General features: G+C 70.9%; 34 protein-coding genes. 17 read left to right on the top strand and 17 right to left on the bottom strand.

Annotation, left to right across the window (positions count from 1 at the left end):
• Window positions 1-437 precede the first annotated feature (437 nt).
• A complete protein-coding gene (locus OJ962_RS29555) occupies window positions 438-1,193 on the bottom strand; it encodes an SDR family oxidoreductase (RefSeq protein ID WP_202958563.1) in 756 nt (251 codons plus the stop codon).
• A 58-nt stretch (window positions 1,194-1,251) separates the two neighbouring features.
• Between OJ962_RS29555 and OJ962_RS29550 the strand changes: the two genes are divergently transcribed.
• A complete protein-coding gene (locus OJ962_RS29550; RefSeq protein WP_202958564.1) occupies window positions 1,252-1,836 on the top strand; it encodes a TetR/AcrR family transcriptional regulator in 585 nt (194 codons plus the stop codon).
• Window positions 1,837-1,890: 54 nt separating this feature from the next.
• On the opposite strand, the gene OJ962_RS29545 is transcribed toward OJ962_RS29550, so the two are convergent.
• The gene (locus OJ962_RS29545) at window positions 1,891-2,592 is read right to left on the bottom strand and encodes a hypothetical protein (RefSeq protein WP_202958565.1); all 702 of its coding nucleotides are present in this window, start codon (window positions 2,590-2,592) and stop codon (window positions 1,891-1,893) included.
• Between the two features lie 458 nt (window positions 2,593-3,050).
• On the bottom strand, window positions 3,051-6,911 hold the full coding sequence (locus OJ962_RS29540) for a family 16 glycoside hydrolase (protein ID WP_202958567.1): 3,861 nt from the start codon (window positions 6,909-6,911) through the stop codon (window positions 3,051-3,053).
• Window positions 6,912-7,109: 198 nt separating this feature from the next.
• Here OJ962_RS29540 and OJ962_RS29535 point away from each other — a divergent pair, with 198 nt between their 5' ends.
• A complete protein-coding gene (locus tag OJ962_RS29535) occupies window positions 7,110-10,400 on the top strand; it encodes a glycosyl hydrolase family 95 catalytic domain-containing protein (protein ID WP_202958568.1) in 3,291 nt (1,096 codons plus the stop codon).
• Between the two features lie 161 nt (window positions 10,401-10,561).
• On the opposite strand, the gene OJ962_RS29530 is transcribed toward OJ962_RS29535, so the two are convergent.
• On the bottom strand, window positions 10,562-12,316 hold the full coding sequence (locus tag OJ962_RS29530; protein WP_202958569.1) for an endo-1,4-beta-xylanase: 1,755 nt from the start codon (window positions 12,314-12,316) through the stop codon (window positions 10,562-10,564).
• Between the two features lie 92 nt (window positions 12,317-12,408).
• Here OJ962_RS29530 and OJ962_RS29525 point away from each other — a divergent pair, with 92 nt between their 5' ends.
• On the top strand, window positions 12,409-14,112 hold the full coding sequence (locus tag OJ962_RS29525; protein ID WP_202958570.1) for an endo-1,4-beta-xylanase: 1,704 nt from the start codon (window positions 12,409-12,411) through the stop codon (window positions 14,110-14,112).
• On the top strand, window positions 14,109-17,969 hold the full coding sequence (locus OJ962_RS29520; protein ID WP_202958571.1) for an immunoglobulin-like domain-containing protein: 3,861 nt from the start codon (window positions 14,109-14,111) through the stop codon (window positions 17,967-17,969). Before OJ962_RS29525 ends, OJ962_RS29520 begins: the two co-directional genes overlap by 4 nt.
• Before the next feature lie 4 nt (window positions 17,970-17,973).
• Here OJ962_RS29520 and OJ962_RS29515 read toward each other — a convergent pair whose 3' ends face one another.
• Window positions 17,974-18,126: a hypothetical protein gene (locus tag OJ962_RS29515; RefSeq protein WP_270006794.1), complete on the bottom strand. Its 153-nt coding sequence runs from the start codon at window positions 18,124-18,126 to the stop codon at window positions 17,974-17,976.
• A 101-nt stretch (window positions 18,127-18,227) separates the two neighbouring features.
• Window positions 18,228-18,734, bottom strand: a complete 507-nt coding sequence (locus OJ962_RS29510) for a hypothetical protein (protein ID WP_202958573.1) — start codon at window positions 18,732-18,734, stop codon at window positions 18,228-18,230.
• 101 nt (window positions 18,735-18,835) lie between these two features.
• On the opposite strand from OJ962_RS29510, the gene OJ962_RS29505 reads away from it, so the two are divergent.
• Window positions 18,836-19,489: a response regulator transcription factor gene (locus tag OJ962_RS29505; protein ID WP_202958574.1), complete on the top strand. Its 654-nt coding sequence runs from the start codon at window positions 18,836-18,838 to the stop codon at window positions 19,487-19,489.
• A complete protein-coding gene (locus tag OJ962_RS29500) occupies window positions 19,486-20,793 on the top strand; it encodes a HAMP domain-containing sensor histidine kinase (protein WP_202958575.1) in 1,308 nt (435 codons plus the stop codon). Before OJ962_RS29505 ends, OJ962_RS29500 begins: the two co-directional genes overlap by 4 nt.
• 27 nt (window positions 20,794-20,820) lie before the next feature.
• Here the strand turns inward: OJ962_RS29500 and OJ962_RS29495 are convergent, their stop codons facing one another.
• Entirely contained in the window at window positions 20,821-21,966 is a 1,146-nt protein-coding gene (locus OJ962_RS29495; RefSeq protein ID WP_202958576.1) for a hypothetical protein, read from the bottom strand.
• A 354-nt stretch (window positions 21,967-22,320) separates the two neighbouring features.
• Complete coding sequence (locus OJ962_RS29490; RefSeq protein ID WP_202958577.1) at window positions 22,321-28,047, bottom strand: ThuA domain-containing protein; 5,727 nt, start codon at window positions 28,045-28,047, stop codon at window positions 22,321-22,323.
• A gap of 188 nt (window positions 28,048-28,235) precedes the next feature.
• On the opposite strand from OJ962_RS29490, the gene OJ962_RS29485 reads away from it, so the two are divergent.
• The 3 genes from OJ962_RS29485 to OJ962_RS29475 are packed head-to-tail and all read left to right on the top strand — an operon-like array spanning window position 28,236 to window position 30,611.
• Window positions 28,236-28,955: an SDR family NAD(P)-dependent oxidoreductase gene (locus tag OJ962_RS29485; RefSeq protein WP_202958578.1), complete on the top strand. Its 720-nt coding sequence runs from the start codon at window positions 28,236-28,238 to the stop codon at window positions 28,953-28,955.
• Entirely contained in the window at window positions 28,936-29,991 is a 1,056-nt protein-coding gene (locus tag OJ962_RS29480) for a M20 family metallopeptidase (RefSeq protein WP_202958579.1), read from the top strand. Before OJ962_RS29485 ends, OJ962_RS29480 begins: the two co-directional genes overlap by 20 nt.
• On the top strand, window positions 29,991-30,611 hold the full coding sequence (locus tag OJ962_RS29475) for a hypothetical protein (protein WP_202958580.1): 621 nt from the start codon (window positions 29,991-29,993) through the stop codon (window positions 30,609-30,611). Before OJ962_RS29480 ends, OJ962_RS29475 begins: the two co-directional genes overlap by 1 nt.
• Here the strand turns inward: OJ962_RS29475 and OJ962_RS29470 are convergent.
• The 3 genes from OJ962_RS29470 to nthA are packed head-to-tail and all read right to left on the bottom strand — an operon-like array spanning window position 30,608 to window position 32,062.
• Complete coding sequence (locus OJ962_RS29470; RefSeq protein WP_202958581.1) at window positions 30,608-30,850, bottom strand: hypothetical protein; 243 nt, start codon at window positions 30,848-30,850, stop codon at window positions 30,608-30,610. The genes OJ962_RS29475 and OJ962_RS29470 overlap by 4 nt on opposite strands.
• Window positions 30,837-31,448, bottom strand: a complete 612-nt coding sequence (locus OJ962_RS29465; protein WP_202958582.1) for a nitrile hydratase subunit beta — start codon at window positions 31,446-31,448, stop codon at window positions 30,837-30,839. The genes OJ962_RS29470 and OJ962_RS29465 overlap by 14 nt, the downstream gene beginning before the upstream one ends.
• A complete protein-coding gene (nthA, locus tag OJ962_RS29460; protein WP_202958583.1) occupies window positions 31,445-32,062 on the bottom strand; it encodes a nitrile hydratase subunit alpha in 618 nt (205 codons plus the stop codon). Before nthA ends, OJ962_RS29465 begins: the two co-directional genes overlap by 4 nt.
• A gap of 66 nt (window positions 32,063-32,128) precedes the next feature.
• On the opposite strand from nthA, the gene OJ962_RS29455 reads away from it, so the two are divergent.
• From OJ962_RS29455 to OJ962_RS29425, 7 genes are all read left to right on the top strand, one after another.
• Window positions 32,129-32,437, top strand: coding sequence for an STAS domain-containing protein (locus OJ962_RS29455; RefSeq protein WP_202958584.1), 309 nt, complete (start codon window positions 32,129-32,131; stop codon window positions 32,435-32,437).
• Window positions 32,438-32,448: 11 nt separating this feature from the next.
• Complete coding sequence (locus tag OJ962_RS29450) at window positions 32,449-33,714, top strand: sensor histidine kinase (RefSeq protein ID WP_202958585.1); 1,266 nt, start codon at window positions 32,449-32,451, stop codon at window positions 33,712-33,714.
• Complete coding sequence (locus OJ962_RS29445; protein WP_202958586.1) at window positions 33,711-34,340, top strand: response regulator; 630 nt, start codon at window positions 33,711-33,713, stop codon at window positions 34,338-34,340. Before OJ962_RS29450 ends, OJ962_RS29445 begins: the two co-directional genes overlap by 4 nt.
• A gap of 36 nt (window positions 34,341-34,376) precedes the next feature.
• Window positions 34,377-34,694, top strand: coding sequence for a hypothetical protein (locus OJ962_RS29440; RefSeq protein WP_202958587.1), 318 nt, complete (start codon window positions 34,377-34,379; stop codon window positions 34,692-34,694).
• Between the two features lie 88 nt (window positions 34,695-34,782).
• Window positions 34,783-35,310: a YceI family protein gene (locus tag OJ962_RS29435; RefSeq protein WP_202958588.1), complete on the top strand. Its 528-nt coding sequence runs from the start codon at window positions 34,783-34,785 to the stop codon at window positions 35,308-35,310.
• A 5-nt stretch (window positions 35,311-35,315) separates the two neighbouring features.
• Window positions 35,316-35,867: an NADPH-dependent FMN reductase gene (locus OJ962_RS29430; protein WP_202958589.1), complete on the top strand. Its 552-nt coding sequence runs from the start codon at window positions 35,316-35,318 to the stop codon at window positions 35,865-35,867.
• Complete coding sequence (locus OJ962_RS29425; protein ID WP_202958590.1) at window positions 35,867-36,457, top strand: TetR/AcrR family transcriptional regulator; 591 nt, start codon at window positions 35,867-35,869, stop codon at window positions 36,455-36,457. Before OJ962_RS29430 ends, OJ962_RS29425 begins: the two co-directional genes overlap by 1 nt.
• Here the strand turns inward: OJ962_RS29425 and OJ962_RS29420 are convergent.
• From OJ962_RS29420 to OJ962_RS29400, 5 genes are all read right to left on the bottom strand, one after another.
• A complete protein-coding gene (locus OJ962_RS29420; RefSeq protein ID WP_202958591.1) occupies window positions 36,441-36,725 on the bottom strand; it encodes a hypothetical protein in 285 nt (94 codons plus the stop codon). The two genes, OJ962_RS29425 and OJ962_RS29420, sit on opposite strands and share 17 nt — an antisense overlap.
• A 65-nt stretch (window positions 36,726-36,790) precedes the next feature.
• Window positions 36,791-37,843 (bottom strand): LLM class flavin-dependent oxidoreductase, encoded by a 1,053-nt coding sequence (locus OJ962_RS29415; protein WP_202958592.1) that lies wholly within the window; start codon window positions 37,841-37,843, stop codon window positions 36,791-36,793.
• Window positions 37,840-38,100 (bottom strand): hypothetical protein, encoded by a 261-nt coding sequence (locus tag OJ962_RS29410; protein WP_202958593.1) that lies wholly within the window; start codon window positions 38,098-38,100, stop codon window positions 37,840-37,842. Before OJ962_RS29410 ends, OJ962_RS29415 begins: the two co-directional genes overlap by 4 nt.
• Complete coding sequence (locus OJ962_RS29405; protein WP_202958594.1) at window positions 38,097-39,611, bottom strand: FAD-binding oxidoreductase; 1,515 nt, start codon at window positions 39,609-39,611, stop codon at window positions 38,097-38,099. The genes OJ962_RS29410 and OJ962_RS29405 overlap by 4 nt, the downstream gene beginning before the upstream one ends.
• A complete protein-coding gene (locus tag OJ962_RS29400) occupies window positions 39,608-40,798 on the bottom strand; it encodes a (Fe-S)-binding protein (RefSeq protein WP_202958595.1) in 1,191 nt (396 codons plus the stop codon). The genes OJ962_RS29405 and OJ962_RS29400 overlap by 4 nt, the downstream gene beginning before the upstream one ends.
• Window positions 40,799-40,982: 184 nt before the next feature.
• Between OJ962_RS29400 and OJ962_RS29395 the strand changes: the two genes are divergently transcribed.
• On the top strand, window positions 40,983-41,186 hold the full coding sequence (locus tag OJ962_RS29395; RefSeq protein WP_028066915.1) for a cold-shock protein: 204 nt from the start codon (window positions 40,983-40,985) through the stop codon (window positions 41,184-41,186).
• 56 nt (window positions 41,187-41,242) lie between these two features.
• On the opposite strand, the gene OJ962_RS29390 is transcribed toward OJ962_RS29395, so the two are convergent.
• Window positions 41,243-42,415, bottom strand: coding sequence for an alpha/beta hydrolase (locus OJ962_RS29390; RefSeq protein WP_270006792.1), 1,173 nt, complete (start codon window positions 42,413-42,415; stop codon window positions 41,243-41,245).
• Window positions 42,416-42,638 lie beyond the last annotated feature (223 nt).

Below are 42,638 nucleotides of genomic sequence, written 5' to 3'. Positions count from 1 at the left end.
AACGATCCTGGGAGCGCTCGTTCGTCACGGTCTCGGGCGCGCCCCTCCTGCCGCACGACCCCGCCACCCAGCTCGTTGTCGCCCCCGCGCCCCGGACGTGGGGAATGGCGACCGTCACCGGTCGTCCTGGACGTGATGGGCCGCGGTGGCCGGCGAGGGCGCGGCGCTGCCACCCCGTCGCGGGCGCTGATCGAAGGCCCCGCGGTCGCCGGCTGCTCGAGCTGGACTCGGCACGCCTTCGCGGTCTCGGCGGCGGCCGCCTGGCCTGGCGCGGGGAGCGCGACGAGCGCCGGCACGGCCAGCGCGAGCCGGCGGACGGTCTTGTTTCGCCTTGCTGCCTCCGTGGCAGTCGTGGGTTACGGGCTTCAAGACGCCCGGCACCCGGCACTGCCTCCAGGACGCATGTCCCGCCGATGTCCCGCGCTCGCGGGTCCGCTCTACGGTGTCGGCTTCTCACCGCCGTCGACGACGAGGTCGGTGCCGGTGATCCAGCGCGCGCGGTCGGACGCGAGGAACGCCACGGCTTCGGCGATGTCGATCGGCGCGCCGATGCCGAGCGGGACGCCGGACGTGAGGTCGGTCGCTGTCAGGCCGAACGCGCCGGCGATGCCCTCGCGCACCAGGTCGGCGCCAGGGGTGGCCACGTTACCCGGCGTGATGGTGTTCACGCGGATGCCACGCGCCGCGACCTCGGTGGCAAGGCCCTTCGAGTACGCGGTGAGGGCGGCCTTGGCCGCGGCGTAGTGCAGGACCGGAGCGGGCGTGAGGTACGCCGCGCTGGAGGAGATGTTCACGATCACGCCCGAGCCGCGCTCGAGCATGTGCGGGAGCAGCGCGGCGTTCAGGCGCACGGCCGCGAGGAGGTTCACGTCCAGGACGTGCTGCCACGCGTCCGGCGTGATCGTGCTCGATCCGCCCGGGAACGTCTCTGAAGCGCCGGCGTTGTTGACGACCACGTCCACGCCGCCGAGCCGGTCGAGCGCGGCGGCGGCGATCGTCTCGACGCCCTCGACCGTGGAGACGTCGCCCTCGACGAAATGCACGCCGTCCGGGGGCGAAGGCGGGGCCGTGCGGGCGGTGGCGAAGACCTGCGCGCCCTCGGCGGCGAGGCGTTCGGCAATCGCGGCACCGATGCCGCGGGAGCCGCCGGTCACAAGGACCCGGCGGCCGGCGAACTCATCGTTATTGACCATGCGGTCCACAATACCACCGTTCTGGACCGTTAAGTACAGAACCGGCTAAGCTGTGGGCATGGCACGTCCGCGCGAGTTCGACGAGCGAGCCGTCCTGGAAGCCGCGCAGGGCGCGTTCCGCACACACGGCTACGCCGGCACGTCGTTGCAGCAGCTCATGGGGGCGACCGGGCTCGGGAAGGGCAGCCTGTACGCGGCGTTCGGCGACAAGCGCGGGCTGTACCTGCGCGTGTTGGGCGACTACGCACAGCGCAGCGTCGCCTCCGTCGAGCAAGCGCTGGAGGGGCCGCGCGCGATCGACGCGCTGCGCGAGCACCTGCTGGGGCTCGCGCGCTCTTCGAACACCGGGCCCAGCTGCCTGTTGGCCAGCTCGACCGCCGAGCTCGCGGCCGTCGACGCCGACGTCGGGCAGTGCGTCAAGCGGGCCTTCCGCGAGATCGAGGCGTCCTACGTCGGTGCGGTCACACGGGCCCAGGACGAGGGTGACATCGACGCCGACGCGGACCCCAAGGCCCTCGGCGGTCTCCTGCTCGCCGTTTCGCGCGGCCTCGAAGCGCTCGGCCACGCGGGGGTGCCGGAAACGTCACTCGTCCAGGCGGTCGAGGCGGCGCTCGCCGGGCTGCCGCGCCCGCCGGGACGCTGACGCGCGCTCAGCCGCCGAGGGTGGCGTCGAAGACGACCCACAGCCGCACCGTGCTCAGACGAAGAAGTCCCCGGGGTCGAAGTCGAAGACGCCGCCGGGGTCGGCGGGAGCGGGCGTCGGGAACGCCGGAGGCTCCTCGTCCTCATCCTCCGGCTGGCTGCCGAAGCGATCGACGAGCGGCACGGGCGTGATGTCCGGGTTCCCGGCGGCTGTGGGCTCCTCGCCGAAGAGCCCTTCGACCGGGAGTCCGGCCGTCGGCGGGTGCAACTCGGCGTGGAGGCCGATCGCGTGACGGTTGTAGCGGTCCTCGTCACCGTGCTGCACGGTCATGACGTCGGCGCCGTACACCAGCTCCTTCGCGCCCTCGGTATCGCGTCCCCTCTGGTGGTAGCGCGTGTAGCCGTACTGGTTGAGATCGCGCTTGAGCAGCCCCAGGACCCCCTTCGTGAGCGCCGGCGTGGCCTTGCCGGGGAGCCCGAAGAGGTGGCCGACAGTCGTCTCGATGTCCCTGCGCTTGTCCGCGGTGTTGTTGCCCGCAAGCGGCGCCGGCACTTGTGCGCCGATGCTGCGCAGCTGCAGCAGCATCTTCTCGCGCACGGTCCGCGCCTTGGCCGCCTCCCCCATCGCCATCTCCTTCCGCTTGCTGTCCAGCGACGTGGTGCCGAGCATCACCGGGTCGAGCTGCGGATAGGTGATCTCGGCCACGTTGGGCGTTCGCACCCACCCCGCACCGGACTTGAGCAGGTGGTGGCCCACCGAGCCGCTGCTGGTGATGTCGAACCAGCCGATGTCGTGTCCGAGGTGGTCCTTGACGACGATGTCAGGGTCGCACCCCGCGTCGCCTGCAGCTGGATCGTCCAGCCGCGGGGCAGCGACATGGACCGGATGGACTGGCCGGCGAGCGACTCGACCGCGTACCCGAACGCGGCGTGCAGGTACTCGGTCGCGCCGCTCATGTCGATCTGCCGCAGCAGGCGCCCGGCCACGGCCCGGTTTCCCGCTGAGCGCTGCAACGCGAGGATCTGCTCCTGCGGTGGCGGCGTCGGGCGCCGGACCGACGCCGGCGCCTCGTCCGGGACTGCGGATCGAGCGCGGTCGTACATGGTGGACGGACGCTAAGCCGCAGCTGTTCACTCAGTCAACATGTCCGCGCTCGAGCGCGGAGGCACGGGGACCGGGTGGTCTGCGTGCGGACGCGTCCGTCCACCGTGCGTCTATGGCGCCGTGGCCGAGAGCGTGAACACGACCGTCTTCCCGTAGCTTCCGGCGCGCAGCGAGTCGGTCTCGGAGACCGGCTGCTTGACGTCGATCGTGACCGCACGCTTGCCCACCGGGCCGTCGTAGCGGGCGAGGGCCAGCGGGACTCCGGACGCGCTCAGCGGCGCGAAGGCGGCGGTTGCGGCGCGCATCTGCACCGCCTGCGGCAGCGCCCACGCTCCGTTCACCAGCCGGCCCGTGGCGTTCGGGCTCGGGTCGTGGACGGACAGGACGGCCGCATCCTCGGACGACATGACCGAGCCGGTGAGCGCGGCCGTGTAGTCCTGCGTGACGCCGGGCGTGAAGGTGCCCAGCGGCGCGGAGGAGGCCAGCGTCAGGCCGAGGGCGCTCGGCACGGTGCCGCCGAGCGTGACGTCGGCCTCGACGTCCTCGACCGGCGGCGGCTGGTCGAGCCCGCGGATGCGGACGTTGCGGAAGAACACGTCGTCACCGGCGGCGTGATTCTGCAGGCCGATGAAGCCGGGCACGGTCATCCGGTTCGGGTCGGTGTTGGTGAAGTCGTTGATCTTCACCCCGTTCAACCACACCTGGATGCGCTGGCCCTCGACGATGAGCTCGTACGCGTTCCACTGGCCGGGCGCCTTCAGGACGGCGTCGCGGGCGGCGGCGTCCGGCGCGCTGTAGTTGTAGATCGCGCCGGTCGTCGAGTCCGGGTCGTCGGTGGCGTCGATCTGTACCTCGTGCCCGCGCGTGAACGCGACGTTCCAGTCGTTGCCCGGGTCCGGGAACCCGACGAAGACGCCCGAGTTGTCGTCGCCCGCGAGCTTCCAGTCGAGCTTGAGGCTGTACCGGTCGAAGCGCTCGCCGGGCCACCACAGCATGCCTGCGTTGCCCACCGTCTTCAGCGAGCAGTCAGCTTGGCGGGCGAACGAGCCGGCGCTGGCCTGCCGCCAGCCGGCGAGGCTGTCGAGCGTGCCGTCGAAGAGGCTGCGGTAGCCGGGCTCGATCGTCTGCGGTGTGCAGATGTCACGCGCCGCCCCGAGCTTGAGCAGGTCGACGTTGACCCATCCGTCGTCGCCCGCGTCGTAGCGCAGCGTGATGGTGTTGCTGCCGGCCTCGAGGTCGAGCTGACGCGTGGCGAACGCCCACGTCTTCCAGTCCACCGTGGTCGGCAGCGACAACGGCTCGACCTCGGTGCCGTTGACCAGCAGGGAGACGACCTTGGTCTTGGTGCTCGGGTTGGGCCCGTTGGCGTAGCGCACGTGCACGGGCTGCGGGCCGGCCTGCGCCGCGTTGACCGTGAAGGTCACGCCGGAGCCCTGCGTGGTCATGTTGTCGACGAAGCCCGACCCCGAGTACTTGCTGTGGTCGGTGTTGATGCCGGCGCCCCCGAACACCGCAGCCTCCTCGGCCTCGTAGAAGCCGAGGTCGGCCGGAGCCTGGTAGCCCGGGACGGCGTTGGCCGTGTACCAGACCTCGGTGCTCCACAGCGACTCGCCGTCGGCGGCGCTGAACGGCCGCGCCGAGCGCAGGTGGATCACGCGGCCCGGCTTGACGCCCGGCACCTCCAGCTCGACGGTGCGCCCGTCAGCGCTGACGGTGGCGCCCGTCACGGACAGCGTCTCCTGGTCGAGCTTGGGCCCGCCGTAGGCCGCGGTGGCGTTGTAGCGCCACTGCTGCGCCCGGTAGCGCGCCGCGAGGTTCTGTCGCGTCGCCTCCGACAGCGGCTTGGTGTAGGTCATCCGGAAGCCGGTGCGGGTGATCTCCGTCTTGAGGATGTCCATCGTGACGGTGGTGTTGGCCCGCAGCTTCTGGAACCCGTAGCGGGCCTTGCCCGGCTGGTTCCAGTTGCCGTCGTAGCCGATGCCGCCGAGGTAGAGGCCGCCGTCCGGCCCGACTGCGACCTCGTTGATGCCGGCCTCCAGGCCTTGGGTCATGCGGTACAGCGCGCCCTGGAGCTTGCCTTCGACCTCCTCGAGGAAGACGCGCTGCAGGCCGCCGTAGGTGACGTCGCCGATCGCCAGCTGGCCCGTGAACAGGCCCTCCTCCATGACGACCGGGGTCGACGGGGAGTTGGCGATCTCGTTGTGCGGCATCCACACGACGGGCGGCGTGGCCGGCCGGTCGTCGAAGCGGCCCGAGACGTTGGCGCCGCTGACCGGGTCCCGGAACGTCGTGAACATGTTGTAGAAGCCGCCGGGCTTGATCTCGACGAGCTTGCTGGTGGGCACCCAGCCGCCCTGGTTGTCGGTGACCAGCAGGCGCCCGCCCGGCCCGAAGTTGATGCCGTTCGGGGTGCGCAGGCCGCCCGCGATGTACTCGATGAGCCCGGTGTCCTTGTTGACCTTGGCGACCGTCCCGCGGTCGGGCGACGGCTGGGGGAGGGTCGTGAGCCCGGCGCGGTCCAGCGCGCCGGACAGCGCGACGTAGAAGTGCCCGTCCTTGTAGGGCAGGCCGAACGCGAACTCGTGGTAGTTGTTCGCGTACGGCCAGCTGGCCAGCCGCACGCGGCCTTCGAAGAAGCCGTCGCCGTCGGCGTCGACGAGGCGGTCCAGGCCGGCCTTGGTCGAGACGTAGGTCACGCCCTCGACGACGGCCACGCCCTGGGGCTCCTGCAGCCCGGTCGCGACCTCGGTGTAGGTGACCTTGGACAGATCCACGTCGCCCTGCACGTTCCTGACGCGGTAGAGCTTGCCGTTGGACGAGGTCTGCGCGGCGCCCCAGGTCAGCACGGCCGCGCTGCCGTCCGGGTACCAGGCGATGCCGGACACGTCGGGCCGGAAGGCGTCAGGCCGCAGCTGGCTCAGCGTGAAGCTCGGGTGCACGGCGTTCAGCGGCGAGCCGTCACCGGGCAGGTCGCTGAGGTTCTCGCACTCCTTGACGCCGGGCGCCACGACGCGGGCGCCGCCGCCCTCGACCTTCAGCACGGAGGTCGGCACGGTCTCGAACGCGGTCTGGCCCGGGGGCCGCCACTGCAGCTGCAGTCGGGCGCCGCCGCCGGCCTGGAAGTAGCGGACCTCGAGCGCGTGGGTGCCGGCCGTGAGCGTGACCTCGCCGTCCTTGGCGGTGTCGGCGTGCACGCCGTCGTGGTCGATCACCGGCTGGCCGTCGATCAGCAGCCGGGAGCCGTCGTCGCTGACCAGCCGGAACGTGTAGGTGCCGGCCTGCGCGACCTGGAGGTCGGCGACCACCTGCGCCAGGAAGTTGGTCGTGTACGACTCCCAGTCGGCCGCCGTGCTCCAGTCGATCGTCGGCCGCAGCACGTCGACGTTGGGCGTCTGGCCCGGCTTGAGGTTGCACAGCGTCTGCAGCGCCGTGTTGACGTTGAAGATGCGCAGCGTCACGCCGTCCTCGGTGATCTCCGTGGCGCGCGCCACGACGATGTGGTCGATGTTGATGGGGCCGTTGTTGCCGGGGCCCGTGCGCAGGTCGAGCTGGTTGACGCCGGCGGTCAGCGGGACGAGCACGGTCACGGTCGACCACGTGGCCCAGCTGGCGGTGACGGGGAACAGGACCGGCACGTCGGTGGTGCCGTTGACCGTGAGCGTGAAGCGGCGGCTCGCGAGCCCGGTGCCCGGATTCGCGTTCGCGTACCGGACCGTGACCCGGTGCGTGCCGGCCTCGGCGGCGTTCACGCGCAGCACGACGCCCGCGTTGCCGAACAGCTGGTCGACGAAGCCCGTGCCGGTGTAGCCGGCGTGCTCGGTCTCGGTGCCGGCGCCGTCGTGCAGCGCTCCCGTCTCCGCTTCGCAGACGGCGTCCAGCGCGCACGGCGTCGTCTGCGCCGTCGCCGGGCTCGCCCACACGGTGAGCGCCAGTGTCGCCGCCGCGATCACACGGGGCGTCCGTATCCGCACAGTCCCTCTCCTCTCGTGAGCGGCGCGCTCCTGCATAAACGCCGCGCGGTGACATATTCGTTCTATCAGTCGACGAATTCGCGCGCAAGGTGCCCGACTGTCAGACAATGCTGGTAGCTTTGCGTCGATTCGATCGAGCGTTCAGGTCTCGATCGACGGAAAAGCGTCGTGGGAGACGGCGTCCGGGAGGAGAGGGCGATGGTCGATCTGAGTCGTCGGCAGGTGTTCAAGGCCGGTGCGGCGGGCGCGGGCGCGGGCGCGCTCATGCTGCGCGGTGGCTGGCCCGGGTCCGTGCAGGCGCACGGGCCCTTGCCGGCTGCGAGCACCGGGGACCTGAAGCTGTGGTACGACGAGCCTGCGGGCAGCACGTGGCTGCGAGCGCTGCCCGTCGGCAACGGCCGGCTCGGGGCCATGGTGTTCGGCAACGTCGAGGCCGAGACGTTGCAGCTCAACGAGGACACCGTCTGGGCCGGCGGACCGTACGACTCGGCCAACCCCGCGGGCGCGCAGGCGTTGGCCGAGATCCGGCGCCTCGTGTTCGAGAACCGCTGGGCGGACGCGCAACGGCTGGTCGACCAGGCCATGCTGGGCAAGCCGGTCGGGCAGCTCGCCTACCAGCCGGTCGGCAACCTGCGGCTCGCGTTCGGGGCCCTCGGCGCCGTGTCCGAGTACCGGCGGGAGCTCGACCTGGACACGGCGACGTCCACGGTCGAGTTCGTGGCGGGCGGGACGCGTTTCCGGCGCGAGGTCACCGCTAGCGCCGTCGACCAGGTGATCGCGGTGCGGTTGACCGCGGACCGGGCGGGGGCGATCACCTTCTCGGCGAGCTTCGACAGCCCGCAACGCACGACCACCTCGAGCCCGGACGGCACGACCGTCGCCCTCGATGGCATCTCGGCCGACATGGAAGGCGTCAAGGGCTCCGTGCGCTTCCTCGCGCTGGCCCGGGCGGTGGCCGAGGGCGGCACCGTGACCAGCACGGGCGCGAAGCTGACGGTCACGGGCGCCGACGCGGTGACGCTGCTGGTCTCGATCGGCTCCAGCTACGTCGACTTCAAGAACGTCGACGGTGACTACCAGGGGATCGCCTACGAGCATCTGCGCAGGGCCGAGCGCCGGCGCTACGACCGCCTGTACGCGCGGCACGTGGAGGACTATCAGGCGCTGTTTCACCGCGCTTCGCTGGACCTCGGGCGCACGGACGCCGCCGATCTGCCCACCGACGACCGCATCGCCCGCCACGCCGGCGGCGACGACCCGCACTTCTCCGAGTTGCTGTTCCAGTACGGGCGCTACCTGCTGATCTCCAGCTCCCGGCCGGGAACGCAGCCCGCAAACCTCCAGGGCCTGTGGAACGACCTGATGGCGCCGTCGTGGGACTCCAAGTACACGATCAACGTCAACCTCCCGATGAACTACTGGCCCGCGGGGCCGGCCAACCTGGCCGAGTGCACCGAGCCGGTGTTCGGCCTCGTCCAGGACCTCACGGTCTCCGGGGCGCGCACGGCCCAAGCCCAGTACGGGGCGGGCGGCTGGGTCACGCACCACAACACGGACGCCTGGCGCGGCACGTCGGTCGTCGACGGCGCCTTCTGGGGCATGTGGCAGACGGGCGGCGCGTGGCTGAGCGTGATGCTGTGGGAGCACTTCCGCTTCACCGGCGACGTCCGCGCCCTGCGCGCGCACTATCCCGCGATCAGGGGCGCCGCCCAGTTCTTCCTGGAGACGCTGGTGGAGGAGCCGAACCTCGGCTATCTGGTGACCAACCCGTCCAACTCGCCCGAGCTGGCGCACCACCCGAACGCGTCCATCTGCGCGGGTCCGACGATGGACAACCAGCTGCTGCGCGACCTGTTCGACGCGTGCGCGCAGGCCGGCGAACGGCTCGGGGACGACCCGGGCTTCCGGCAGCGGGTGCTGGCCGCCCGTGACCGCCTCCCGCCGATGAAGATCGGCGCGCGCGGGAACCTGCAGGAGTGGCTCTACGACTGGGTGGAGCCCGAGACGACGCACCGCCACATCTCCCACCTGTACGGCCTGCATCCGAGCAACCAGATCACCAAGCGCGACACGCCGGAGCTGTTCGAGGCGGCGCGCCGGACCCTGGAGCTGCGCGGGGACGACGGCACGGGCTGGTCGCTGGCGTGGAAGATCAACTTCTGGGCCCGCATGGAAGAGGCCGAGCGCGCGCACCAACTGCTCGGCGACCTCGTCGTGCCGGCGCGGCTGGCGCCGAACATGTTCGACCTGCACCCGCCGTTCCAGATCGACGGCAACTTCGGCGCCACCGCCGGCATCGCGGAGATGCTCCTGCACAGCCACAACGACGAGCTGCACCTGCTGCCCGCGCTGCCGTCCGCGTGGCCGACGGGCCGCGTGGCCGGGCTGCGCGGGCGCGGCGGGTACACCGTCGGCGCCGCCTGGAGCGCCGGGCAGGCGGATGAGCTGCTCGTCACCGCCGACCGCCGCGGTCCCATCCGGCTGCGGGCCGCCGCCGTGGAGGGCCGCTTCCTGCTCAAGGACACCACCTACGGCGGGCAGGTCCCGCACACGCTCGTCGCTCCGGGCCTGATCGAGTTCGACGCCCGCCCGGGCCACACCTACCGCGTGCAGGTCCTGCAGAAGGTCGTCGTCACCGCGCCGAGCGAGCTGGTCCCGGGCCAGGCGGCGACGGTGAAGGTGGAGCTGCGGTCGATCGATCGCGCCGTCCCGCGCTCGGTCGCGACGCTCGAGGTGCCCGCGGGCTGGACGGTCACGCCGAGCCAGTACGAGCTGCGCCGCGTCCCGCGCAACGGATCGACCGTCCTCGTCTTCGAGGTCACGCCCGGGCTCGACGGCCCGTTCGGCGACCAGCCGCTGACCGCACGCGTCACCGGCGCCGACTGGTCGGCGGCGGCGACCGCCTGGACGTCGGTGTTGGTGGAGCGCACGTTCGCCGAGAGCCTGAACAACGTCGCGGTCACCGACGACGCCAACACCAACCTGGGCGACTTCGACGGCGGTCGCGCGAGCCTGTCCGCCCAGGCGCTGGCCTCGGTGGGCGTGCGCCCGGGCGGCGCGGTGGACTTCAGCGGCCTGCGCTTCGCGTGGCCCGACGCGGCGCCCGGGACGCCCGACAACGTCGTCGCGTCGGGCCAGGTGCTCAAGCTCGCAGGCTCCGGCGGCCGGCTCGGTTTCCTCGTGTCATCGACCTGGGGGCCCGCCTCGGGCACCGGCATCGTGCGCTACACGGATGGCACCCGCCAGCCGTTCGCGCTCTCGAGCCCGGACTGGTACGGCGCGCCCAAGCCCGGCGGCGTCGCCGCGGTCGTCGTGCCCTACCAGAACCGGCCGAACAACCAGCGCCAGAACACCCCGGCGACGATCTACTTCGCCGAGGTCGCGCTGCAGGCCGGCAAGCAGGTCCGCAGCGTCGAGCTGCCCAACGTCAGTGCGGCGGCCCGGCCGAACACGCCGGCGCTGCACGTGTTCGCGGTCACGATCGGCTGAGCCACGCGGGGCGCCGGCACGGTTCGTGCCGGCGCCCGCGTCGGACCTCCGGCCGTGCTGGATGCCTTGCGGCATGGACCTCGAGCACACAGGGCGTCATCTTCGTGAATGTCGCCCGCTGGCGGGGACGGCCTGCACGAAGCAGGCCGCCCTCCAGCCGCCTATGGCGTCGTGGTCGACAGCGTGAACGTGACGTTCGCGCTGTAGGTGCCGGTGCGCAGCGGATCGGTGCGACCGATGCTCTGCTTGAACGCGATCGGGAACGTGTCGTTGCTGACGGGGCCGGTCCACGCGGTCTTCGCCGGCGTGACGGTGACGGGCCGCGCGAGGCGGAACGCGCCGTTGGCCATCGTTGCCTCGGACACGCTCAGCGCCGCGTCGCCGGCGGTCGACGTGACGGTCGCGGTCGCCGAGGTCGTGTACTCCTTGTCGACGCCGGGGGTGAACGGCTCGAACGGCTGCGCCGCGCCCACCGAGAGCGCGAGCGTGGCGGGGACGGTGCCGCCGACGGGCTGGTCGACCACGTTGGCCAGGTCGGCGGTCGTGATCGTCACCGCGACCTCGGCGCTCTCGTGGAAGCCGTCGGAGACGCGGACCTTCAACGGGTAGGTGGTGAGCTCGTCGAGCAGCTCGGGCTTGGCCACGGTGAGCTCGCCGGTGCCGGGCGCGATGGCGAAGATCCCGGCTTCGTTGCCGCCCGTGATGCGCCAGGTGAACGTGCGCAGGTTCGGCCGGTTGATCTGCGACGCCCAGTCGTCGGCCTGCACGGTGCCGACGCGGTTGGCGTTGCCGTCGGCGACGGTGAACGCCTGGTCGGGCCGGATGACCGGCGCGATCCCGCGGATGTAGTGGTTGAGCCACAGCGCAGCGGGCTTGGGCGTGTCGTTGGAGAGCACGATCGGCGCGCCCTGCGCGTTGCGCCAGTGGTTGGGCTGGCGCCAGCCCCACAGCGTGATGCCCTCGACGGACGGGTGCTCCCAGAAGGTGGGAACCACGCGCCGGTAGTGGGCGAGCTGCATCTCGTCGCCCGGGACGCCGTTGACCGCGAACCCGTCCAGGTCGAGCTCGGTGATCTGGATCGGCACGCCGGTCGCGGCGAGCTTGTCCAGGTTGGCCTTGTGGACCGCCATGGAGGCGTGGGGGTCGTACGGATGGCCCGGAATGGACGGCACGTTCGGGTTGTCGGGAATGAACTCGAACGCGTGCGCCTGCAACCCGACCACGTCGATCAGGTTCTCCGCCTTGAGGATGTTGATGATCTTCAGGTACTCGTCCGTCGATGCGGTCTGACCCGTGATCGCGACGTCGTTGAGCATCAACTTGGTGTTCGGGAAGTACTGCTTGGCGAGCCGGAACGCGTTCAGGATCCAGTCGTAGCCCGTCTCGCCCGCGCCCCCGAGGGCCTGCACGTAGTTGCCGCTGCTCGCGAAGTTCGCGCCGGCGTTCTTGGGCACCGAGCCGTCCGGCGGGTCCCACGTCGGCTCGTTGACCACCTGCAGCCACTCGATCCTCGGGTAGCGCTCGGCCACGGCCGCGTACCACTTCTTGATCTCGGCGAGCTGCTCCTCCGGCGGCAGTGTCGCCATCCACGTCGGCTGCTGGTTGCCCCACAGCAACACGTGGAAGTTGAACTTGAAGCCGTTGGCCTGCGCGAAGTTGTACGCCGTGTCGAGCTGGCCCCAGCGCATCGGCGCGGTGCGCGTCGTGCCCGCCGCGACGCCCCACTTGCCGCCGTTCTCCGGCGTCACCTGGTTGAAGTACTGCGTGAAGAGCGGGCGGGTGAACTCGCTGATGCTGCCGAGCCACTTGTCCTTCGGATACGTCGGGAACTGCGCGTGCGCGACCGCAGGCGCGAGCGCGAGCGCGAGCGCAGCGCCGGCGAGCGCCGTGGCCCTCGCAAAGACTGACCGGTCCATCTCTCTCCTCCCAACCCGATTGTCACATCGTCTGACAGACCGTACCATTCATGAGAGCGTTTGTTTGGTCGTCCAACTTTTGGGGGAGAGGGATGTTCCGCTACCGCACCGCGTGCGCGCTCGCGCTGGGCGCGACGCTGGTGTGCGCCGCCACCGCGAGCGCACAGAGCCCGCCGGGTTTCCCGGTCTACGGACAGGACAAATGGCTCGGAAATGTCAACGAGCTGACCCGGCCGCTGTTCAAGACCTACTTCAACCAGGTCACGCCGGAGAACGCCGGCAAGTGGGGGAGCGCAGCCGGCACGAGCCGTACCGCAGCCATGCGCTGGGGCAACTTGGACGCGGCGTACACGTTCGCCGAGGCCAACGGGTTCCCGTTCAACTTCCACGTGCTCGTGTGGGGCAACCAGCAGCCGACGTGGATGGCCGCGCTGCCTGCCGAGGAGCAGCTCGCCGAGATCAAGAAGTGGTTCGCGGCGGTGGCCGAGCGCTACCCGAAGATCGAGTGGCTGCAGGTGGTCAATGAGCCGCTGCACGACCCGCCCGACTGCACGCATTCCGCCAACCAGGGCAACAACTGCAACTCCAGCGGCAACTACGCGCGGGCGCTCGGCGGCGCGGGGGACACGGGCTGGGACTGGATCCTCAACGCGTTCCGGCTGGCGAAGCAGTACTTCCCGAACACCAAGCTGATGCTCAACGACTACAGCATCACCAACTCCACCACCGCCACCACGCAGTACCTGCAGATCATCGACCTGCTCAAGCGCGAGAACCTGATCGACGTCGTCGGTGAGCAGGGCCACGCGTTCTCCACCACCGGCAACATGGCGACCCACAAGGCCAACCTGGACCGGCTGCAGGCCACCGGCATCCCGATCCAGATCACCGAGCTCGACATCGACGGCGTCGCGGCCGGCGGCGTGCCCGGCGACGAGGTCCAGCTGCGCAACTACCGGCGCATCTTCCCGGTGTTCTGGGAGCACCCGGGGGTCGAGGGCGTCACGGTCTGGGGCTGGCGCCAGCCCAACCACTGGCGCAATGCGCAGAACGCGCCGATCGTCCTCTCCGACGACACGCCCAAGCCCGCCGCCCTGTGGTTGCACGACTACGTCCGCGCCATCCCGCCGACGATCCCGGCCGGCCAGCGCTTCGACGTCACCGACGCGTACACCTCCAGCGTCGGGACGGTGCAGGCCGAGGACTGGGCCTCCAGGATCAACCGCCCGAACCTGCGCACGTTCACGTGGCGCATCACGGGCGGCAACGAAGCCGGGACCTTCGCCATCGCGCCCGGCACGGGCGAGCTCACGGTCGCGAAGCCCGAGCGGCTCGACGAGCTCACCACGTACGCGCTGAAGGTTCGCGTCTCCGACGGCTTCCACGAGAGTGCCGAAGCCGACGTGAGCGTCGCCACCGGCGACCTGGCCAACGTCGCCGACCTGCCCGTCGGCGGCACCGTCCCCGCGACGCTCGCCCTCACCCTGGACGCGCCGCAGCCGTTCGAGCCGTTCACGCCCGGCGTCGAGAAGGAGTACACGACTCAGGCGACCGCCCGCGTCACGTCCACGGCGGGCAACGCGGCGCTGAGCGTATCGGAGGCGACGCTGGCCAACGGGCCGTTCAAGCTCGCGCGGCCCGTCACGGTCACAGCCGAGCAGACGGCGTGGGACGGTCCGGTGGGCGCGGACGAGGTCGCGATCGCCTTCAAGCAGGCGATCGGCCGGACCGACCCGCTGCGCACCGGCACCTACAGCGCGACGCTCACGTTCACCCTCACGACCACGGCGCCATGATGCGGATCCGGCTCACCCTGCTCGCGCTGTTCGCGAGCGCCGTGGCGGCGACGCCGGCCGCGGCCCAGGACCTCGTCGCCCACTATCCGTTCGACGAGACAGCGGGCACCGTAGTCGGTGACCGCTCCGGCGGCGGGCGCGACGCCGCGATCGTCAACGGCAACGCCGCGACGGTCTGGAACGCCGGCCGCGGCCTCACGCTCCCCGGCGGCAACGGCGGGAGCGCGCCCGCGGTCCGCCTGCCCGACGGCCTGCTGAGCGGCCTCGACAACGTCACGATCGCCTACGACCTGCGGCTCTCGAGCACGACCCAGGGGCCCGTGTTCGCGTTCGGTCGCACGGCCGACAACGGCGGCTATCTCACCGCGACACCGGGCTCGGGGACGACGCCGCACCAGGCGTCGATCGCGGGCCCGGGCGCCAGCCCGGCGGTGCAGACCGCGGCCGCGCCCGTGTCGCTGCTCACGAACACCTGGATCCACGTGGCGGTCACGGTCAAGGGCGGCGACGCCTCCGCGCCGGGACAGCTGCGCGTGTACGAGGACGGCGAGCTGATGACGTCCAACGACGCGCTCACCGTCAGGCCGCGCGACATCACGTCCGCGGTCGGCTTCGTCGGCCGTTCGGCCACCGCGGCCGGACAGCAGTTCCGCGGGCGCATCAAGGATCTGCGCGTGTACTCCTCGGTGCTGACGACCGAGCAGGTGCGGGCGTTGTCGGACGCCGCGGCGCCGGGCAACCTGGCCGAGCTCGCCGCCTCGATCGACCTCGGGGACACGACCGCGGTCACGCGCAACCTCGCGCTCCCGACCGCGCCCGGCGTCACCTGGAGCACGAGCGACCCCCGCGTGGTCACGGCCCAGGGTGAGGTCACCCGTCCCGCGGCCGGCCAGGGCGACGCGACGGCCACGCTCACGGCGACGCTGACGCACCGCGGGCTGACCGAGCGCAAGACCTTCCCGATCACGGTCAAGCAGCGGGTCGCCGTCCCGGCGGACCAGCTGCGGGCCGGCCTGCGCCACTTCTTCAAGCTCGACGAGACCAGCGGGACGACCCTGGCCAACGCGGGCACGTCGAACGCGGCCGCGACGCTCGTGAACCCCGGCAAGGCCGCGCTGACCGGCGCGGGCGTCACGCTCAACCCGGACGCGTACGCCGACTCGCTCACGGGCGCGTACGTCAAGCTCCCGGACGACGTCACGGCCGGCATGACCGACGTCAGCGTCGACTACGACATCCGCGTCGACCCGGCCAGCGTGGGTGATCACCACCTGTGGAGCTTCGGGCGCAAGACGGACTGCGACGCCAACGGCGGCTACGCGGGCTCGATCTTCGGCTCGGCCACCGGGCGCCTGCGGACCGGCCTGAGCACGACGACGCCGACCACCGGCGCGAGCGTTCAGCGCTCCGCGACCTACGGCCTGCGCGAAGGCGTGTGGAAGCACCTCACCTACACGCAGCAGCGCAACGCGAACGGCACGACGTGGACCGGCGTCCTCTACGAGGACGGCGTCGAGATCGGCCGCAACACGGGCCTCACGGTCCCGCCCAGCGTCAACGCGGCCGGGACGAACTGCAACTACCTGGGCCGCTCCCAGGTCCCGGGCCATTACGCGCTGCGCGGGACGCTGCGCAACTTCCGCGTCTACGACAGCGCGCTGTCCGCCGACGAGGCGATCGCGCTGAGCGAGGAGCCGGGCGTGACGGGCGTGCAGGCCGATGCCGCGGCGATCGATCTCGGCCTCACGTCGGCCATCGTCGACGACATCGCGCTGCCCACCGTGGGCTCGGTCGCCGGGTCGCGGATCACGTGGACGAGCTCCGATCCGGCCGTCGTGACGGCCGCGGGCGCGATCACCCGTCCCGCGCGCGGGCAGGCCGCGGCGACGGCGACGCTGACCGCCCACCTCACCAAGGGCCAGGAGGTGACGACCCGCGCGATCACGATCACGGTGCCCGCGGAGTTCGACGACGCCCAGTCCGTCGCGCGTGACCGGGCGGACCTGGCGCTCGTGGGCCTCGACGATGTCCGCGGCAACCTCACGCTGCCGGCGACGGGGGCCTTCGGCTCGGCGATCACCTGGTCGGCGAGCCCGAACGTGATCACGCCCACCGGGGAGGTCACGCGACCCGCGTACGGGCGTCCGGACGTGCCGGTGACGCTGACCGCGACGCTCACCAAGGGCGCGGCGACCGAGACCAAGACGTTCGCGGCCACCGTCAAGGCCAAGCCGCGCGCGGAGGACCCCGAGCGCTACTTCCTCGGCCACTTTACCGGCGAGGGCACGGCCGACGGCGAGCAGCTGCGCTTCTCGATCTCGACCGGCAACGACGCCACCGACTGGGTCGGGCTCGCGGGCGGGCGGCCGTCGCTCGTGTCCCAGCTGGGCGACCAGGGGTTGCGCGACCCGTTCATCATCCGCTCGCCCGACGGCGACACCTTCTACATGATCGCCACGGACCTGAACTGGTTCAATCGCAACCGCGACTATCAGATCAACGACAGCCAGTACATCGAGGTCTTCGAGTCCCACGATCTCGTGACCTGGTCGCCGCAGCGGCACGTCAAGATCGCGCCGGACAACGCAGGCAACGCGTTCGCGCCCGAGGCCTACTGGGACGACTCGATCGGCGCGTACGTCGTGTTCTGGGCGCAGGCAATGTGGCGTGACCCGGTCAATCGCACCAACCCGGGCAACCAGCAGATGTGGTACGCGACCACGCGCGACTTCCGCACGTTCTCGCCACCCGCGGTCTGGCAGGACCCGTACCCGGAGTCGCGCATCGACACGACCGTGATCAAGGTCGGCGACGTCTTCTACCGCTTCACCAAGAACGAGGCCGGCAATGCGGGCTCGGACGTGTTCTCGGAGAAGCACACCCAGCTGCGCGACGCCAACCTCGCGAACTGGACGCGGGTCGCCCCGGGCATCGGCCGCAGCACGTGGGTCGCCAACCAGGGCTACGAGGGCCCGCTGGTGTTCAAGGCCAACCCCGGGGACACCGCCTGCCCGCAGCAGTTCTACTTCTGGGCGGACCGGTACACCAACGGCGGCGGCTACCAGGTGTCATGCAGCGCTGATATCGAGGCGAACGTGTGGACGCCGAAGACGCCGCGCTTCACCAACACCGGCACTGTGCGGCACGGCACCGTCACGCCGCTCACGCTGCGCGAGTGGAACCGCATCCTGGGCCGGCCGAACGGCGACGTGAGCACCACCACCGAGCTCACGCTGCCGTCCCCGACCGTCCCGCAGGGTGAAACCTTCATCGCCACTGCCAAGGTCCGGGCCGCGGACGGCTACGAGGTCGGCGGGCAGGTCCGCTTCTCCGGCCCCGGCGGCTGGGAGCAGACCGTCTTCCTGGACGGCGGGATCGCGTCGGTCACCGTTCCCGGCCTCGAGGGCGGGAGCACGCGGGCGATCACCGCGGAGTACCTCGGGCACGAGTTCCTGAAGGCCTCCGAGGACGCCGGCTCGGTCCTGGTCGCGCCGGTGGTCGAGACCACCGTCGGCGGCACCGTGCCCTCGGTGCTGGCGCTGACGCTCGACCCGCCGCCTCCCTTCGGCGCCTTCACGCCCGGCGTCGAGCAGGAGTACACGACTCAGGCGACCGCCCACGTCACGTCCACGGCGGGCAGCGCCGCGCTGACCGTGTCCGAGGCGACGCTGGCCAACGGCCCGTTCCGCCTCGCGCGGCCGGTCACGGTGACGCCGGAGAAGTCGGCGTGGAGCGCTCCGGTCACCAACGACACGTTCTCGATCGCGTTCAAGCAGGCGATCGGGCGGACGGACCCGCTGCGCACCGGCACCTACAGCGCGAACGTCACGTTCACGCTGTCGACGACGGAGCCCTAGCGCGTCACACGAGCGTGGCCGCGCAGGCGACCTGCGCGGTCCACGCCGTCGTGCGCAGCCAGTTCGCCCGCACGAGGACGAGCAGGGCGGGCTTGCTCGCGGCGCGTTCCAGGCGCCCGTGCAGCGGGGCGAACACGAGCCCGGTCACGGCGAGCACGCCGACGGCCTCGGCGGGGCGCCGGCGCGTGCACGCCGGCGCCCCGCCGATGCTCGGAGAGCGCTCCGGGAGCGCAGGGCCCCGGAGCTGGGTCGCTCCCGTTAGGCCGCCGGCGTCGTGCGTGCCTTCGGGCGCTGCTGGCGAGATGCCTTTGCGCGCGCCGGCTCGGCGCCGCACGAGCCACCGTCCCCGGCGGTGCCCTTCTTTTCGACCCCGCCAAAGCCGCACGCCTTCAGCGCGTCCTCGCCGGCGGCCGTCCGCGACTGCTCCAGGATCCACGGCTTGAGCGCGTCGAGGCCCACAGGCGGCTCGAGTCCCTTGCCGGCCAGGCAGGTGCGCAGCTCATCCGGCTCCGGGCTGGAGGGCTTGGGAGCCTGCGCATCGCAGGCCTCGAACGCGTCCTCGAGGCCGGCGGTGTCGGAATGGGCGCCGATCCACTCCTTGAACGCGCGGCCTTCCAGGCCCGCGGGGACCGGGACGCCCTGCGTACGCAGGCAGCGCTCGAAGGTGGCGGCGTCCTCCGGCGGCGATCCGCTGTCGGCCACCGCAGGGATCGTGACCGCGGCCGCGACCGCGGTGGCGGCGATGATGGTGAGAAATCGCTTCATGCCTCGAGTCCACCGCGCAACGATGACAACCCCGCGGTACCGAAGATGAACATCCGTGGAAAACGCGTCCGCTGCGGCCGCCGGGGCGCGAGACTGTCGCGGTGTCCACCGTGCTGCTGATCGAGGACGACCCGGAGATCGTCTCGCTCTTGGGCGACTTCCTCGCCGTCGAGGACTTCGGCGTCGTGTCCGCGCTCGATGCCGGTGGCGCGATCGACGCCCTCGGCGCCCACGCGATCGCGTGCGTGCTGCTGGACGTCATGCTCCCCGACGGCTCCGGCTTCGATGTGTGCCGTCGCATCCGTGAGCATTCCGACGTGCCGGTGCTGTTCTTGAGCGCGCGCGGCGAGGACGAGGACAAGCTGCGTGGGCTTGCGCTGGGCGCCGACGACTACATCGTCAAGTCCGCCACTCCGGCCGAGGTGGTCGCGCGCGTGAAGGCGGTCCTGCGTCGCACGTCGCCGGGCGGCACGCGGCGGCGGGAATACGGGCGCTTCGTCATCGACCGCGACGCCCACGAGGTCACCGCCGACGGCCGGCCGGTGGCGCTGACCGCGCGGGAGTTCGAGCTGTTGACGCTGTTCACCGACCACCCGCGCCAGGTGCTCTCACGCGAGCAGATCTACGAGGCCGTGTGGGGCTCGTGGGGCGATCGCAGCGCGGTGCCCGTGTACGTGCGGAGGCTGCGCGAGAAGCTCGCTCCGGAGCTGATCACCACGGTCTGGGGCGTCGGCTATCGGTTCGATCCGCCATGAGGTCGCTACGGGTCTGGCTGTCACTCGGGCTGGCGGCGGCGATCGTCGCTCCCGCCGCGGCCGGGCTCGGCGCCTGGGTCCTGGCGGGTGGCTGGCAGACCGCGCGCGAAGACGACCGCCTGGCGCAGGCGATCGGCGTCCTGGGCGCGGCTGATCTCGCGCGCTGGGACGTCCTGGCCGACCAGTTGACGCGGGTCGGCGTCGAGGCCGACCTCACCGCGGCCAAGCCGAAGGACGCCAAGGCGGTCACGGAAGCTCAGCTGAAGGTGTTCAGGTCGCCCGCGCCGAGGCTGCTCACGCCCGGTCTGGAGGCGATGCAGCAGTCCGCCGACTTCAAGCGAACCATGCTGGACGACTACCGGACGCAGTCCGTCGTGGGCCCGGGGATCGAGGGGACGCTGTTCGTCGCACGCGACAGCGCGGCCGTCCGGTGGGGAATCGCCCTCGGTTGCGGAGCGCTCGCGCTCGCGCTCGTGCTGGCGCTGGCGGTCGGCCTGCTGCAGCGCTGGGTGCTGGGCCCGCTCGCGCGGCTGGCCGACGGGGCGGAGCGGATCGCGGGCGGCGAGCTGGCGATCGAGCCGGTCACCACGCGCGCCCGCGAGGTGGCACAGGTCGGGGACGCGATGAGCGGCATGGCCGCCGCTCTGGAGCGTGCGCTCGGCACCGCAACCGCCGCAGAGCGCGAGCGGCGGTTCCTGCTGACCGCGATCGCCCACGACCTGCGCACCCCGCTGTTCACCCTGCGTGGGTCGCTCGAAGCGATCGAACGCGGGATCGGCGATGAGCAGTCCCTCGCGCGCGCCCAGGACAAGGCCGCGCACCTCGATCGCCTCGTTGGTGCCTTGTTCGCGTTCTCGCGCGTGGAATACGCCAGTGACGCGCACGCGGGCGAACCGGTCGACCTGTCGGCGATCGCGCGTCGCGCGGCGGAGACGGTCGAACCGGGCTCGTTGCGAGTCGATCTGGTCACGGACGGACCCGTTCCGCTCGAGGGGGACCCGGTCGCGCTGCAGCGAGTGCTCACCAACCTGCTCGACAACGCGCTCCGACACGCACGCACGCGCGTCGAACTGCGGGTGACCGGGCCGTGCGTCGAGGTCTCCGACGACGGCCCGGGCTTCGCCGCCGAGGACCTCCCGCACGTGTTCGATCCGCTCTACCGCGGCGACAAGGCGCGGGGAACGGGCGGCGCCGGCCTGGGGTTGGCGATCGCCCGGCGGCTCGTCCAGGCGCACGGCGGCGAGGTGGTGGCCACCAACCGCCCGGAGGGCGGCGCGCGCGTGACCGTGACGTTCGCGTCGTAGGTGGCGGTGCGCAGCGGCACGCTCCGGCTAGAAGCTCGACGGCAGCCCGGTCACGTGGAAGAACGGGTTGTAGCCCTGGATCCAGTTGTAGTGGACGCCGACGTACCACGCGTCATTGACGTAGTCCCAGACATAGCGGCTGAGGCCGCCGGCCTGGTCGGCCGTGAACTCGATGAACGGGCAGCCGGGCATCGTGCCGTGCGCGTACTCACGCCAGGCGTGCGTCGCCCGCTGGCGAGGCGTCGGCAGCGCCATCACGACTTCGTTGAAGTAGCGACGCTTGGCGGGGTCCGGCAGGTTGGAGCGCTCGATGTCGCGCGCGGTGACGGCGGGCGCGACGCCGAACTCGGCGACGATCGCCTGCCGGGTCCCCGCGTGACCGCCGGGGCCGGCGTGGTGGTTGGCCCAGTTGTTCGCCGCCAAGTCGAGCGTCGGCGCCACGTTGTGCTGGACCAGCCATCCGGCCATGTTCATGTGCGCGCTGCGCACGGCCAACCCGTTCGCGGCGAAGTCGGCCGTGCTCCAGCTGGGCTGAGCCATGTACGTGGCGGCCTGCCCGAGGGCCTGGTTGCGCGCCGCGACCGTGGCCTGCGTCGTGGCGACGCCGTTGCTCATCGCCGCGCTCACGTCGTTGAGGTCGGTGAGCGGGATCACGCTCGGCACGCCCTTGCTGCGCGACTTCAGCGTGGCCTTGGGGATGATCCGCTTGAACACGCCCTCTTCGCGGTCGCTGACCTTCGGCGCGCGCGGGGTGGCGACGACGAGTGCGCCCTCGACGTTCGACCGGTGTGGCGTGAGCGCGTTGAGCCGGGGTGCCAGGTTGTTCGCGACGTGCTGGATCACCACGTCCGTCAAGGTCGGCATGTCGACGGCCGCGAGGTTCGCGGTGTTGATGTTCTGCACCCGCGCCTTCTCGGCCGGATTGCAGGTTCGGTAGAAGTTGCTGTCCTCGAGCGTGGTCACGAACGTCGCGGCATTGACGTGCCCCGTGTGGAACCGCCCTGAGGTGGGGTCGTAGTCGATGTTCTGGACGTCGAGGAAACGCGCCACGGCGCGGTTGCCCGCACCGCGCTGAAGCGCGAGCAGCTGCTCGATCGCAGAGGGCTGCTCCGCGCGGCGTCGGGGCTCGCCGGGGCGCGAGCGATCGGTCGGGACCGGCTCGTGAGTCCGCATGTTCAGAGCCTCGACCGCCGGCACGGCATGCGCAAGGTGCGTCCGCGCAGGCCCTCGCCTCCCGTTCGCCCGCTCCCGCCGCACCCGTCGCACCCGCCGTGGCGACATGACAGCGCACGGCGCGCGACCGGTCAGTCCGGATTCCGGCCCCGCCGGGACGAGACGCGGCGCGTGCAGCGCATGCGCGTGATCGCGACGAGCGGGTGTGTCGGCACCCTTACACCGGGCGGTCGCTTCACTCGACCGCCGGGCCCCCCTCAACGACCAGGGGGCGCCGGCTCGTGCACGCCGGCGCCCCCCGATGCCCGGAGAGAGCTCCGGGAGCGCAGGGCTCCCGGAGCTGGGTTGCTCCCGTTAGGGAGTCGTGGACGACAGCGTGAACACGACCTGCTTGCCGTAGCTGCCGCGCAAGAGCGCCTCGTCGGCGGTGATGGTCTGGCTGACGGTGACCGGCACGCTGCGCGCCGCGACCGGCGAGCTGTACGCGGCCAACGTCAGCGGGTCCGCGCTCAGCGCGCCGAACGCGCCGTCGCCCGCCTTGAACCGCACGGGCTGGGTCAGCGCCATGGTGCCGTTGACCAGCTTGCCCGGCGCGGTGCTGCTCGGGTCACGCACGGAGAACGTCGCCGAGGGCAACGTCGACGTCACGGTGGCGGGCACCGTCGTCGTGTAGTCCTGCGCCACGCCCGGGGTGAACGTGCCGAGGCTGATGGCGTTCCCGAGCGAGATCGAGAGCACCGTCGGCACGTTGCCCGTGACGTCGACGGGGACGTTGGTGGACTGCGTCGGGTTGGTGACCGTGATCGCCGCGAGCGTCTTGGTCGCCGACGCGCCGCGCGCATCCGTCACCTTGACCACCGGCGTGTACGAGCCCGCCGTGGTGTAGGTGAACGACGGGTTCTGGCCGCTCGTCTCGAACGTGCCGTTGCCGTCGAGGTCCCACGCGTAGGTGAGCGCGTCACCGTCGGCGTCCGTGGCCGTCGCGGCGAACGTCACCGCGAGCGGAGCCGCGCCCGAGCTCACCGACCCGGTCGCCGTCCCGATCACCGGGTCGGCGTTCGCGGGCGCGACGCCGCAGGCCGCGGAGGCCAGTTTGCCCGCCGCGATCTCGATGCCGGCACCGATGTGCGCCAGGAAGCCGGCCTCCTGGAAGGACGCCGACGTGTGGCCCATGCCCGTGTACCACGAGCGGCCGCCGTCGTAGCGCTGGCACCACGAGATCGGATGGTCGTCGTCGGTCGTGTTGCCGTCGTCCTCGGCGTAGGTCGTCTCGTCCATCGTGAGCAGGACGTGCACGCCGGGGGTCGCGCGCGGCGAGTAGTCGTCGTTGGACGTGTTGCTCGGCGCCTTGTAGTTGTACCACTCGTCCGTCCGCGTCCAGCGGGCCTCGAGGCCGATCGTGGAGGGGTCCGTGAGGTCCTCCTTGATCACCGTCGCCGTCGGGGTCCCGGCCGGGTGGTTGCGGAAGTACGCGCCCACCAAGCGGCCGTACCACGGCCAGTCGTACTCGGTGTCGGACGCGGCGTGGATGCCCACGTAGCCCTTGCCGCTCTTGATGAAGTTCTCGAACGCGACCTGCTGAGAGGCGTTGAGGACGTCACCCGTCGTCGAGAGGAAGATCACGGCGTCGTAGTGCGACAGGATGTCGGCGGTGAACAGCGACGCGTCCTCGCTGGCGTCCAGCTGCCAGTTCTTCGAGGTCGCCAGAGCCTGCAGCGCGGTGATGCCCGCCCCGATGTTGTCGTGGCGGAACGCCGCGGTCTTGGAGAACACGAGCGCGCGGAGCTTCTTCGTCGCGTCGTCGGGGGCGAGCACCGTGACCGTCAGGTTGCGGGTGGTGGTGCCGCCCTTGCCGTCGCTGACCGTCAGCTTCACGGTCTTGGTGCCGGCCGTGGCGAACGTGGTGGACGCCGAGGCGCCCGTCGCGTCGTTGGTGCCGTTGTTGTCGAAGTCCCACGCGTAGGACAGCGTGTCGCCGTCCGCGTCGGTCGCGGCCGCGTTGAAGGTCGTCGCCAGCGGCGCGATGCCCGCCGTGTTCGACGCCGTGGCCGTGGTGATGACCGGCGCGGTGTTGACCGGACCGCCGCCACCGCAACCGGTGGAGCCGTTGACCTTGAAGTAGTCGAAGGTCACGGTCTTGTTCGCGCCCGCGGCCTGGCCACTGATCGTGAAGAGCCCGAACCTCGGGGCGGTCTGCGTGTTGGAGACGGTCGCGAACGACGACACCCAGGTGGTCCCGTCGAGCGAGTACTCGCCCTTGTAGGTCGTTCCGGTCTTCGTCAGACGCAGCCAGAAGTTCGCCGTCCCCGTGGGGATCGCCGTACCGGTGGCCTGCGGCTGCGGGCTCTGGGTCGCCCCGCCCTGCTCGGAACGCAGCTCGATGCGGTTGATCCGCGTCTGGTTCTGGTCGGAGATCGCGTCGAGCTTGACGTAGTTGTCGTCGTCGGTGTAGATGAGCAGGCCGCCCTGGCTGAAGCCGCCCGTGATCGTGCCGGAGAGCTTGGTCTCCAGGACGTAGTCGCTCCCCGCGTTGGTGGGGGACTGCAGGATGAAGTTCCGGGTGTTCGCCGGATTGCTGGTGGTGTTGATGTCGCCTTCGACCGTGGTGATCGTCAGGGCGCCGTTGGCGAGGGAGTACTTCGTGTCGTCCTCACGGACGATCGCGTTCCAGCGGGTCTTGTTGAGGCTGGTGCCGTCGAACTCGTCGCCGGGGACGAGCGGGACGGGCACGTTCGTGCCCTCGAGGGTCACGTAGTCGAACTGCGCGTTGGTCACCGTCGTGGCGGCGTTGGACAGCGCGAAGACGCCGATCTTGGCGTTCGCGGGCTGGACCGCGCTGCGGCCGACGGCCGTCCACGTGGTCCCGTCGGTCGAGTACTCGCCCGTGATGTTGGTGCCATCGGACTTGACCCGCAGGAAGAAGTCGTTCGGGAAGTTGGCCGCCAGGTTGGCGGTGCCGTCCTGGCTGGCGTTGCGCGGCGTGCCCGCGACCTCGTTGATGAACTCGAACTTCTCCACGGGCGTCGTGGCGCTCGCGGCGTTGGTCGAGACGCGGTCGAACTTCGTGTAGTTGTCATCGTCGCCGTAGACGAGGATGCCGGCCTGCTGGTACTGCACCAGGCCCTTGAAGTTGACCTTCGTCGTGAACGTCCAGGCACCAGCGGGCGCCGGGCGCAGGACGAGGTTCTTGGCGTTGTTGGTCGTCTGGTAGACGTCGCCGGCCTGGGCCGGGATCGTCAGCTTGCCGTCGGCGACGGTCAACGTCTGGTCGCGTCGCACGACCTCCCAGCCCGCGCCGAGGTCACCGCCGTCGAACTCGTCCTTGTAGCCGGGGAAGCAGCCCGAAGGAGCGGTCACGTTGACGGTGAGGGTCTTGGTCACCGTGCCGCTCTGGCCGTCGGTGACGGTCAGCGTGGCCGTGTAGGTGCCCGGGTTGGCGTAGGTGTACGTCGGATCCTCGACGGTCGACGTGTCCGCCGACGTGCCGGGGACGCCGAAGTCCCACGCGTAGGCGAGCGTGCCGCCGTCGGCGTCGGTCGCCGTGGCGTCGAACTTGACGGCCAGCGGCGCGACGCCGCTCACCGGCGTGGCCGTGATCGCGAGCTCCGGCGACGCCGTCTGCGCGCCGCCCTTGCCGACGAACTCGATCCAGTTGAGGTTGAACAGGTTCTGCGTGTTGCCGCGGTTGCGGAACACGAGGAACAGCTCGGTCGTGGTGGCGGGCGGGTTGGTCAGGTTGAGCCTGACGTCCTTGAACGTCTGCCAGCCGCCGGTGGGCGTGATGGTCTCGGTCGTGCCGATGAGCGTGCCCGTGGGCGAGCCGGAGCGGACCTCGATGGTCCCGCCCGCGCCCGCGGAGGCCACGCGGAACTTCATCGCGGTGACGTCCTTGAGGTTCACCGGCTTGTAGGAGACGTAGTCGCCGTCCTCGATGAACCCGATGTTCAGGCCGCCACCGGCCGTGTCGGTCGTCGTCTCGGTGGTGACGCCGGCGGCGCCCGCCGTCGTGCCGTCCGCGACGCGGCCCGTGGCGGAGAAGAACTCGGCCTGCTTCTCCTTGGGCTGCAGGATCGCCTGCGCGCGCTCGGTCAGCGGGACGATGCCGCCGGGGCCGCCGCGGTCGGTGTACGCGACCGTGAGCACGGTGAACGTGTTGGCCTCGGGGCCGTGGCCCGCGGCGAGGCCGGAGGCGAGCACGCCCTCACAGCCCGTGGCGCTCGTCAGGTCGTGCGAGTGCTCGTCGTGGCCGAGCGCGAGCTTGACCGTGATGTCGTTGCAGTTGATGCCCGAGCCGGTGCTGCCGTCCTCGGGGTCGGTGATCGAGATCTTGTACGGGATCTTGTCCGTGAAGGACGCGACCTGGCCGTCCAGCGGCGTCTCGATCGTGACCGTCGGGGCGCGGTTGCCGACCGAGATCTGGATGTTCTGGACCGCGGTGAGGCCGGTCTGGTCGGTCACCGTGAGCTTGGCGGTATAGGCGCCGTTGCTCGCGTAGGTGAACGACGGGCTGATCGCGGTGGAGTCGGTCGTGCCGTCGGACGTGAAGTCCCAGGCGTAGGTCAGCGGGCCGCCTTCGGGATCGCTCGAGCCCTCGGCGCTGAAGTTGACCGCCAGCGGCGCCAGGCCGCTCGTGACCGAGGCCGACGCCTTGGCGATCGGTGACTTGTCACCGGCGATGTAGTCGACGCGGTAGACGCCCGAGTCGGCGTTGTTGCCGTTGAAGCCCGAGCCCCACTCGATCACGTAGAGCGCGCCGTCGGGACCGAAGTCGAGGTCCATCGGGCGCTTGTAGCCCGTGCCGAGCGCGAAGTTCTGCACGCCGGTCATCGCGCCGCTGGCGTTCAGGTCGGCGGTCTTGATCCAGCCCTGGTTCCACTCGCCGATGAACCACTTGTCGTCGTAGTAGGCCGGGAACTTGCGGTCCGAGACGAGGTTCGGGTCGTAGTGGTAGCGCGGACCGCCCATGGGGGCGCCGCCGGTGCCGAGGCCCGGGAAGCGCGGGTCGGTCTGGCTGAACGACAGCCACGCCGTGGCGCCGCGGGCGGCCGGCAGGTCCGTGAGGCCCGTGTTGTTGGGCGACTCGTTCTTGAGGTTGGCGCAGTCGAACTGCGGTCCGGACGTCGAGGTCGCGAAGTTGTAGTCGTTGTAGGCGGTGTTGTCGCGGATGCAGTACGGCCAGCCATAGTTGCCCGGGCTGGCGACGACGTTGAACTCGACCGAGCCGGCGGGGCCGCGGTTGGCGTTCGCGGTGCTGGCGTCAGGGCCGTAGTCGGCGCTGAGCACCCAGCTGGTCTCCGGGTCCACCGTGAAGCGGAACGGGTTGCGGAAGCCCATGGCGAAGATTTCGGGCCGCGTCTTGTCGCTCGCCGGGAACATGTTGCCGGGCGGGACCGTGTAGGTGTTGCCCAGCCCGGGCGTGCCCGTCGGGTTGTCGACCGGCTTGATGCGCAGGATCTTGCCGTTGAGGTCGTTGGTGTTGGCCGAGGTGCGCTGAGCGTCCCAGGCGGAGCGACCCGTGCGCTCGTCGATCGGGTTGTAGCCGTTGGAGTCGAACGGGTTGGTGTTGTCGCCCGTCGAGATGTACAGGCTGCCGTCGGGGCCGAAGTAGAGCGAGCCGGAGGAGTGGCAGCACTGGCCGCGCTGGTGCGTGAAGGTCAGGATGCGCTGCTCAGAGCCGAGGTCGAGTGAGTCGCCGTTGACCTTCAAGCGCGACACCACCTGCGTGTTCGAGCTGTCGGGCAGCTGGGAGTAGAACAGGTAGACCCAGTTGCTGGTGGCGAAGTCAGGCGCCAGCTGGAGGCCGAGCAGCCCGTTCTCCTGGCTGGTGGTGACGGGAACCGTGCCCGCCGTGACCGTCTGGCGCGTGTTCGGCTTCCAGATCATCAGTCGTCCGTCGCGCTCGATGTAGAAGACGCGCCCGTCCGGGGCGACGTCCAGCTCCATCGGGTTGGACGTGTTGTCGTCGAGCGTCACCTTCTGGAAGTCGCCGGCCGCGGGCACCTGTGCCCGGGCGGCGCCTGTCCAGCACAGGGACAGCGCAATCACGGCGATCGCGGCGGCGATCGGCCTCGGTAGACCCATATCCTCTCCTCCTGTCGTTCGGCCTGCCGAACAACTATTCAGCCAGGCGTCGGAGCATCCTGTAGGACTGTCTGACAAAAGTCAAGACGGCCTGGCGGAGTGGACGGACGGTGGACCGTAGGTCCAGCCTGAGCTGGTTTCGCCGGGTTAAGCAACTATTCGAAGGTCTAAGGTCACGCGCCATGCGTATGGCATTGATCACCGGCGGAGGCACGGGCATCGGTGCCGCCGCCGCGCGCGCCCTCGCCGCCGAAGGTGTGCGGGTCGCCATCACCGGCCGGCGGCGCGAGCCGCTGGAGGCGGTGGCGGAAGAGACGGGCGCGGCCGTCGTCGTGGGGGACATCGTCACCGACGCCGCGCGGATCGTCGAAGAGGCCGTCCAGGCGCTCGGCGGTCTGCACGTGGTCGTCAACAATGCGGGCACGATCCGGCGCAACGTGCGCCTGCACGAGCTCTCACACGAGACGTGGGACGAGCAGATCGCGGTCAACCTCACCGGCCACTTCCGCGTGCTGCACGCCGCGCTGCCGGTGCTACTCGAAGCCGACGGCGACCGCTCGATCGTCAATGTCGGTTCCACGCTCGCCCACAAGCTCGTGCCCGGCATCGGCGCCTACGCGGCGGCCAAGGGCGGCATCGTCTCACTGACCAAGGCGCTCGCGGTCGAGTACGGCCCCGACGGCATCCGCGCCAACGCCGTCATGCCCGCCGTGGTCAAGACGGACCTCGCCTACACCGACCGCCCGGACTTCGAAGCGCGCGCCGACGCGATGGCCGCCGCCTACCCGCTCAGGCGGCTGGGGGAGAGCGAGGACCTGGCGGCCGCGATCGCGTGGCTCGCCTCGCCCCGCGCGGGCTGGGTCACGGGCACGATCCAGGACGTCGACGGTGGCTTCAGCGTCGCCTGAGCTCGAGCTCACGCGTGAGCTCGTCGCGCTGAACACGGTGAACCCGGGGCTCGTCCCGGGCGCGCCGGGCGAGCGGGCCGCGGTCGAGCTGCTTGCCGCGCGGCTGGAGCCGCAGCACTTCGCGATCGAGATCGTGGGGCCGGAGGACCGTCCGAGCCTCGTCGCGACGCGCCGAGTGGGCGACGGCCCGCTGCTCGCGCTCAACGGCCACCTCGACACGGTCGGCGCGGGCGGGATGCAGGACCCGTTCACGCCGCGGATCGAGGACGGGAGGCTCTACGGCCGTGGCACGTGCGACATGAAGGCGGGCGTCGCGGCCTGCGTGGTCGCAGCCGAGGCCGTCCCGGCCGCGAACGTCCTGCTCGCGCTCGTGGCCGACGAGGAAAACGACAGCCTCGGCACGCTCGCCGTCCTCGAGCACCTCGGCGCCGACCTGCCCGGCGCCTGCATCGTCGCCGAGCCGACGTGGCTGGAGCTCGCCGCCACGCACCGCGGCTTCAGCGTCGTGGAGGTCGAGATCCGCGGCCGCGCCGCGCACTCCTCGCGCCCGGACGACGGCGTCAATGCCGTCGAGCACCTCGGCCGCCTCCTGCACGCGCTCGAGCCGCCGCTGATGGCGACGGTCGTCCACGGCGGCACCGCGCCGTTCCTGATCCCCGACCGCGCCGTCGCGACCGTCGAGCACCGCACCCAGCCGGGCGAGCCGCTCCACGCGGGCCTCGACGCGGTTCGCGCGCTGATCGACCGGCTGGACCTCGACGCCACCGCCACCGAGCTGATCGCCCGCGAGGCCTGGCAGCTCGCCGACGGCCCGCTCGTCGACCTCTTCGACCGCGCGCTCGACCATCCGGCCCGCTTCGACGCGCCCTACTGGATGGAATCCGCGCTGTGGGAGGCTGCGGGCGTCCCGACGGTCGTCTGCGGCCCGGCCGGCGGTGGCCTGCACACGGACGTCGAGTGGGTCGACCTCGAGCAGCTCGCCGTCTACACGCGTGCGCTCACCGAGATCCTCCGCGGCTGGCGCGATCAGGGCTGATGCGCCGGCGCCGTCTCCAGGCTCAGCAGCCGTACCCGATCGTCGGCAAGGTCGGCAAGCGCCAGCTCAAGGCCATCCCGGACCTCTGCCGGGCGGGTGAGCAGCCGCGGTTCGTGATCGCCGAGGGCATCTACGGGGCGCTGGTCGCGTTCGAGGACCGGCTCGTGATCGTCAAGAAGACGGCGACGACGTTCCCGTACGCCGAGATCGGCGAGATCCGCTACTCGGTCAAGCGCTTCACCGGCAAGCTGGAGATCGTGGCGGTCGACGAGGTCGACGGTCGCGAGACGTTCTGGAAGCAGGCGCTGGACGTGCGCAAGCGCACGGACGCGATGGCGCTGACCGTCGACGTGTTCGAGAAGGCGCAGGAGCGCGTCCGCTGGTTGCGCGGGCAGATCGCCGGGCCGCGCCGGGTCGAGGTCGACGCCGAGGAGTTCGGCCGCGCGTTGATCGAGGAGGTCCGCGACCCGGTCCTGGCCCGGTCGTTCCCGGCACCGGACGCGGTGGTCGAGGAGGTCGTGGACGCGGTCCTCGCCCAGCTGCTGCGGACGCTCGACGACCAGCGGCTGAGCCCGTGGTACCTGGACTGGGTGGCGGACTACAGCGAACGGACGGACTAGGCGAAGTCCGCGTCGGTGAGCTCGATCGGCTCGCCGTGCGGCGTGCGGTGCGCCGCGCGGTCCCACGCGGCGCGCAGCCCGGTCAGCTCGTCGGCCGACGTCAGGCCGCGCTCGACGACGGCGCGCTCGAGCGCGTCGAGCAGCTCCAGGTAGTCGGTCTTGCCCGACACGTCCGGCCAGTCGAGCAGGAGCACGGCCAGGGCTTGGACCTCGGCCTGCCAGGGCTCATCGAACGGCATCGAGGTACGGCTCGAAGGCGTCGATGCAGACGGTCGAGCGCGGGTCGCCGTCCGGACCCCACAGCTCCTCCCCGGTGAAGGCCACCGCGTACAGCCACTGCGGATCCTCACCCGCGCCGGTCGCGTTGACGTCCGGGAACACGTGAAAGCCGTGCACGCGCTCGATCACGCCGACCTTCCCCCGCGCGTAGCGGGGCAGCCGCGTGTGACCGACCGGGTTGATGTTCTTCGTGACCACGCGATCGCCGACCGCGAACGCGGCCTCGCGGATCGGCTCGCGGTCGGCCGGCCCGCCGCGGGCGAGCACGGCCGGGACCTCCTCGGCGCGCAGGACACGGTCGGGCTTCCCGCGCTCGGCGATCAGCCGCTCGAGCCCCGCCAGCCAGACCTCGTAGTAGCTCAGCGACAGATACTCGGCGGGCGGCCGGTTCTCGCGCGCGAACCGCGACATGTCGATGTTCCAGCGCCCGCCCGCGCCGCACGCCAGCACCATCGCCAGCACGCGCATCTCCCACTCGCCGTGGAAGATCGGCTCGTCCACCTCCGGCACGACCGGCCCGAAGCCGTGCACGCCGCCCATGTCGTGCGCGCCGTTCACAACCGGCTCCCGGGACGAGACGGAGTCTGAGCCCCTGACGGCACCCCCACGCCGATCATCGCGTCGCGCGTGACGAGCGAAGCCAGCCGCGCCTCGTCCCAGCCGTCCGTTCCGGCCGGCCGCATCGGCACGACCAGATACCGGACCTCGGCGGTCGAGTCCCACACGCGCACGGAGACCTCGGAGCCCAGCGTCACCCCGAAGTCGGCGAGCACCCCGCGCGGGTCCGACACCGCCCGGGAGCGATACGGCGCGCTCTTGTACCAGACCGGCGGCAGCCCGAGCACGCTCCACGGGTAGCACGAGCAGAGCGTGCACACGACCAGGTTGTGCACGGTCGGCGTGTTCTCCAGCGCAACCATGTGCTCGCCCTGGCGCCCGCGGATGCCGAGCTCGGCGATCGCCGCCGTGGCGCCGCCCAGCAGTCGCTCCCGGTAGGCCTCGTCCAGCCATGCCCGGGCTACGACCCGCGCGCCGAGATGCGGGCCCACCTGGGTCTCGTAGGTCTCGACGAGCGCGTCGAGCGCCGCCGGGTCCACATGGCCGCCCGCGACCAGGGCGCTCTCGAGCGCCCGAACCCGGACCTGCACGTCAGAAAGGTCGCTGTGTGTCATCCGCCCGTCAAACGATAAGCCTCCGCGTTGGCGGAAGCCATCGAGGGGGTATTCACCGCCGCACGCATGGACGACGACCTCACCATCACCGAATCACGCGACGACACCACCGTCACCGTTGCCGCGAAAGGCGAGATCGACCTCTCGAACGTCGGCGACCTGCGCGACGCCGTGACCTCGGCGTGCGAGGACTGCGATCGTTTGCGGCTGGACCTGTCCGAGATCGAGTTCATCGACAGCACCGGGCTCGGCGGCCTGCTCGAGCTCCGCAGCACGCTCAGATCGCGCAACGTCACGCTCGAGATCGTCGCCGGTGACGGGCCGGTGCGCCAAGCCGTCGAGATCACCGGCCTCGGGGAACTGCTCGCGCACTAATACTTCACCGGGTGAGCAGCGCGTCCGCCGTCACCCGGTTCCTGCTCGGCAGCCTCGCCGCGATCGCGGTGATCCTGATCGGCGGCTTCTTCGCGCTGCGCGACGTCGCCACCGAGGAGGCCGAGCGCGACACGCGCGAGCGGGTGGTGATCGAGGGCCAACTGGTGCAGACGGCGCTCACCGAGGGCGTCCTCGAACGCGAGCCCGAGGCGCTGCGCAAGGTCGACGAGATCGTGCAGGGTCAGATCCTCGGCGCGTCGGTGGTGCGCGTGAAGCTGTGGGCGGCCGACGGCACGATCCTGTACTCCGACGAGCCGCGCCTGATCGGCGAGCGCTTCACGCTCGGGGAGGAGGAGGCGGAGCTGTTCGAGACCGGCGGCTCGGACGCCGAGCTTTCCGACCTCTCCGAACCCGAGAACCGCTATGAGCGCCAGGAGGGCAAGCTGCTGGAGGCGCACGCGCCGATCCGCACGCCCGAGAGCGGGACCCAGGTGCTGTTCGAGATCTACCAGCGCTTCAGCTCGATCAACGCCAGCGCCAGCCGCATCCTGTCCACGCTGATTCCGCCGATGGTCGCCGGCCTGCTCGTGCTGCTGCTGTTCCAGGCGCCGCTGGCGTGGTCGCTCGCGCGCCGCCTGCAGCGCGGCCACGCCGAGCGCGAGCGGCTGCTGGCGGGCGCCATCGAGGCGCAGGACCGCGAGCGGCGGCGGATCGCGGCCGACCTGCACGACGGCGTTGTGCAGGACCTGGCCGGCGTCGCGTTCGGCCTCGCCCCGCTGGCCGCCGACGCGCGCCGGCGTGGCAACGACGAGGAGGCGCGCGTGGTCGACGATGCCGTCGACACCCTGCGCCAAGGGGTGCGGGACATGCGCACGTTGCTGGTGGAGATCCACCCGCCCCGGCTGGAGTCCGCGGGCCTGGAGCCGGTGCTCGACGACCTGCTGAGCCCGCTGCGCGCGCAGGGCGTCGTCACGCACCTCAGCGTCGAGGAGCCCGTCCGCGACGAGGCGCTCGTCTACCGGGTCGCCCGTGAGGCGCTGCGCAACGTCAGCGAGCACGCGCAGGCGAGCACGGTCACGGTCGCCGTCACGCCCACGCGGCTCACGGTCACCGACGACGGCCGCGGTTTCGACGCTTCCGAGCGCGCCGGGCGCGCCGAGCAGGGCCACGTCGGGCTCTCGCTGCTCGACGATCTGGTCGCGCAGGCGGGCGGCACGTTGACCGTGCGATCGAACCCCGGCAAGGGCACGACCGTAACGCTGGAGATGCCGCGATGATCCGCGTCCTGCTCGCCGACGACCACGGTGTGATCCGCGACGGTCTCGGCCGGCTGATCGGCGGCCTGGAGGACGTCGAGCTCGTCGGTACGGCGGCCGACGGCGCCGAGGCGATCGAGAAGGCGGCTCAGCTGGAGCCTGACGTCGTGCTGATGGACCTCGACATGCCGCGCGTGGACGGGATCGAGGCCACCCGCCGCATCCTCGCCCGCCAGCAGACGAACGTGCTCGTGCTCACGGCGTTCTCCGACCGCACCCGCATCCTCGGCGCGCTCGAGGCGGGTGCCTGCGGCTACCTGCTCAAGGACGCCGCGTCCGAGGACGTCGCGGAGGGCATCCGGGCCGCCGCGCGCGGCGAGTCCCCGCTCGACCCACGTGCCGCCCGCACCGTGCTGTCCGCGCGCAGCGAGCCCGACCCGCTCAGCGGCCTCTCCCAGCGGGAGCGCGAGGTGCTCGACGCGCTCGTCGAAGGGCTCCCGAACAAGCTGATCGCGCGCCGGCTGGAGATCTCCGAGAAGACCGTCAAGTCGCACCTGACCCGGATCTTCCGCGTGCTCGACGTGACCGACCGCACGCAGGCCGCCCTGTGGGCGGAGCGCCACGGAGTCGGCCGAAAGTCCCATTGAGTCCCCGACCGGGGCGTTGGCACCGTCCCGGCGTAGATGTTGCGCCGCCGCCTGCTGCCGTTGCTCCTGCTGCTCGCGGCCGGCTGCGGGAGCGTGCGCGCGGCCGCTGACTGCCTGACGCTCGACGTCCGGCCCGAGGGGAAGCGCCTCGCGGCCACCGTGCGCGTCGGTGGGCGCGAGGACTGGCGCGTGGTGATCGTCCACGAGGGGCACGTCGCCTGGCGCGGAACGGCCCACGGGCCGTTCACCTACACGCACCGCATGAAGGACTACAGCGGCCCGGATCGCGTGACCGTCCGGGCCACCGGACCGGGCGGAGAGGTCTGCACGAAAACCGATCAGGTTTCGGACTAGTTGCATCTGAAATCGGATTCGCTACAGTGTCCTCCGTAAGCGGAATCGGTTCCGCTTAGGTCACGAAGATTCTACGGAGGACGCCCCAATGAGCACCACCACCGCGCTGGCCGGCACGTTCAACGCCGATCCGGTCCACTCCAACTTCGGCTTCGCCGTCCGTTATCAGGGCGTCTCGCTCTTCAAGGGCACGCTCGACGAGGTCACCGCGACGCTCGTGGACGGCAAGCTCGAGGGCGCCGCCAAGGTCGAGTCGATCTCGATCCGCACGCCCGAGCAGTTCCGCGCGCACGTCCTGAGCGAGGAGTTCTTCGACGCCGCCAACCACCCCGAGATCACGTTCGTCTCGTCCGACGTCGCCGTCGCCGACGACAACACCGTCGAGATCAAGGGCGAGCTGACGATCAAGGGCATCACCAACCCGGTCACCGCCAAGGGCACGTGGATCGCCCCGGCCGCCGACGCCTTCGGCAGCACCCGCGCGCACCTGAACGTCGAGGCCGTCATCGACCGCACGCAGTGGCAGATGAACTGGAACGCCCCGCTGCCGTCCGGCGGCAAGGCGCTCGCCAACGACGTCACCCTCACGATCGAGCTCGCGCTCGTCCAGGCCTAAGCGCCATGCGGATCCTCGGCATCTCCGGCAGCCTGCGCCGAGGATCCCACAACCGCCGGCTGCTCCGGGCGGCGAGCACGCTGCTCCCGCCCGGGGTCGAGCTGGTGGAGTGGGACAACCTCGCGGGCCTTCCCGCCTTCGACGAGGACCTCGAGGCGACGCCGCCGGAGTCCGTGCTGGAGTTCTTCGCCGCGATCGAGGAAGCTGACGGCATCCTGATCGCCACGCCCGAGTACAACGCGTCGCTTCCGGGCGCGCTCAAGAACGCGCTCGACTGGGCCTCGCGGCCGTTCCCGGAGAACGTGCTGCGCGACAAGCCGGCCGCGGTCGTGGGCGCGAGTACCGGCCTGTTCGGCGCCGTCTGGGCGCAGGCCGAGGTGCGCAAGGCGCTCAAGGCGTCCGGCGCGCACCCGATCGAGAGCGAGCTCCCCGTCGGGCTCGCCGACTACGCGTTCGCGGAGGACGGCACGCTCAACGACCCCGAGCTCACGGAACGCTTCAAGGATCTCCTCGCCGATCTGGTGCGGGAGGTCACGGCCCCGGTCGAAGCCGCCTGATGTTCGAGCTCCCGCAGTTCCAGGAACAACCGCGCGAGCGGGCGGACGCGGCCCGCAACCGTGAGCGCATCCTGACGGCTGCGGGCAGCCTCGTCGCCGAGAGCGGGATCGACGCCGTCTCGATGGAGGACGTCGCGAAGGCGGCCTGCGTCGGGACGGGCACGCTCTACCGCCGCTTCGGCGACCGTGCCGGGCTCGCCTACGCGCTGCTCGACGACCAGACCAAGGACTTCCAGAACGCGCTGATCTCCGGCCCGCCGCCGCTCGGGCCGGGCGTGCCGGCCGCCGAGCGGCTGCACGCGTTCGGCGCGGGCTTCCTCGATCTGATCGAGACCCACGCGGAGCTGATGGTCGCCGCGGCGCCGACGGTCAAAGAGTCCTCGGGCGTGCTCGCGCTGTACGCGACACACCTGCGGATCCTGCTCGCGGAGGCGGCGCCGCACCTGGACGCGCGCTACACGGCGGAGTCACTGCTGGCGATGCTCGACCCCAAGCAGCATCTGCGGATGCGCCACGGGCTCGGCTACTCGCTCGACCAGCTGGTCCGCGGGTGGGACCAGCTGGTGGACGCGCTTACGCGGCGCCCTTGAAGGCGCGGCGGTAGCCCATCACGATCCGGGCCTCGCCCGTGACCGCGCACATCGTGTGGTGGAAGCCGGCGGGGACGATCGCCTCGCCGCCCGGGGAGAGGAGGTGCTCCTCGCCGTCGAAGCGGAGCGCGATGACGCCGTCGATCACGCGCAGCAGGGTGTCGTCCCAGGGACGGACGCGCAGCGGGGCTTCGGCGCCGAGCGTCTCGAAGGTGAGCGTGACGCCGTAGCCGACGGAATCGGAGCGGGAGGAAGTCAGGGAAGCCATTGAGAGCGATCTTCTTAGGCCCGGCTCCCTCCCGCAGACCGGGAGGCGCGAGTGTCGCGGTGCGGCTACCCGAACGCCGGCATCACGCGGTCGTGCACAAGCTGGAGCTGGCCCTGGATGTTGGGCACGTTGGGCACGTCCTCGCCGCTGAAGAGCTTGACCAGCGCGGGATCGGAGAGCGCGAGGATCATGTGGTTCACGCCCGCCGGCTCGAGGTCGGTCTTGATCTTCTCGACCACCTCCTCGGGCGTGCCCGCAAGGCTGAGCTTCTCGGCGTAGTGCGGCTCGAACAGGCTCACGGCCTTCTTGACGTCGCCCGCGCCGAGCGCCTCGACGACCGGCGCCAGCTCGGACGCGTCGATCCCGTGGCGCGCGAGTTGCTCGGCGGGCATCGAGGAGATGTAGAACGCGACCAGGATGCGCGCGGCCTGCTTGGCGGCCGCGCTGTCCTCGCTCACGACCGTCACGACCCAGGCGCCGTTGTCCAGGCTCGCGTAGTCGCGCCCCGCCTTCTCGGCGCCCTCTTTGAGCAGGCCGCTCGAGTAGTCGTAGGCCTCGCGCGAGTACGCGAGCGCCTGGTGCATGCCGTCGGCGATCTCCCCCGCGGTGCGGAACGAGCGCGGGCCCTTCATCGCCCCCATCTTGATCGGGATCCCGCCCTCCTGGACGGGGCGGGCGAACGTGTACAGGCCGGAGTACTTGAAGAAGTCGCCCTCGAAGGTGATCGCGCCGTCGGCGAGGAAGGTGCGCATCACGTGGATGGCCTCCTTCAGGCGGCTGAGCGGCTTCTGGCCCTCCCAGTCGATGTTGTACTGCGAGAGCAGGCCGAAGTTGCCGGTGGAGACGACGATCTCCGTGCGGCCGCCGGTGAGCTCGTCCAGGGACGCCATCTGCTGGCAGATCAACGTCGGCTCGCGCAGGAACACGTGGGTGACGTTCGGGCCGAAGCGGATGTTCTTGGTCTCGCGCGCGGCGGCGGAGAACAGCACCCAGAGGTCCTTGTGCCAGGTCTCGTCGACCGAGTAGCACGCATGGAAGCCGAGCTCGTCCGCGGTCTTGATCATGTCGATCATCTCGTCGAACGAGTAGTCGGGCAGCATGCAGTAGCTGAACCTCATGAGTGATCCTCCGGCATCGTCTCGGACAGCTCGCCGGCGAGCAGCACCTCGTCGGCGAAGTGGGCGTGCATCCAGTCCAGGTGATCCCATCGGGCGTTGAAGATGCGGCGGGAATCCCAGACCGGCATGTCCTGCTGGGGGGTGATCTGCATGAGGTCGGGGTCGACCTCGAACTGGTGCTCCAACCGTTCGATGACGGTGTCGGTGATGCGGCGCGGCTCCGGCGGCGTCTGGTCGCCCAGGCGGAAGATGCTCATTCGTAGGCCTCGTCGAGCGACTGCTTGCCGGGGTTCATGATGTTGTTCGGGTCCAGCGCGCGCTTGATGGCCTTCACGACCGGCCACGCGCTGCCCATCTCCTCGGGGACGAGCTCGGCGTCGCCTTCGCGGGTCGCCCCGTGGCACGCCGTGATCGACCCGCCGTACTTGAGGCTGACCTGAGCGATCTCGCGCTTGCAGCTCACCCAGGCGGCCCAGTTCTCGTCGTTGAGCTTCTGCTCCCAGATGCCCACGTCGATCTCCACCAAGTAGTCGGCCCACGGCTTGTGGGAACCGCTGGTGTAGGCGAACATGCCCCAGTCGTCGAAGATGCCGTACCGCTCGCGGTAGCGGGCGACGATCGCGTGCCACTCCTCGCGCACCTGCGGCAGCACGGAGTAGTTGAGCGCGGCGTCCTCGCAGTGCCAGCTCATCAGCACGGCCTGGCCGTCGAGGTCACGGCCGTGCAGCGGGGTGGCGTAGCGGTCGTGTCTTGACGCCCAGTCTCCCGCGGAGATCTCGTCGCCGAGGTACTTGCCGTCGTTGGAGCGGCCGAGCCGCATGATCTCCTTGGACGCCGGCTCGACCTCGCACCGGCGGCCGTACATCGCGACCGCCACGACGGCCCTCACGGACTCCGGCTGCGGGATGTAGGCCTCGTCGTCGCGGCGCAGGTACTCGATCTTCTTCTCGTCGAAGAGCACGACGCCCGCGAGCGTGGCCAGGCCTGACTTGGTCAGGATGCCGGTGGTGGCGTAGGCCTTCATGTAGTCGTCGAAGGCGAAGAACGCGGCGAACTCGGTCTCCGGGCGGGGAACGAGCTCGAGCGTCGCCTGGGTGGTGATCCCGAGCGTGCCCTGGTGGCCGGTGAACAGCTGCTTGAGCGTGAGGCCGGTGGAGGACTTGCGCAGCTTGCGGCCGCCGCCCTCGGCGATCTCGACGATCTCGCCCGTGGGAAGCACGACCTCCATCGAGATCACGAGGTCACGCGTGTGGCCGAAGCGGGCGCCCAGGAGCGACCAGCCGCCCGTGCCGATCCGCCCGCCGACCAGGCTGCACGGGTAGGAGGCGGGATCGTCGGGATAGATCACGCCGTACTTCTTCAGCTCCTCGTTGAGCTTGAGCATGTTGATGCCCGGCCCGACGGTCACCGTGCGGTCCACGAGGTCGATCTCGTGGATCTGGTTCATGAGCTTGCAGTCGATCATGATCCCGCCGCGCAGCGGGACGGCGCCGTCGCTGAGGCCGGTGCCGCCGGCGCGGGGGACGATCGGGATCCCGTGGCGATTGGCGAGCTTGACGACCTCGGAGACCTCGACGGCCGTGCGCGGGAGGATCACGACGTCCGGGAAGTGCTCGGCCCAGCGGTGCACCGGGAACGGCGCGGGAACGCGGGAGCGGAACGCGCGTGAGCTCCGGTCGGGGCGGACGCGCGCGTCGTCGCCGATGATCGCGCGCAGCTCCGCCAGGACGTGGTCGTCGATCGCGGCCTTGAACGCGGTCCGGCTCACGGCTCGATCCCCGCGCTGATCGCGAGCAGCTCGAACAGGTCCATGACGCCGATGTTCGCCTCGTGGCCGGCGTTGGAGAGCGGGCGCTCGGACCACGGGCAGGCGCTGATCAGCGTGTCGACCTCGAGCTCGGCCGCCCTGGCGACCCGCCGTCTCGAGATCTCCGCCGTGATCTCGGGCTTCTCGATCGGCAGGCCTCCGCCGCCGCCCGAGCAGTAAGACCACTGCGTGACGCGGTCGACGTCGTGGAAGGTGATGCCCGGGATGGCCCGGATCAGCTCGCGCGGCGCCTTGTGGACGCCCTTGCGCTTGTTCAGGCGGCACGGGTCGTGGTAGGTGACCGTGCGCTCGACGGGGTTGGTCAGCTCGATCTTGCCGGCTTGGACGAGGTCGTGGATGAGCTCGACGCCGAGCACGATCTCGAACTCGTAGTCGTCCGGGAAGTACTTGGGGTAGTCCTCGGTGAACGCGATGAAGTCGTGCGGGTCGGGCGCGATGATGCGCTTGGCGCCGACCGCGCGCCAGTCCTGCACGTTGTGGGTGGCGTGCTTGAGCGCGAGGTCCTGGTAGCCCATCTCCGCGGCCGGGCCGCCGCAGCACCACTGCTCGCGCATGAGGCCGAACTCGACGCCCGCTCGCTGGAGCAACTGCGCGAACGCGCGTGTATATGACGTTCGGTAGAAGGCCGCCTCGCAGTCGACGAACAGGATCGTCTCGCCGCCGACCGGGATGTCCAGGCCGTCCGCCCAGTCCGCGACGTGCTCCTGGGACACGCGGACGTCGCCGAGCACGGGCTCGTTGTGGTCGAGCGCCAGCCGCTCGTTCCACAGCTTCCAGCCCTCGCGCTCGTTGCCCGTCTCGACCATCAGGGCGCGCATCGCCTTCACGACGTCGACGGTTCTCGTGCGATGGCGGTAGAAGTCGCCGGTGAACAGCGTGTTCGGGCATCTGAGCTCGCACGCGCCGCACTGCGTGCAGTGCACGAAGTCGTCGGCGACGTCCTCCACCTCGACCAGCCCTTTCTCCATCGCGACGATGCTCGCGTGGAAGGCCGTGGGCGTGTGGTTCTCGTTCCGCGTGACCTGCATCACGGGGCAAACCTCACGGCAGAATTTGTGCCCGGAGGAGAAGCAACCGTACGCGTTATCGCGCCAGCGCTCGGCGAATTCCAGTTCCTTCTCGCCCACCCGTCTCTCCCTCGTCGTGGTGCCTTGTGAAGATCCTATGTCGTGGGGGACGCATGAGGGCGCAGGATCTGTCTAGAATGTCTGGTGTAAGGGCCGACAACGGCCAACAGCAGTGCGCAGCGCCCGCAAGTTGCTCCAAGGCTCCTCCGCGTTCGCAGCACACAATCCTCGTGGAGGCATCCCAATGGCAACTGGAACCGTGAAGTGGTTCAGCGACGAAAAGGGCTTCGGCTTCATCACGCCCGATGACGGTGGCAAGGACCTGTTCGTCCACCACACCGGCATCAACAGCAACGGCTTCCGCACCCTCGCCGAGGGCGCGAAGGTCTCCTTCGAGGCCGAGAACGGCCCGAAGGGCCCGAACGCTGTCAACGTGACGGCGATCTAGTCCAGAACCACCAGTTCTGAGCGGGCGCCCGCGGCAAGAGCCGCGGGCGTTCGTCGTTAAAGGGCCTGGTCGAAGAACCGGGTGACGCGGCGCTCGTACTCGGCGGGGCGGGCTTCGATGCCCTTGATGTGCCGGGCCTCGGGGATCTCCCACAGATCGGCGTCCGAGCCCTGGGCGTAGACGCGGTTGAGCGTCTCGCCGTTGGGCGTGCGCGGAGCGGCGATCAACAGCGTCGGCTGCTCGATGCGCCCCGTCAGGCCGTCCAGGTGGCGCGCGGGCGTGTCGCCCGTGGCCAGGAACAGGCCCAGGTCGTGCGCGGCGTATTGGATCACGCCGATCGCCCGCTCGGGCGTGGACATCCCCGGCCGGTCGATCGCCTCGGCCATCGTGCGCGCCCCGGCGCCTTCGGAGACCACGGCGTCGAGTCCGTCGGCCTTCGTGGCCGCCTCGAGCATCATCTCGCCGCCCACCGACAGGCCGAGCCCGCCGATCCGCGTGATCCCGCGGCCTTCCAGGAACGCCACCGCGCCGCGGATGTCGGCCTCGCCGCCCCAGCCCATCGTGTTCGGCTGGCCCTCGCTGACGCCCTCACCACGGCGGTCGAACAGCAGCACCCCGTACCCGTGCCGGGCGAGCATGCGCGCGTGCGCCTGCGGACCTTTGCGGCCGGGGAACACGATGACCGCCTTGCCGTTGCGCGAGGGGACGTACCAGCCCTTCAGGGCGAGCCCGTCGCTCGAGCGGAACGTGACGTCCTCGTGCGCGAACGTCGGCTCCGGCACCGTGGCGCTGGCCACGTGGGCCTTCACGTACGCGGTCGCGAACGGCACGACGCCGAACAGCAGCGCGACCAGGCCGACGGCGGCGGTCGCCAGACGGCGCTGGCTGCGCCACCATTCGGCGATCCCGACGCCGATCAGGGCCAGCGCGGCCGGGAGCGCCAGCCACCCGGTCACGTCGTCGGCGGACAGGCCGACCTCGCGGGTGTAGTAGACGGCGTCGAGCCCGGCCGCGAGGCCGAGGACGCCGGTCGTGACGGCCAGCGCCGCCCGGGCGGCGTTCGGCAGGCGCGGATAGGCGTAGGCCGCGAGCGCGAGCAGGGCGAGGGGAACGAGCGCGGCGAGCGGGCGCTCCGTGACCGGCACGCCGGCCGGTGGCTGCAGGACGGTGTCATCCAGGACGCGCAACGCGATGACGCCGAACGCGGCGCGTGCGAGGTTCGTGAGCATGCCTCCACGGTCCCAGCGGCGGGGCCGCGCGGCCATGGGAGCCGCCGCGAGAAGGCGTCGCGGCCAGTGGCCGGACGCGGGGCGGAGAACCGCCCGCGCAGCGGGGGAGAGCGGGACCGCCCGAGGTGGGCCGCCCGCCGTGCCGCCGCCCCGCCGCCGCTGGTCGCCGCGCCGCCGTTTGTCGCCGCGCCGCCGTTTGTCGCCGCGCCGCCCTCGCCGTGCC

The organism is Solirubrobacter deserti (genome assembly GCF_027587175.1).
GTDB lineage: Bacteria > Actinomycetota > Thermoleophilia > Solirubrobacterales > Solirubrobacteraceae > Solirubrobacter > Solirubrobacter deserti.
This window is presented reverse-complemented; position numbering and strand designations above follow the sequence as displayed.

Coding starts and splice junctions, on each gene's coding strand:
- OJ962_RS29555 (WP_202958563.1), bottom strand. CDS start 1,193: ATGGTCAATAACGATGAGTTCGCCGGCCGCCGGGTCCTTGTGACCGGC.
- OJ962_RS29550 (WP_202958564.1), top strand. CDS start 1,252: ATGGCACGTCCGCGCGAGTTCGACGAGCGAGCCGTCCTGGAAGCCGCG.
- OJ962_RS29535 (WP_202958568.1), top strand. CDS start 7,110: ATGGTCGATCTGAGTCGTCGGCAGGTGTTCAAGGCCGGTGCGGCGGGC.
- OJ962_RS29530 (WP_202958569.1), bottom strand. CDS start 12,316: ATGGACCGGTCAGTCTTTGCGAGGGCCACGGCGCTCGCCGGCGCTGCG.
- OJ962_RS29525 (WP_202958570.1), top strand. CDS start 12,409: ATGTTCCGCTACCGCACCGCGTGCGCGCTCGCGCTGGGCGCGACGCTG.
- OJ962_RS29520 (WP_202958571.1), top strand. CDS start 14,109: ATGATGCGGATCCGGCTCACCCTGCTCGCGCTGTTCGCGAGCGCCGTG.
- OJ962_RS29510 (WP_202958573.1), bottom strand. CDS start 18,734: ATGAAGCGATTTCTCACCATCATCGCCGCCACCGCGGTCGCGGCCGCG.
- OJ962_RS29500 (WP_202958575.1), top strand. CDS start 19,486: ATGAGGTCGCTACGGGTCTGGCTGTCACTCGGGCTGGCGGCGGCGATC.
- OJ962_RS29495 (WP_202958576.1), bottom strand. CDS start 21,966: ATGCGGACTCACGAGCCGGTCCCGACCGATCGCTCGCGCCCCGGCGAG.
- OJ962_RS29490 (WP_202958577.1), bottom strand. CDS start 28,047: ATGGGTCTACCGAGGCCGATCGCCGCCGCGATCGCCGTGATTGCGCTG.
- OJ962_RS29485 (WP_202958578.1), top strand. CDS start 28,236: ATGGCATTGATCACCGGCGGAGGCACGGGCATCGGTGCCGCCGCCGCG.
- OJ962_RS29475 (WP_202958580.1), top strand. CDS start 29,991: ATGCGCCGGCGCCGTCTCCAGGCTCAGCAGCCGTACCCGATCGTCGGC.
- OJ962_RS29470 (WP_202958581.1), bottom strand. CDS start 30,850: ATGCCGTTCGATGAGCCCTGGCAGGCCGAGGTCCAAGCCCTGGCCGTG.
- nthA (WP_202958583.1), bottom strand. CDS start 32,062: ATGACACACAGCGACCTTTCTGACGTGCAGGTCCGGGTTCGGGCGCTC.
- OJ962_RS29455 (WP_202958584.1), top strand. CDS start 32,129: ATGGACGACGACCTCACCATCACCGAATCACGCGACGACACCACCGTC.
- OJ962_RS29445 (WP_202958586.1), top strand. CDS start 33,711: ATGATCCGCGTCCTGCTCGCCGACGACCACGGTGTGATCCGCGACGGT.
- OJ962_RS29440 (WP_202958587.1), top strand. CDS start 34,377: ATGTTGCGCCGCCGCCTGCTGCCGTTGCTCCTGCTGCTCGCGGCCGGC.
- OJ962_RS29435 (WP_202958588.1), top strand. CDS start 34,783: ATGAGCACCACCACCGCGCTGGCCGGCACGTTCAACGCCGATCCGGTC.
- OJ962_RS29430 (WP_202958589.1), top strand. CDS start 35,316: ATGCGGATCCTCGGCATCTCCGGCAGCCTGCGCCGAGGATCCCACAAC.
- OJ962_RS29425 (WP_202958590.1), top strand. CDS start 35,867: ATGTTCGAGCTCCCGCAGTTCCAGGAACAACCGCGCGAGCGGGCGGAC.
- OJ962_RS29420 (WP_202958591.1), bottom strand. CDS start 36,725: ATGGCTTCCCTGACTTCCTCCCGCTCCGATTCCGTCGGCTACGGCGTC.
- OJ962_RS29415 (WP_202958592.1), bottom strand. CDS start 37,843: ATGAGGTTCAGCTACTGCATGCTGCCCGACTACTCGTTCGACGAGATG.
- OJ962_RS29410 (WP_202958593.1), bottom strand. CDS start 38,100: ATGAGCATCTTCCGCCTGGGCGACCAGACGCCGCCGGAGCCGCGCCGC.
- OJ962_RS29395 (WP_028066915.1), top strand. CDS start 40,983: ATGGCAACTGGAACCGTGAAGTGGTTCAGCGACGAAAAGGGCTTCGGC.
- OJ962_RS29390 (WP_270006792.1), bottom strand. CDS start 42,415: ATGCTCACGAACCTCGCACGCGCCGCGTTCGGCGTCATCGCGTTGCGC.